Raw genomic sequence first — 57,671 nt, 5'->3', positions numbered from 1 at the left:
GGCAGCGTATGGAGGTGGGAGAGCGGTGGGCATACCGGGTGGCACCGCATCACGGCCCGGTCGGGGAGGCCGAGGTCCTGAAGGTCGGAATCCAGCGCCCATTGATCTCTCATTGGCTCCCGTACGTCCGCCCAGAAACAAGGCGATGTCCGTGAGCTGAGTGGTGAGGACATACAGCGGCTGCTGAGGACGTCCCGCCGCTGGGGCGCACAAGAAGCCCGGGGAGCTTCGCCGGGCTACCGTGGGTGGTGGGGCCGTTCTTCCCGGAGGGCCGAGCCGTGGCCTTGCGCTCGCACCGCTTCCTGACGCCGGACGACCTCGGCCCGCTGCTGCGTATCGCCGCCCATGAGGACAACCGCAGCGTGCGCACCGAAGCCCTCGCGGCGTGCGCCGCGCTCCCGCTGGACGAGGCGGCGGCGGAGGAGGTCGCGGAGCTGGTCCTGAGCCGTTTCCAGGCGGAGCCCCTGGTGCCGGACTCGCTGGTCGAGGCGGCCGGGAACCTCCCGGTGGTTGAGGTGCGGACGGTCCTGGAAGGGTGGTCCGCTGACGATGGCTCGGCCCATCAGGAGGCGGCGCGGCGGGCGCTGGCCACCCGGGACCGATCTGCCGTCACACCTTCGGTACGGGGCGGGGCGGGCGAGTGGAATTCCGCGCTGGCCGTGGAATCGGCGGTGACCGAACGTCTCCTGGACGGTCGTGGCTTCCCGTCCGATCTGTCCCCGCTCGCCTCCCTCTTCGAAAGTGGGAGGCAGCGTCTGCTGTCGGTGCTGATCACCACCCTCGTAGATGCCGTGGATATGGACGACGAGACCCTCCGTGCTGCCACCGAGCGCCTCGGACAGGTCATCGAGGTGCTGCCGGACACGCTCGCGGCGGATCTGCCCGAGCTCCCTCGGGCGGTGCCCGACGGCCGGGCCGACTGGCTCGGAGCGCTGCTGAGCCTCGCGCCGCCGGCCGAGGTGATCGGCAGCGCCGTCGCACGGCTGAGGGACGGAGATCTGGACGAACGCCTGGCCACGCTGCGAGAACTGTCCAGGGCCGCGCCCCACTTGGGCCGTCCTCCCGTGCGCTGGCCGGAGCCGACCTCCCGCCCCGGCGAACTCGCCCACCTGACACGGCTGCTGGAGCCGACGACCCGATACGAGGCAGCCGACGAGCCGCCCGCTGCAGCCCCCTGGTATGTGTACGCACCTCCCCCCTGGTACGACGACGCACCTTTTCCTCTCGAAACGCCCTCACCCCTGCAGCGCAAGGAGGCCCCGCAGCCGCCGGGGCCGCCGACCGGGCCCCTTGCGCCGTCCCCGGAACCGGAGGAATTCGTGGGCGGGGGACCGCCAATGCCTCGTCGCGTCCTGGACTGGTGGAAGCGCAGGGGCGCCCAGCGCAGGGGGGTTCTCGTCTCAGCTGAGGAGCCTGCGCTAGCGGTGACCGCCCCCACCCGCGAGGCCTACGCTCGTCTCGACGCTCCCCAGCACGTCGTGCCTGACGAAGCCTTCGAGCTGCGCGTAGGGCTGGCCCCGCTCCCCACACCCGAGGTCGTCCAGCCCGCCCCCTTCACCATCCCCGCCGAGACATTCACGCTCGACGTTTCCGTCCTCGCGCACGGCTTCGCCGTGGTCGGCGAGGACCCGCTCACTCTGCGCATGCGGGCCGGTCCGGACGATCCGTACCCCTACCGGATGCTCAGGCTCAGGGCGGTGGACGATCAGTCTCTGGCCGCGGAGCGGGTGATCACCGCGGTGTACGCGGTCGCCGGCAGCGTCATCGGGGTTGCCCACCGGACCGTACGCGTGGGTGCGGTGCCTGGGGAGCCGGCCGGTGACGAGCCGCGGATGCAGGCGGCCGGAGGCGTATGGGTGCTGCCGGAAGAGGCGGACGCCGGCACCCAGCCGGATCTGGAGATCGTCGTGGCTCCGGGGAACGACGCCGAGGGGCGGCAGCACTGCTGGCTGTACCGCTCGCCGCACCCGGGCGTCGGCGCTTGTGACAAGCCGCTCGTGACCATGCTCGGTGGTGAGGCCGACTGGGCCCGCTCCGTCATGCGCGGCGTGCAGGAGCGCAAGGACGCCTACGACCTGGCCCACTACCTCAAGGGAGTTGGCCGTGAGGCGAGCGGCGCCGTGCCGGAGGAGGTGTGGGCCGCCCTGCGCGGCGCAGGGGAACGTGTCGGTCCGCCGAGCGTGCTCCTGGCCACCTGGGACCCGTACATCCCCTGGGAACTGGCCCTGATGTCCGAGCCGTTGGACCCGGCGGCCCCGGCCCACCTCGGCGCCCAGGCGGTCGTCGGCCGCTGGATCTACGGAGACCGGCAGCGCACCCCGGCCCCGCCCGCGCATCTGCAACCCCACACGATGTCCGTGGTGACCGGGGACTACGCCGTCGCCGAACTTAAGGAGGCGAAGGCCGAGGCCAAGCACCTCATCCGGCACTACCGCGCAAACCCCGTCGACGCCACCACCGACCAAGTGCTCATGGCTCTGGAGGGCGAGCGGGGGCCGGACATCCTCCACCTCGCCGTGCACGGGAAGTTCAGCACGGAAGAGCTGGAGGACGGTCTGCAGATGGTGGACGGCACGTACTTGAGCCGACGGTCCGTCAGCGGAGTGGAGGTCAGCGGGGTGCGGCTCGTTTTCCTCAACGCCTGCCAGGTCGGGCAGGGCCGCAGCGAGCTGGGCGCGTACGCGGGCATGGTGCCCGCCTTCCTCGGCATCGGCGCGCAGGCAGCCGTCGCCCCGCTGTGGAACGTCGACGACAAGGTCGCCAAGAACTTCGCCCAGGACTTCTACAAGGCCGTACTCAAGGGCGGCACATCCCCCGCCGAGTACCTGCGCAGGCGGCGTGCCAGAACGTTCGGCGCGGCCGGGGCCGAGCTGTCGACCCCGCTCGCCTACCTCTTCTTCGGCCACCCACGGCTGACCGTCCAGTGGACCGCGGAAGGCGCTCCAGCGCAACGGGAAGGAACCGACGATGCCTGACCTCGAACGGGACGGACGCAGCGAACTCCCCTACGGTCTGGTCCTGCGGTCCACAGAGGTAGGTGGCCGTGTCGGCGAGGTCCGCCGATGGGCCGCGGCCGGAACGCCGGTGCGCGACGCGGCCCCTGGCGCGCTGCCCGAGCGACTCCTCGCCGACCACGTCCCCGAGTCCGCCGCGCGCCTGCTGGGCACCGCGGCGCAGGAGGCCGGGATGCGGCCGGTACTCACCGTGCCGCTGAGTGACTTGGCCGTGCCACGCCTCCCCGGCGGGACCGATCGGAGCGGCGCTCGTGGCCCGCACCTCCTGATGGAGGCGCCCGAGCCCCCACCGGACGAGGGACAGGTCCTGCTGGAGGCAGATGCGACCGGCGTCCTGCGCTGGGTTTTCCCCGAGACGGCGATGCGGGGCAGCCGCACGGACCGGGCCGCCGGGACGCAGACGTTCCGAGTTCCGCTGCAGCAGTTCGCGCTCCCCCCGACAGGGCCGGCGGCGGACCGGGGCATCGTCGGGTTCGGTGTCGGCAAGGTCCTGCACCTGCTGCGGTTCCCGATCGAGCGGGCGGCCGGACTCGCGGCCGACTTCGCGGTCAGCCGGTGGGAGAAGAGGAACCGCCCGTACGGGCTCCGGCTGACCACCCCGCAGACATTCCTCGCGACTGGCGAAATGGCGGGTTACGGGGCCGGTGAGGGGTCCGGCATGCAGGTGAGCGCGGGCCGGCTCGCCGAGCTCGCCGACCGGCCCTTCCTGCTCTTCGTCCACGGCACGTTCAGCAGGTGCCGCACCGGCTTTCGCGGCATCGCCGACGACGAGCTGCTGCTGCATGACCTTCACCGGCGTTACGACGGCCGCGTCCTGGTCTTCGACCATCCGACCGTCCACCTGGACCCGGTCGACAACGCACGCTGGCTCCTGGAGCACCTGCCCGCTGACCGGCGACTCACCCTCGACATCGTCACCCACTCCCGGGGCGGTCTCGTCGCCCGCCATCTGAGCCGGGACGGCCTGGCGGGCGCGGGACGGCCCGCCCCTTCCGTCCGCATCCTGGTCCATGTCGCCACCCCCAACGCGGGCACGGCCCTCGCCGAGAAGCAGCGACTGAGCGATCTGCTAGGGGTCTTCACCAACCTGCTCGGGCTGTTCCCGGAGGAGCTGGTGAGCACCACCCTGGAGGTCGTCCTCGAAGTTGTGAAGCACGGTGCGACTGGTGTCCTCGGCGGGCTGGACGGTCTGGCGGCGATGGACCCCGCGTCGGAGGGGCTCGGTGAACTCAACGCCTCCGCCGTCCCGACCGAGGGTTCGGTGCGCGCGGTGACGTCCGACTTCGAGCCCCCACGGGACGCGGCGTTGACGATGCGCGCGCTCGACGGGCTGGTGGACCGGCTGTTCGGTGTCGGCAACGACCTCGTCGTACCGACCGATGGCGTCCACCACGCCGGTTCGTACGTCGTGCCCGATCCGCTCGTCGTCCCGTCGGCGAGCGCCGTCGTCCACAGCGGCTTCTTCCGGAACGCACAAGTCCGCGCTGGCCTCTCCGAGTGGCTGCCAGGGAGCTGACCGCGCCCCGGACGTGCCGTATGCCGTATGCACCGCTCCGGCCAGCTTTCCTCCGAGCAAGAAGCTCTGGTCGCAGCACTGTTCGACGGCGACTGGACCGACGAGGGCGCGCCTCCAGCGGGCATGCCGTAGAGGTCTGCGGCTATACGCGGCAGCTGTCGGTGTGGGTGACCTCTCGGAAGCTGGCGATGAGGGGGCTGGCCATCGACTCGCGGTAGACGACGGCGGCACGACCGTAGGGCCAGGTGATGTCGTCGTGGAAGTCCTGCTGGGCTTCTGCGCAGCTGCCGAACATCAGACCGCGGACGATGTCGGTCCAGTCGGCATCGTCCTGGTAGCTCTGCCCTTCGGGTAGATGCCCGGGCCGAAGGTGACGAACATCGTCTGCGCCGAGGGGTTGAACGTGACGGTCACCTCGTCGCCCATGTACTGCTGCCCTTGAAGGACGGGAGCAGCGCCCTCGCGCAGGCGCTGTGCGGCGGCTTTCTCCGCCTGTGTGGCCGGTACCCGGGCGGCGGCCCACTCCTCAACGGTGGGCTGAGCGCTGTCGCTGCGGGTGTAAGCGGGAGAGGGGGCGGGCGAAGAACGAGGAATCGGCGAGGAGGATGACGGTACGTCGGAGGTGGTCAGCGCGGGGTCGGTTTCAGGGCTGGCTGAGTGCTGCGCTGCAGGCGTGAGGCCGGCGGCCGGCGTTCTCTGACCGCCGGGTGCGGAGGCCGGTCCCCGCGCGGCGGTGGATGACTGCGTGGCGACGAGGACGCCACCGAGGCTCCCCACGACGGCAGCGGCTGCGACGACCGCCAGGTACAGGCGAGTACGGCCGGTGCGTTTCGAGGGGGCAGGCCAGATCGGCTCGTCGGACGGCAGATCCCAATTGAGACCGACCAGGTCGGCTATCAGCGTCGGCTGAGGCAGATCGGCGGGCCCGGTGACGGCTGTGGTCTGGCTGGCAAGCAACTCACCACACACTTGCGCGAGTTCGGATGCTGCCGGCCGGCTGGAGGGTTCCTTCGACAGGGCCCTGTCCACCAGCTGGCGCAGATCATCGCCCATGCCGTCAAGGTCGGGCTCGGCGGACAGGACACGAAAAGCCACGGCGTCCGCAGCACCGCTGCCGAAGGGAAGACGCCCTGTTGCCGCGTAGGCGACCAGGGCACCCCAGGCGAACACATCGCCCTCTGGGCCGACCGTCCCGGTGCGGTAATGCTCAGGGCTGATCCACCCCGGCGTGCCCGTCACCACGCCAGTGCGGGTGACGGAAGTCCCGTCCAAGGCATGAGCGATGCCGAAGTCCAGCACCATCGGTCCCGAAGGCGCCAGAATGACATTCTGGGGCTTCACATCCCGGTGGACAACACCGGCTTCGTGGACTGCGGACAATGCTGCTGCGGTACCCACGGCCAAGGCATACAGACGGGCCCCGGCCAGGTGCCCGCTGGCGGCCACGTACCGGTCGAGGGTGGGACCGGGTACGAAAGCGGTAGCGAGCCACGGACTGGGCGCATCGGGGTCAGCATCAAGCACCGAGACCAGGCAGGGCCCCGCAACACGCTGGGACAGGTGGACCTCCCGCCGGAACCGAGCACGGAACTCGTCGGCGGCGGCCTGCGCCGGATGCACGACCTTGACAGCCATCCGCTCCCCAGCACCGCTGAGCGCGGCATACACGGTGCCCATGCCGCCGGACCCAAGGCGCCCTACAACGCGGTAGGGGCCGACACGCTGCGGATCACCTTGCTGCAATGACTGAACACGGCTGGACACGATTGCTTCCCCCTGGTGATCAACAGCACGCATACGCCAAAAGTGGTGATCAATCGTATCGACTACCTGCGCAACCGGAGGCGATGGCAGATGCCGCTGCCAGTCCTCACCCTGCCAGCTCACCCTCCGCCTCGATCCGCCACACACCCGCCCTGCGCAACACCGACCACATCGCCGAACGCGCAGCCCACCACCCAGGCAAGCCCGAAGCCGCGCACCTTACTGCCCTGCCCGTCGCCTCAGTACCGACCCGTGGCGGGACGCGACCGTCCGCCAGCACGCCCGCAGCCTCCAGGCCGCGATTGGCCAACTCCCGCCCGCCCCACACAGGAACTACGCGACGCACGGATCACCGCAGGCGACATCGACGCCCACCAGATGCAACTACGTGCCGCAGATTTCTGTACAGCCGCCCGCAGCCGGAGGCCGCTCGTGATTCTCGCCGGGCCCCTCGCCGCCTGCCGGTCTCCTGATCGGACCCCACGCGCCAGCGGGCCGCCGCCCGGTGCCGGGTCATGCTTCGCTGGGGCAACTCACGTGCGGGCCGGTCGACTTTGTGGCTACTGGGCGGGCAGGCTGGAGGGATACCCGCACCGATCAGTGAAAGGGGAGCGTGCCGATGCCACTGACCGCGCGCCTGCACGGGCACGGGACGCTGGATGTGACCCTCGACGGTCTCGGTGTCGGCATGGCCTGGGAGGCGGTGTACCGGGTGCGGCCGAGGCCGGTGCTGGCCTGCACGGAATGCGGGCTGGCGATGCACGCGAAGGTGTCCGGACGCGGTGGGCGGTTCTTCGCACACGACCGCCGCAGCACCACCTGCGCGGCCGCCGGCGAGACGGAGGAACACCGCGCTCTCAAGAGGGCCTTGGCCGCCGCCGCGCGGGAGACCGGCCACCGGGCGGAGCTGGAGGTGCGCGCCGCGCACGGCGGCTGGCGGGCCGACGTCCTCGTCACCGCGCTGTCAGGAGCGCGGACCGCTCTGGAGGCGCAGGTCTCCTCCGCGTCGGTCGACGAGGTCCTCGCGCGCACCCGCCGCTACCAGGACGACGGCCTCGGCGTGGTCTGGTTCACGCACCGCGCCGCGCGCTGGCTCGACCGGGTGCCCGCCGCCCGCCTGTACCGTCCCACAGGGCCGGACGGGCCGTGGATCCGTCTGCACCCGCTCGTGCGCCGGTTCAGCGTCGTGGCCTGCGCGGAGGTCTGCGACCCCAGCCCGTTCTGGCACGGCCCTGTTCACGCCAGCTGGGACCACGGCGAGGAACGGGATCTCCCACAGTTCGTCGACGCTCTTCTGTACAGCCGCCTCGTCCCCCGAACGGCCACCACAGCCCTGGGCACCCGCTACGACGGGTGGGCAGCCCCCGAGGACGTCACGGCGGCCGACGAGTACGCCGCGTCGATGCAGGCCACACGGCCCGCACCCGCATGACCTGCGACGCCCCCCACCACGGTGCGGGAGCCGAGGACTCCCCGTAGGCGTCGCCACCCGACTGTTGGCGAGCGTGCGCCTTGTGGTGGGTGCCGGGCGGCGGCCCTCGGCCATCACGGGCCGTATTTCGAGCGCCCTGTGCGATCCCCGCCCCTACGATCGCCTGGTACGACTGCTGGAGGGGCGGAAATGCTCGAGGACATCGAGGACAGGGCAGCGGCAGCGATGCGGCTCGCGGGAGGTGCGCCGCTGCAGAGCACGCTCGATGTCGCCGACCCCGCTGACTGGCTCGCGCTGGACGCAGCAGTACGCGAGGTGGCCTGGTACCGCCCGCAGTTCCTGCCGGGGTGGGAACAATCCGCCCCACTGCCCGCCGACCTCACTCAGCTCGGCGAGTCCCGGCTCGCACTCGCCCTCTGCCACCGCGACGGGCGGATCCGTCAGGAGGCCCTGCGCCAGTCGGTCCGGTACCCCGGCCTGCTGCCGTTGGTCGTGATCCGCTGCACCGACTGGGTCGAGCCGGTGCGCGAGCGCGCCCGACAACTGCTGTGCGAGGCCCTGAATATCGACTCTGCCCTCGACCTCGCGCCGCTCATCCTCCGCGTCGGCCGCCGCGACAGAGGCGCCTTCGGTGTCGATGCGCTCGGCCACATTCTGCGTCAGGCATCTCACGGGCAGCTCGCTGTACTCTTTGCTGACCCCGACCGCATCGTCCGTCGGTTCGCCTACCGGCTGGCCGTCGAAGGCCGGCTGCTCCGTCCCGCCGAGCTGGCCCGCGCGGCCGCCCGGGACCAGGACACCGTGGTCCAGGACCTGTGTGCCACAGCGGCGCTCACGGTTCTTGGGGATGAGGAGGCCTACGAGGATGTGCTGTCTCCACTGCTGTCCGCGCGCAACCCGCGTACCCGTTCGGCCGGCGTCACCGCGCTGCGGCGGGCGGGGAGGTCAGAGCAGGCGGAGCCGTTTCTCAGCGACCGTTCCGCGCTCGTGCGTGCTTGCGCACGGTATGTCGTACGACAGCAGGGAGGTGATCCGGCGGCCTGGTACCGGGAGCGGTGCACGGCTGCGGACGACCCCGAGTTGCCGCCCGGTGCGGTCATCGGGCTGGCCGAGTGCGGGAACCGCGCGGACGCAGGGCTGTTGTGGCCGCTGCTCGTGCACCCGGCGGCAGGGGTGCGGGCGCGAGCGGTGGCAGGGCTGCGGGCACTGGACTGCGCGGACGCGGACCAGTTGCGGCCGCTCCTGGACGACCCTGCCGCCGGTGTCGTCCGCGAGACGGCCGTCGCCCTGCTGCCCTCGGTCAAGGAACTGCCTGCCGACTGGCTGTTGGAGCGCACCAGCTCCGAGCGGCCGCGGCACGTCCGCGTCGGTGCGTTCCGGCTGCTCGACGCGCGCGGCGGCATCGTGGCGCTACGGGCGGCGGTCGGCCTGTTGGAGGACCCGGATGTGAAGCTGCGCACCTGGGCCGGCCAGTCCGCGCAGCGCTGGCATCCGTCGGCGGACGCGCGGCGCGGTGATGCGGAGGTGGGGGAACTGCTCGACCGGAGCCGACACCTCTTCAGCGACTACGTGCTGCGCCGACGCAAGTGGGAGGCCGGGGTGGACACCTGAGACTGCACCGCGGTCCGGAACCCTGCTCGGCACTCGCTGCCCGGCGGGCCTGGTGACAGCACGCCTGCCTTGGTGACAACCATCGTGCTTCGGCTCAGTTCCTGTTCTCCTGCTCCCGGTGCCCCGCCCGCGCTACAGCTCGAACTGCAGGTCGACGAGGTCTTTGAGTTCCACTTCGAGGCCGTGGGCGCGGCGGCCGTTGTCGCGGAAGTACACCTCACCCAGGGCCTCGGCCGCGACCTGACGCAGCTCGTCCTCGTCGACCCCTGCCTCCTGGGCTGCAAGGAGGCGGGCGGCGTGACGGGGCGGCAGGGCGAGGGTGAGGTGACGCACACGGGCCTGGTCGGTGCTGCCGGCGGCGGCGGTGTAGCCGAACCTCGCCTGCACATCGATCATGATGCCGCTCGTGGTGGCTGCGGCCTCTTTCGCTCTGGCCCGGATCTGCGGCTGCCAGCGCATGCGGACTTCGTGTGCGAGGCGGCCGGCGAGCTCGGGCCGGGGGGTTTTGATCTGGTTCTTCACATACCGCTCGACGGTGCGCTGGCTGATGCCGAGCAGTTCGGCGACGCGCTGGGTGCTGCGCTGGTGCTGCTTGACCAGGTAGCGCATCTGCGCCCCCGCGGACTTGGGGACGGGACGCGTGAAGGCGCCCTGCACCGCCTTGTCGAGTTCTTCCCCGACCGTGACCACGCCGTAACGCTCCTTATTCTCCGGTGTCCTTGGCGGTGACCTCGCCGGTCTTGATGTAGCGGGCGAGGTTGGCGACGTGGCCGTCGGCGCCGAGCTGTTCGAGCACGTTGGCACCCCACAGCACGCTCTGGGTGCCCTCATGTTTGACCATCCCGGGCGACACCCCCAGCCGGAAGCTGCCCGGCACGGTCTTGCCGTCGGCGTCGTAGGGCAGGACGTCCAGGGGGCTGGGGCCGTCGGCGGCGTACACCGCGCAGTCGGAGAGGACCGCCACCGGGTAACGGCCGGTGGCCGCCGCGAGGTTGAGCATCTTGCGGTGCATGTTGATCCGGGCCCGGGAGATGACGGTCGCACGGATGTCCGGGCGCCACGTCGGCCGGGCGAGGGCGGGCCAGGCCTGACCCGGCTTCCAGCCGCCGCCGCGCGCCTTCTCCTGCAGCTTGCCGATGCCGCCCTTCACGGTCATCTTGACCGCGTCCACCACGATCGCCATCTCGGGGTCACGCTGCTTGTAGCCGTCCATCGCCTTCAGGAAGTCGGCCGGGGGCAGCTTCTCGGCGACGCCGAGGTCCGTCATGGTGGCGACGTAGGCGTCGCGCAGCCGCTTGTACCAGCCGTCCAGGAACCGGCCGCTCTCACGGCGCACCCACGCCTGAAGCGGCGTGACGTCGTAGCCGAGTTCGACGGCGTAGGCGACCGTCGGGGTGGCGTACCAGGCCGGACCGGTCGGGCGTTCGCCGGTCGGAGTGAACGGGCTGGGCAGCAGCGCGGCGTCGATCTCGCGCCACTGCTTGCCGACCTTCACCCGGGACAGGTCGACGTGGGAGAGGTCGACCAGCCAGGAGCCAGCCGCCGCCGCATCGAAGGCGGGGCGGGTGACATGGACGGGAGGCGTGGCCAGGCCGACGACGGCGCCGTTGGCGGCCGCGCCGAAGGCGAGGTTCACATCCAGGCCGACCAGGTGCCGCTGCATGCACTCGTCATCGGTCAGGTCCCGCGCCCAGTCGTAGGCCTCCTCGAACAGCCTCTCGTCGGGCCCGCGCACGTGGAAGCGGGGCAGATGGGCCAGGACGGGGTGCCCGTCGGTCGCCTCGCACGGTGCGGGGTCCACCGGCTCGGTGCCCAGCGAGCCGGGCCGGTGCTCGCGGTGCCGCCTGCCGTCGGCGTCCGGCTCGCTCGCGCGGGTCGGCGGGCTGAGCGCGGTCATCAGCTGCAGCCCGGTCACGGCGGTGGAGCCGACCGGCGTCATCACCCGGGCCGCGTACACCCCCAATACCCGGGCGAGTTCCGCAGGCTCCAGCTGGGCGGCATGGCCCCAGGCACGGTCGTCCAGGGCCCGCCAGGAGGGGATGCACAGCTGCACGCACTGACGTCGGCTGCCCTGGGCGGGGCGGTAGATCCGCGCCCACGGCCCCAGCCCGCGCTTGGTCAGCTGCCAGTCGGCGCGCTCGAGCTGCCTGATGACCTTGTGTCCCTCCGGCAGCCGTCCGGCGAGCCGCTCGGAATCGGACAGGGCGGCGGGCAGCCCGTAGCGTTCGCACGCGGCCTCGGTGAGCACCAGCAGCGGATCGGCGTCCTTGCCCGAGCCGTGCAGCTTCTCCGCCCCGAGCTGCGCCTCGGTGAGCGTCCACTCCACCAGCGCGGGCAGCGACTTGGCGGGCACGTCCAGGATCAGACCGCCGACGCCGTAGCCGGTCACATTCCGCTCGGAGTCGGCGTCGAGGACGAGCAGCGGGCCGTGCGCGTACGCACCCCCGGATACCGCAGTGCCCGCGGGGGCGGCTTTCTTCGTGCCCGGGCGGCGCGAGGTCTGCGGCGCCCGGGCGGCGCGCGGAGGTGTCACGGTGGCCGGTGCGGCAGCAGCCTGCGGGGGAGTGGGCGGGGCCTTTTCGGTCTCAGCTGTGGCCGGGGCCTCCGGGGCTCCGGCCGGGGGCTGAGCCTGTGCTGCGGACGCCTGCGTGGTGAGCGTCTGCGGCCTGGCGGCCTCATCCTGCGGGGCGCCGGTGTCCTGGGGGGCGGGGTAGAGCTGGGCGAGCTGCTTCAGCAGGCGCGCGTATGCCTCCCGCTCCGGGGGGCGCGGCTCGGCCTTGCCCGACTCCCAGCCGCCGACGGTCGCCCGCCGCACGGCCAGGGCGGCGGCCACCTCGTCCAGGGTGAGCGCGTGAGCCTGGCGCAGCCGCCTGCGCTCGGCCGGCGGCGGCAGCGGGGACCGGGACGCGATCAGCGCGTCGACCGCGTCGAACAACTCGGACATGGGACACCTCCGTCCCTCACCCTACCCTGAAGCGTCCCTATGGCGTACCAATGGCGTACAGCTAACGCACATTTAGCGTACGTGATGTGTTCGGGGTGATAAAGTCGTGTGCCAGCGGCCTTGAGGGATGTCATCGGGCGGGGCTGACGAAAGCATGCGATGGGTCGGAGGGGGATCGGTGGCAGCGGGCGACGGGTGGGCCGGCATGGGTTGGGACTGGACGGATGCCGAGGAGATTCGCCGTCGTCTTGATAGAGGCGCCGATCCGGAGAGCTGGAACGGGAGCCGTCCTCTGCATCGGGCGGCGGTGTTCGGCTCCTCGGAGGCTGTGGCGGAACTGGCCCGCCGGGTTGCGGATGTGGACGCGTTGGAGGACGGGGTGACGGCACTGTGGGAGGCCGTCGTGTCCCGGAAGCCGGCCAACGCACGAGTGCTCGCCGCTGCCGGGGCCGATCCGTGGCGGCTGTCGCTGGGCGGCTGGTCACCGGGGCGGCTGAGCCTGGCCGGACCGACGCCCGGGCTGTTCCCGGTGCCGGAAGGGGTGTCCCTGAGCGACTCCGAGCGTGCGGCAGCGCAGGAGGCACACCGCCTCACCGCGGCGCTGGGTGAGTTCGACTACGACGGCACGGGCCTGGCCTGCGTGGCGGGCATCGACGCGGCCGAGGCGGTACGCCGCCTTGAGGCCACGCCGGTGGTGGACGGCGAACTCCTCGGCGTGCTGAACGAGCTGCTGGAGGAGCCCTACGCGTACGACATGGACGAGAGCCTGCAGATCATCGGCGTGACGTCGGTGCCGGGCGGCTGTGTGATCACCCAGCCCTGGGGATACGCGCCGCAGATGCCGGGCGTGCTGACCCGGCTGTCCGCCGGCACCCTCTGCTACGGCCTGTACGCCAATCCCAAGAGCGGCAACCAGGGCAGTATCGCCCGCAACGGAAGCATCGAGGGCTCGGACCTGCACCCCGGCGGAGACCCGGACGAGGACGACACCTCCGCGCAGGTGCTGGCCTCCTACCTCTACCAGCACAACGCCGTCGCCTACGCCTGCGCCTTCGCAGGACTGCGCCTGACCGACAGGCGCGCCGTCGTCGGACCGCCCGATGTGTGGGTCGAACTGCCCCGCCGCGACTACTGGAGTCACTGACTCGGCAAGGAGCTGTCATGACGGTGGTGGACCTGCCGCGCCCCGGCCGCCCTGGGCGTGCGCGGCTCTTCCCTGACCAGGCGGAGGCAGTGGAGCGGTTGGTGCGGCATCTGCGGCGGGCGGGGACGCGGGGTCTGTTCGTGTCGGCGACGGGCACCGGCAAGACGCTGGTGTCGATCCGCACGGCGGATGAACTCGGAGCGCGGCTGGTGCTGTTCGTGGTCCCCACCCTGGACCTGGCCGCGCAGACCGCGTTGGCGTGGCGCCGGGACGGTCACCTGGAGCATCTGGTGATCGTCTCCTCCATGGACACCAGCGGTCGCGACGATCTGGTCGCGGCCCGCGTCATGTCGACCACCGACCCCCACGCGCTGGGCGGGCTGATGTCGGTGGTAGGGGAGGGGGAGGACCAGATTCCCGCGTTGACGGTGATCTGCACCTACGACTCCCTGGACAAGATCAAGGAAACGCAGAACACCGGATACGCGGTGCCGCCGTTCGACCTCGCGGTCATGGACGAGGCACACCGGATCGCCGGACGGGCTGACAAGAAGTGGGCCATCGTCAACGACACGCAGCGGATCCGCGCGGATCGCCGCCTCTACATGACCGCCACCCCCCGCATCTTCGCCGCCCCCGAGCTGGCCGAGTCCGCCGACGTCACCCGCCCCCGCCGCCGTACCACCGGGCCGAACCCGGACGTGGACGCGTTCGCCAACTCCATGGACAACGAGCAGATGTACGGGAAGAAGGTCTTCGAATACCCCCTCGCCCAGGCCGTCGAGGACGGCCGGGCGGCGGACTACCGCATCGTGGTGCCCACCCTCACCGACACCGACCTGCGCCGCCGCCTAAACCTCCCCACCCCCGCCACCACCCCCGGCGGCGACGGCGACGGGCCGGACAGCGCGCTGCGCACCACCGCCCTGCACCTGTCCGTCCTGCGCGCGATGACCGAACACGGGCTGAAGAAAGTCCTGGTCTACTTCACCCTCGTCTCCGACGCCCGCCGCTTCGCCCGCGAACTCCCCCACACGCTGCGCATGCTGGCCCGCACCGACCCCGGCCTCGTCCCGGACATCACCCCCGACCTGTTCTTCGCCCACGGCGAGCACACCCCCGCCCAGCGCGCCGACACCTTCACCGCGTTCGCCGCCGCCGACTGCGCGATCCTCGCCAACTCCCGCCTGATCGCCGAAGGCGTCGACATCCCCAGCGTGGACGCCATCGTCTTCGCCGACCCCACCCGCAGCGTCATCCGCTGCGTCCAGGCCCTGGGCCGCGCCCTGCGCCTCGACGTGAGCGGCAAGACCGCCTCACTGATCGTCCCCGTCTACGTCCCGCCCGGCGCCGACGGCGAGAACATCCTCGGCACTCCTTACGAACCCGTCTGGGCGATCGCCTGCGCGCTGGCCGGCCACGACCACCGCATCCTGGAGCGCCTGCCCGACAAGGCCAACCGCCTCCCGCGCGAGACCAGCGACGTCATCCAGCGCCGCTGGCACTTCGACTTCACCGTCCACCCCGAACGCATCGCCCAGGCGATGGACCTGGTCTCCTTCGACCCCCGCGACCAGACCGTCTCCCGCTCCCGACGCCTCGGCCTGGCAGCCGCCCAGTCCTACCGCGACCAGTACGGCCACCTCGACGTCCCCGCCGACCACACCGACCCCACCGGCTACCGGCTGGGCACCTTCATCACCACCATGCGCGACGCCCGCACCGCCGGCCGCCTCGAAGCCGACTGGATCGCCGAACTCGACACCCTCGACATGATCTGGGACAAGCACGACGCCGCCTGGCGCTCCCGCCTCGCCGCCGCAGCCGACTACCACCACGCGCACGGCCACCTCGCCGCCCCTGCCACCACCCCCGTCGGCTCCTGGCTCGCCGAGCAACGCCACCTCGCCGCCAAGAACACCCTCGATGCCGCCCGCGCCGACGCCCTCACCGCACTCGCTGCCGACTGGCGCCTGCCCCACGGCGCGGACTGGCACCGCAAATACCACCTGCTCCGCGCCCACCTCGCCTCCGGCGCCGACCCGGCTGCCCTCACCCGCGACACCCTCCTGGCAGGGGTGAAGATCGGCTCCTGGCTCCACCGCCAACTGACCACCTGGGCCGCCCTCCACCCCGGCCAGCAGCACCTGCTCACCACCCTCGGCCTCACCCCCGACACCAACCCCCTCACCCCGGCCCGCCGTACCCGCCGCACCTTCGAACAGACCGTCCAGCTCCTTGGACTCTTCCTCCACCGCGAAAGCCGCGCCCCCACAGCCCGCGAGACCATCCGCGTCGACGGCGACACCGTCAAGATCGGAGCCTGGCTCGCCAAAGCCCGCACCAAGCACCGCACCGGCCAGCTCCCCGAGACCCATGCCTGCCTGGTTGCCGCCCTCTTCGACGGCGACTGGACAACCGAGGACGCCGTCCCCGCCGTCCTGGCCTGAACGCCCCCTGCCGACAGGCGGGTCCGGGGGCCCGTATGCTGCGCCGGTCCGGCGTACCGCCCGCTGAAGGGAAACCGCCCCACCGTGTTTCAGCAGACCCCCGTCTACGACCGCCTCGTCGCCGAACGCGGCGATGTCCCCGTCCAGGTTCGCGGGGAAGCCGACCGGATACACCGCGACCTGGCCCAGGTCCTGCGCCAGGCTCCCGCCCCCCAGCCGAGCACCCCGCCAAGCGTCTTCGAGCCGAAGCAGACTCCCAGAACCCTGTAGGCATGCGGCCGTGTATCGGCCGCGACCGTCAGCCGTCGGGCTCGCCCGCCGCCGAGGGCGTCCGCGGCGGCACGCAAGCTGCTCCACGCCCCAAGAACCCCAGCGACAAGCCCTGACGGCCTTGATCTATCGCGGGCAGGAGCGCCGATGCGGCTGGCCAGCAGCTCGCTGGCGCTCCTGCCTCGTTGTCCTTGCCGCGTGAGAGGCTGCCCGGCGGCACCAGGACATGGTTGGGGAGCTGGCGGGATGGGTTTCGAGGGCGAAGTCTGGCGACTGATGCGGCAGGAGGATCTGCTCGGCGAGATCGTGATCGACCAGGCCGACTTCCCATGGCTGAACGGTCGCTTCGTTCCAACGCCGACGTTCGGAGAGGTGAAGCCGTGGTTCGACGAGTCGCTGGCTCTGATGGAGGCGGAGGAGTACGAGCGGTTCGACGACTCCTACGACCGGATCGCGGACACCTTGTCTCTGGCGGCCCCGTCAGGTCCGGTCGCAGAGTTTCTTCTGCACATCAGTGACGGTCGTGCTTGGTTCAGGTGGAGTGACGAACCATTCGATGATGTCTGAGCCCGCCAGGCCTTGGGGAATTGCGTGACCACAGCCCCTGGGGAATTATGCCGTCGTCGACAGCTCGTCCCGCGGACGCTCCATAGCGGGCAGTGGGGACCGCCTCCTGTACGCAGCCGGTACGCGGTATGCACGCTCGGGGGTTTCCGAGCCCGCACCCCCGCTGCCGACTGGTGCTCACCACGCCTGAACCCTGATGCGTTTCACGTCAGCGTCGCGGTCCGGGGGCCGATGCGTTCGTAGGCGCAGTGCTTGGTGACCGGGTTCAGGACGGCGACTTTCAGCGGGCTCTGGGCGGCTTCCTCGATACGCAACAGCCAGGCCCGGTGGGGGACCAGGATGGTCAGGTCCGCAGGCCACCGGGCGAGCGCCGAGGGGTCCGGGCACACCACGCCGGCCGGCTGATACGCGGCCCCTTTGCGCGGCCTGCTGTAGAGGAGCAGCCCATTGCCATGGGCAGGGCTCTGGTTGCCGCACACGACGTCCTTGCCAGCAGCGGAGCGGACCAACTGCATGAACACCGGCCACAGCCCGGCCTTGATGCCCGCGTGCTCGAAGAAGTCCGTCAGCCGCTCCTGCTCCGCCTGCTGCTCCTCGTGCGCCTCTTCCAACATCGCCAGCCGACGGTCCTCGGCAGCCAGTCTGCGCTGCTCGGCGGCCAGTCGGGCCCGCGCGGTGGCAGCGGCCTGCTCCTGTGCGGTCCGTCGGCGTTGCTCGACGGCAGCCGCCTGTAGGACGGCTTCGGCATCGGCCTCCAGCCGGGCCCCGGCGATGGCCAGGCGGACGTACGAGCGGGCGGTCCACCACACCGTGCCGTCCGGGCCGGTATGGGTGTGGACCCGTCCCTGGAGAATCCGCCGGACCGCCTCGTCCAGGGAACAGCTGATGTGAGTCCACGCCGCCTTCGTCTTCACCGTGCGTGGCGCGGCCCAGGTGTAGCGCGCCATGCCATGGCGCACCGTCCATGCGTCCCCGTGGTTCCTGGGGGGCGCTACCCGCAGGGAGGGGACGCCGCGTTCCCACGGCCGCTTCTCCATCGAGATCCAGCACACCGCCACACCGTCCGCCGCGTAGCGGTCCGTCCGCATCCGCGCGTCCTGCGGCGTCATCGGCGACAGCTGTGCCTCCAGCGCCATGAACGGCCGGTCCTCCCGGTCGAAGACCAGCACGTCGGCACGCCAGGTCCGGGCCTCGTTGCCGACCTCCAGCTCAGCTCTGAAGCCCGCTGCCCGGGCGGCGGTGGCCAGTTCCAGCTTCAGCAGGTGATGCTCCGGCGACTCGTTCGCCAGCGCGCAGTCGTCGGGCCGCACCTGGTGGTAGAAGTGCCTGGCACGGTGCGGGGAGAGGCGCGCGAACACCCTTCCCCGGCACTCCGGACACGCCAGCTCCAGCCCCTTCACACGGTGGACGTCCGCCCAGGACCGGCCACAACCCAGATCGTCCAGCGACGCATCCAGCCGGCCCCAGCCCGCGTGCAGGGCGGTGTACCCCATCGGCCCCCCAACGTGCTCCCCGAGAAGGCCAGCATCCCCGTGCCGTAACGGCGATACACCCGGTCTCCAGAGCACGGCAGCTTGGACAGCCCCTTGCCGTTCCGCGTAGCCATCCGCAGGTGCCGCGCCAGCTGCGTATGAGGGACCCATGGCATCTGCCCTCCTGCGGCGGGCCAGGCAGAGGCCGGGGCACCGGGACTGGGTCGGGGTGCCGAAGCCGGACACGGGCGGATAACCCTCTCTCGTTCTGTCGCTGGCATGTCATACGCTGCTTCTGGCAGTCGCGCCCCGCAGGTCACCGTGAACACTGTCGCGGTCACGTCCGGGTGCAGCGCGGCGCCCTCGATTCCCCGGTGCAGCACCGGGTTTCCTTGTGGGGGTTTCAGCACTGTGCGTAGGCGCAGCATCTCGACCGCGACGGCGCTCGCGGTTGTCTTCAGCTCGGTGGCCTTGAGCGCCGTTACGGCAGGGCCCGCCGCGGCCGCCACCATCGGCTCGCCCGCCGGCATCGTCGTGCACAGCGCGCTGAAGCGGGTCTTCATCGGCGACGATGCCACCGATTCCATCATCGCCGCCGACTACAACGGCAACCGCGTCGACTCGGTGCGCGGTATCGACGGAGTCTTCGACCTGGCGCTGTCCGACGACGGTGCCACGCTGTACGCGGCAGCGCGCGGCAGCCACGAGATCGTGGCCCTGGACGCGGCCACCCTGGACGTCAAGGCCCGCTACCCCGTGGCCGCCAGCATCGGCCCGCTGTACCTGGAGTTCACCAGCCAGAAGGTCTGGTTCACCTACGAGGACCCGTCCGACGGCTACGGCAACCTGGGCGCGGTCGACCCGGCGGCGACCCCGGCCGACGGAAGCGAGGTGGTGGCACTCAGACAGCTCCCGCACGCCAGTCCCGCGATCAACGGCGGCGCACGGATCGACAGTGACCCGTCCGCGCCCGGCCTCCTGGCCCTCGGTGCGACCGACTTCGACGACACGGCCAGGGACATGATGGCTATCGTCGATGTCTCCGGCACTACACCGCAGCTGACGGCCTGGCACGACGGCGGCTACCCACTGAACTACGTCAACGACATCGACCTCGTGCCCGGCGCGGCGGAGGTGCTGGTCGACGGCACCGAGCGGCACACCTACGCGGACGGAAAGTTCACCGCCGCCGGCAGCTACGGCCCGGCGGGGCAGCGCGCGGACATCGCCCCCAACGGCCTGGTCGCCCAGGTGAACGGCACGGATGTGGCGGTCTACCGCCCGGGTGCGAAAACACCGGTCCGCACCTACGTCGCCGACACGGACGCCCTCGCCTGGGCCCCGGACTCCTCCCGGATCTTCGCTCTCGTCTCCTCCTCCGGCGGCTACGTCCTCAAAACGCTCACCGACCCGGCCAAGAGCGTTCCAACGCTGACGATCAACGCACCCGCGACCGCCACCCGCGCCAAGAAGCTCACCGTCACCGGCAAGGTGTCCGCCACGCTTCCCCTCCCCGCCGGCACCGAACTGACCGTCACCCGTACCGATATGGAGAACCCCGGCGGCAAGGCACTGCCGGCCGCCGCGGTGAAACCGGACGGCACCTACTCCTTCACCGACACCCCGCCGGCCGGAGGCACAGTCACCTACAAGGTCGCCTACGCCGGCGACACCGACCGTACCCCGGCCGCCGCCACCGACCAGGTCACGGTCTCCCGCGCGGCCACCTCACTGACCCTGAACAAGCACGGCAACCGCTACAACTACGGCACCGACGTCTCCTTCACCGCGCACCTCGGCACCACCTACAAGAACCGCACCGTCGAGATCTGGGCCAACCCCTACGGCGCCGACAAGCCCAACAAGCTCCTCAAGAGCGCGAAGGCCAACTCCAGCGGCAACATCTCCGCAACCGTCGACATGACCCGGAACACCGTCGTCTCCGCGGTCTTCAAGGGCGACGCCCGCTACAAGCCCAAAACGGTCACCTCCACCGCCTATGCCCGGGTAAAGGTCGCCACCGCCGTCTCCAAGCACTACAAGACGGCCAAAATCGGCTCGACGTCGTACTCCTGGTTCCACAAGAACACCGACCCGCTGCTCACGACGACCATGACCTACTCCCCGGGCCGCAAGCAGCGCTTCGACCTGCAGGTCTACTACAACGGCGCCTGGCGCTCCAGCGGCTCGGAGTACTTCGCGCTCGGCACGAACGGAAAATCGGCCGTCGCCCTGGAAGCGCCCGGCCAGTCCGGAATTCGGGCGCGGATGAGGTCCGTCTACATCAAGGGTTCGTCCGGCGACAACGTCAACTCGACCACCTACGGGGCCTGGAAGTACCTGTACTTCTCCAAGTAGCCCGGCGGGTCCGGGCCGGGGAGCGCGCCGACCGGGCCAGCGGGCCGCCAAAACGCATCAAGTTCGATGGCCGCCGCGGGCAGAACCGCCGGCACGTCCGACTGCTCGTTGCCGATCACTCCTTCAGCCGAACACGGCGCTGGTCAGCCGGGCGACGGTCTCCCCGCGGTCGTTGTCGAGGGTGCGGCCCCATTTCAGGTTGGAGTACCACACCGGCCGTCCGGTGGCCGGGTCCCGGAAGTCGATGGTGCATCCGACCGAGGCGTGGCTGTGATCGCCCAGGCAGGTGCACACCTTGTACTCGACCTTCCAGCCCAGTCCGCAGGGCCCGTCGGTCAGCAGCCGGATGAGGTCGGGGCAGGGCGGTCCGTCCGTCGTCTCCAGGCGGACGCCGTTGCCGCTGCTCCAGGTGTCGGTGCTGTTGACCGTGCCGGGTCCGGCGGTCGCACGGATACGGCGCAGCAGCGGCGACAGGAACGCGGAAGCGTCTCGCGGGCAGGCCGCCTGGGCGTCGTAGGCCGCCCGCTCGACGTCCGTCCAGTCGGTGTGCCGCAGCAGGGGACCGTAGGCATCCTCGCGCCGGTGGGCGATCCGCTCCCACCAGTACGGGTTGAACCCGGACAGGGCGATCACCGCCGCCATGCCCGGCCGGTACAGGCAGATACCTTTCGCCGTGCGGGCACTGCGCAGCCCCGGCACACCGGACACCCGGTCACGCGGGGCGCCGCCCACCTCCCCATCAACTCTGGGGTACAGGAAGTCGATCCAGTGACTGATGACGGACGGCTCGTCGACGAGCTGGAGGCTGAGCCGGTCCTCGCGCGGACGGACCCGGACGATTCCCAGCGGATGCTCGCTCAAGCCCCCCATCGCGCACACCCGCTGAAAGACCGCGGCCTCCAGCCGGACCTGCTCGACATGGCGCGCGGCCGGAATAGACAACGGCCGGCCGGACCCAGGCATCAGAGCGCACAGAGCCTGGTGGGATTCACCGGTGCTGCGCCGCCGGTCGGCGGTCAGATGCAGGGCGGCTGGAGGATGCATGAGGCGTCTCTTCCGCGCGTAACCGGCCCCCGGCGGTGCGCGCCGTGTGAAGAAGCAGACGGTCATGCGGATGGATCGGTGAGGCTTCTGGCCGGTCCTCGGCGACGGAAGGCTTGGGGGCTTGGTCCGCCGCGCGGCCGGGCGCTCACGAGCCCGGCCCCATGGAAGCGCCGGGTGCGGCCACGGTCAAGCAGGCGCGCGGGGGAGCTGCTGCCGGCGCCGCGGCTGTCGGTCCACCTCACCGCTCTGCGCAGCTACGACACCCCGGCGTTTCGGGCGTGCTCCAGCCCGCACGGCGAACGGCCCTTGGTGAGTTCCTAACGGACGTCAAGCCTGTCGTGGTGGTCTCGGCTGGTTTGTAGGGTGGTGGCAGACGGGCCGGTTGCCGGAGCGCTTCGCGACTCCTTCTTGCGCCGGCTCGTCGTTGGGTTCTTCAGCTGCTGGGCTCGCCGTCGGATGTGGACCTTCGCGCGGGCGGTCTTGTCGACCTGGTAGCGGGTGGTGCAGATTTGCCGGCCCTCGGTCTCGGTGATCTCGTGTCCGTCGGTGTCGCGGAGTTCGTAGAGGGTGCCGTTGCGCCAGCAGGCGGCCAGGCGGGTGACCAGGACCGCGGCGAGTGTGCAGAGGGCGGAGTTGTGGTGTTTGCCCTTGCCTACGACGAGGTTGTGGTAGCGGGCGGCGAGGGTGGGGTCGACGTGCCGGGCGATGTCCGCGGCCTTGAACAAGGTCTCGCGCAGTCCGGGATCTCCCTGGCGGGTGGGCGGCCCGTTGCGTCCGGTCAGCCCGGACTGGCTGACACGGGGAACCAGGCCGGTGAAGGCGCGGATACCGGCCAGACCGGCGAAGCGGTTCGGGTCGCCGAGTCGTCCCAGGATGCCCGCGGCCGTGATCACGCCGAAGCCGGGCCCGGAGGCGATGACCTGGCCGGGGTCGGCTTCTTCGTAGAGGACGGTGATCCGGTCCTCCAGGGTGGTGATCTGTGCGTTCAGATGGGCGGCCATGCGGGCCTCACCGGCGATGTCCTCGGCGAGTTCGGCGAAGTCCAGGGCGCCGTCGGGCCAGAGGTCAAGGGTTTGCCGGGCGGCGTTGACGATCCGTTCCGCGTGCTCCTCGCGCCACTGGCCCCGGCTGTGCCGGATCAGCAGGGCGGCCAGGCGTTTGCGGCCCAGCCGCCGGATGGCGTGCGGGTCGGCACCGGTCCTCTCCAGCACGGCCAGGGCCGCTTTGGGGTAACTGCCTGTGCCCAGGGCGTCTGCCCAGGCGGGTCCGAGCAGTTCCAGCAGGGCGTCGAGCCGGTAGAAGGTGGCCGTGCGGCGTTCCACCAGCGAGCTGCGGCGGCGGACGGCTCGTCGCAGGGGGTCGGCCGGACCTGCGTCCGACAGCTCCCGCAGTCCTTCGGGGTGCAGCAGGGGCAGCCGGGCAAGGATCCGGGAGTCGAGCCGGTCGTTCTTGGTGTGCTTGGAGTAGTAGTCGCGCAGGTCGGCGGACTGTTCCGGCGGCACCAGGACCACCTTGGCACCGCGGTGGGCGAACCAGGCGGCGAGCGGGACCCAGGCGTTGCGGGTGGGTTCCGTGATGACGACGACGTCGTCGGTGGCGGGCAGGGTGTCCCATAACCGTTCGAGGTCGTCAGCGGTGGTGGTGAACCGCCGTCCGGAGAACTGGATCTCTCCGGTGGCGTCGGCGCAGGTGGCGCGGTGCGGGGCCCGGCAGGCCACATCGATTCCCAGGTGCAGCTTCAACAGATGCCTCCGTCCCGCAGCAGGTGCTGTCCGTGTCCGGAGGGCTTCCGCCACAACCAGGCACGTGGTCCGCAGGGGTGTGCTGACCGGACATTCGGTAGCAGTGGTCCACGCCTGCCGTGGCCACGGGTTCCCAACAGGGACGCACGTGCGTCGGGAGGTTCGACCAGCCGTCGATCAACGTGGAGAAGTCGCCTGCAGGCAGACGCTTCGGTCAGTGATCCAGCCGTGCCGGAAGAACCGGACCCGACGCACCCTACGCAGCCCCCGAAGTTCCCGGGAAGCCACCGTCAACGCTAAATGTCAGTGCCTGCTGGCATGGTTCGGATCATGTTCGAGGGACTTGATGGCATCGACTGGGCGTCGATGGAGCACGCGTACGGCACCGCCGAGGAGATACCGGCCCTGCTGTGGGCACTGCGCTCCCCGCACATCGAGGAGCGCCGCATGGCTCTCGACCGCTTCTACGGCGCGGTCCACCATCAGGGCTACGTGTACCCGTGCACGGCGGCCAGTCTGCCTTTCCTGTTCGAGCTGGCCGCCGACGGCGCCACGCCCGACCGGGCCGCCGTCGTCGCGCTGCTGGTCAGCATCGGCCAAGAATCCCTCGAGAGGGGTTTCGAGGACGACGGCACCGAGATCGAGTACTACCCCCGGTCGGGCTACGTGCGGGCCATCACCTTCCTGCGCGAGCGGGGCGGGGAGCCCGCCGAACTCGCCCGCGACAGCGACCCGGACGTGCGCCTGGCCGCGATCGGCGGGCTCGGGCTCTTCCTCGACGACGCCGACCGGGCCGCCACAGTGCTGCGCGAGCTGCTGGCCGCCGAGCAAGGTATCGCCGCGCGGCTACAGGTCGTTCAGGCGGCGGCCGCCCTGGCCCTGCGCCTTCCGGCGGCCTCGCACCAGGTGATGGACTGGCTTGGCGGGCTCGCCGCCGACCCGGCGCAGGGCCCGGTGACCCGGCTCGCGGCCCTTGTCCAGCGGGCCCGCTGCGCCCCGGATGAGATAGGCGAGGACGTCGTCCCGGCCGCCGTGGTCCTGCTGCGCGAGACCGCCCGCACCCTACCCGTGCGGCCCATCGCACCGGACCCGAGCCACCTGGCAGCCACGGACACGGTCGCACCCCAGGTCGTCGCCGCCTTCGCCGATCTCGACCGGCACACGCGCGTGTACGCACCGACCACGGCCCTGCTGCGTACGCTCCACGAAGCCCTGGGCGCCCGGCTACCCGAGCGCACCGCAGTGCTGGCCGAGCAACTGAGCAGCCCCGACCCCGGCGCGCGCCTCGACGCGGTCCGGATGAGCGGGGAACTGATGCGGACCTGGCGCGGGGACCACACCCGCCTCCTCCTGCTGGTCGCCCACCAGCTCACCACGGCCGACGAGGAGGTCGCCGCCGAGGCCGCGGCAGTCCTGGAAGCCTGCCACCCGATCGCCGCCCCGGCCCAGGAGGCACTTGCCGCGCACATCGACGCCCAACGCGCGGCCCACGGCCCCAACGTATGGGCCGCACCCCAGGCACCGCTGCGCAGAAGCCACCAGGAGGCCGTCCGGGCCCTGGCGCGCCTCGGCGACACGCGCGCGCTGCCGAGTCTTCTGGCCGCGCTGGACAGTGACGTTGACGCCTGGCGCGCGATCCAGGTCGCAGGACATCTGCCGCAGGCCGCGGACCAGCTGGTGCCCCGTCTCTGCAAGCATCTGCGCGGGATTGACCTCTCCCAGCAGTGGACCGAGATGAGTGTCAACGCGATCCTGGCCGCCCTGACGGCGCTGGGCGATCCGGCCGCGGTTCCCCTGGTGGTGGACACCCTTGGCGCCGCGGTGCGCCATGAGCAGCACGGCGTCACGCGATCAGCGCTGAAGGCACTGGGGGCGTTCGGCCCGGCCGCAGCCGGCGCACGGGATGTGATCCGCTCGCTGACCACCGCCACCGACGCGCTCGTACAACCTGCCGCCGTCACCGCACTGTGGGCCGTCGGCGCTGACCTGACCGAGGTCATGCCACTCCTGCTCGGCCTCCTCGACGACCCGATCACCTTCCGCATCAGTGACGCGGCTGATGTGCTCGGCGAGATAGGCCCGCCCGCCTCTGTCGCACTGCCGCGCCTGCGCAACCTCCTGACGCACGACTACGAATGGGTGCGGGTGCATTGCGCGGCCGCACTGTGGGAGATCGGCGGCGAGACCGAGTCAACGGCCGTCCTGGACGCCCTGCTGCAGGCCATGACCAAGAACCCCGCGACGGCCAACCACGTCGTTGCCTGCCTGGACCGCATGGGCCCCCTCGCGGCACCGGCCCTGCCCCTGCTGCGTGAGCAACTGGCCCCACCCCGCCGCGGCGGCAGATTCCAGAGCGTCGAACACGACGAGGAACTGCAGCGGGTCAGCCGCACACTCATCGCCCGGCTCGATCCTTGCGCCTCAGTAGCTCCCACCCGCGCGGAGGGTGAGTCCGAGCCCGGCAGCCTGTCCTGCTGACCTCGAGGTACGCCTCACCGGCCGTCAGGGGGCGGTGCTGGTGCGGACTGCCTGGCGTATGCGGGGGTCGGCGGTGCGGTCGTCGGCGATGTGGCTGAAGTGCTGGGCGGATTCCGGGTGGTCGCGCAGGACAGCGGCGATGACAGCTGCGGCCTCATCGGTCAGGGTTCGCAGCCAGGGGGTGACCTTGTCCTGGGCGTTCCACTGGTCCCAGGTGCCGTCCCAGGTGTACATGGTGTGGGCGGCCTCTTCCAGCAGATCCCAGTCGCGGTGGCCAGCGGCGTAGGCGCAGATGCCCTGCAGCCAGACTACGACCGTGGCGGCCTCGCCGAACTGCACGATGTGCGTATCGTCTCCGCCGACGTGCTCGGCCAGGGCATGCAGGAGACGGTGAGCTTGCGCGGCTTCTCGTCCCAGGGCAGCTCCCGCCTGCTGGGTGTCCAGACGGGTGAGCACGCCGACGTGGAGTTCGTAGTCCTCGGGATGGTCGCCGACCAGCGCCAGCAGGGTGTCCGCGGCGGCCGTGTCGCCGGTGCCGGTGGTCTCGAGCAGGATCTGGGCCCTGGGGAAGGGGTCTTCCGGGACGTCCGCGTGTTCGCGGTCGATCAGTGCGAGCAGGTCGTGGACGCTCTGGGGGCGGCGTTGCGGGTCTTGGTGGGTGGCGGCGCGGACGACGGGGCGCCACGGTCCGGGAGGGGGCAGCAGCGGCAGGTTCGTTTCCGGCATCTTGCCGGTGAGGGCCCAGGCGATGACCCTGCCGATGCTGTAGATGTCGCTGGACTCCGTGGCCTCATGAGGGGCCACGGACAGTTCGGGGGCGGCGAAGCCCTCGGTGCCGATGTGGAGGCCGGTGCGGCCAACCTTGGTGGTCTGGCCGCGCGGACGGCGGACGATGCCCCAGTCGGCGAGCGTCCAGCAGTCGTCGAAGTGGAGGATGTTCGACGGTTTGATGTCGCGGTGCAGCCAGCCGTGCCCATGCGCGGCGGCCAGCACCGATGCCAGAGCGTCGACCAGGGCGCGCAGCTCGGCCGGTTCCCGCAGCAGTTCTCGGCGCTTCACGGCGGTCGCCTGGGCCCAGGGCATCACGAACCAGGTGTGGTCGGCACCGAAGTCGAGAATCGGCATGGCGTGGGGATGACCGTCCAGCAGCTGGCCGATCTCGATCTCCCGACGCATGCGGGCCACTTGGCGTTCGGCCGGGTACTTGCTGTGCAGCTTCTTCAGCGCGACGGTCGTGCCGGTGGCCTTGTGAATCGCCTCGAACACGTCCGCCTGGCCCCCGTCCGGTTCGGGTTCGCGCGGGCAGGCGTAGTCCTTGCGCTCACCACGGGCGGCGCTGCGGACCGCGGCGTAGGCGCCCTGGCCGGGCGGTGCGGACGTCACGGCGGCCGGGGGAGCGGGGCGTGCGGTGGGGCGGCGCGGCGGGATCCGGCGGGCCTCGTACACCGGGTAGCCACTGACGGCGCGCGCCTGGGCGAGCTTGTAGCCGTCGGGGGCCAGATGGTCGTTGACCAGTTCCAGCAGCCGCTGGACCTCGTCGGCGTCGGTCCGCACGGCGGGGTGGATCATCTCCCTCAGGAAGCGGAGCAGGACCTCGTCGGCGCCGTCGGCGAGCTGGAAGCGGTCGTCACCGAAGACCCAGTCGTCTTCCCAGTCCTCGGGGTTGCTGTAGCGGTGCTGGACGATGTCGTCCTCGGCCGTTGCGAACCGCGGGTCATGACTCTTCAGACGGTCCAGGTCGTACAGCCGGCGCAGGAAGGTGACCTCGTCCAGGCTGCCCGACCAGCTCACCCCGGTGCTGCGCAGTGCGTCGAACAGGTGCCGCCGGGTGACGTCGGTGATGGCCGCCGACGGCCCTCCGGGTATGCCGCTGTCCCTGAAGCGGCCCATGACGGCGTCGGCCGACACGGACCGGAGCAGGGACGTGCCCATCACGCTCTCGGCGCGGGCACGGGAGAAGAGTTCGCGATCGAAGGAGACGTCGTTGAGAGCCCGCAGCACGGCGCGCTGCAGGTCAGGACCCAGAGCGTGGAGCCGTTCGTAGTAGGTGTCCTGCAACCCGAGCGAGAAGAAGGCTCCGTCCAGGCTTTCAAAGCTGTCCGGCAGCTGTGTCCTGGCCGGCGCTGTCATGCCGAACCGGCCGATCTTGACCGCGCCGATCTCCCTGACATCACCGCCTGGACCGACACACAGCAGCTGGAACGTCGTCTTGAAGCTGTAGTCGTCCCAGTTGTCCCGGACCAGGAAAGCCTGCCCCGGCACGGGGGAGACGGGCCGCCCGCCTACGGGCAGGACAGTGAACTGCACGGTTCCTCCGGAGAACACCTCGGCCCGCGGCCGGGCACATCAGAACAGACAACGCAACCGCCCTGCTCGAGCGGTGCTCCTCCCGCTGAAGGGTGCCGGGCCTTGCGTGATCAAAGGGCCAGGTCCGCGACGGCGCGGGCGGGCTGGAGAGAGCATCCAAGCGCCGGGCTACTGGCCGGGGTGAACAGCCTGGACGCCGGTGCCCGCGTACGCCTTCGGCGTCACAGTGAGCAGAAACCGGCCGCTCGGATAGGCGGCCGACGGCCGGGCGGCGTGGATGGCGTGGACGGCGGCCCAGGAGTGCCCGAAACGCAACAGCTCGGTGGCAGTGACCGCGGCGTCGGTATCGAACGCCTCGATCCGGATGAACCGCAGCCCCTTGATGTAGCTGAGCAGCCCCGGCCGCTCGGCGTCGCCGGCCGTCAGCGACAGCACCGGCGCATAGAGATCACCGAGCCCGCCGGACGCCTGGACGTAGAACGCGGCGACCGCTTCGTTGAACGGATCCTTCGGGTCATAAAGGGCCGCTGCGGTGGTGTGATCCAGGACAACCGCGATCGACGCCACTACGCGGCCGCCCGCGGACCGTGCGAAGCGGCGCCCAGACGCTCCAGCAGAGCCCGGGCCTTCGCCTCCGCCTCCGGACTCGGCGCGCTGCCGAGGGCGGAGGCCAGCTCGGCGCGAGCCAGCTCGGCACGCTCGGCGTACTCAGCCTGCGTCGGCGTACCCTGCGCCAACTCCTCGACCAGACTGCGGATGGTCGTGCCGTGCTCGGCCGCCAACCTCGCCAACCGGTCTCGCGCGGCCGCGCTCACCTTGATGCTCGTCTCGTCTGCTGCCATGTCCCGACTCTACCGCGTTCCTCTACCGCTGGTAGAGGAACGCGGTAGGCCGCTGGCACCGTCACCGCCGGGATGGGTGTTAAGGCGTGTTGGTGACATCTGGCAGTGCGTTCTGGGTTCCCTGACCCGCTAGCGGCAGCGACGGGCGAGCCGCTGCTGCGGTTGCCTCACTCCTCGGCTTCCGGCTGTTCTCCCTCGGTCACGCCGGGGACGGCGGCGGGGAGTGTGAGCTGGAGCGGTTGATACGGCGGGTATGCCGACAGGTCCAGCTCGTTGTTCTGCAGCAGCAGCAGCAGCGAGAGAGTCCGCACCATGGTCATGATTGTCTCGACCTCTGTCAGCCTGCGGCCCTCCGCCTCGGCGGCCTGGAAGACATGCCGCGCGTAGTCCCAGCCCCTCATCATCGGCGGCCAGTCGACGGCCGAGGCGTTCTCGACGGGCAGCACCATGCCCGTCTTGATGAACTCGGGTGTGTGCTCGTCCTCCAACTGGGTCGGGAACAGGATCCGGATCTCTCGCGTGCACGCGCCCTGGAACAGCGTCTTGCCGATGGCCAGGCCGACGAACTCCCAGCGGGCCGTGGCTACGACCCAGCTGGTGGCGCCGAGCCGGTAGGCCTCGATGTCCCGGATGTCGACGAGTCGCACGCGGACCTGCTCGGGGAACACCCAGCTCTGGGCCGTTTCGACCTCGCCTTCCCGGGTGCGGATGTCGAAGGGCGTGGGGATGCCGATCTTCCATGCTCCGTGGAAGCGGTAAGCGATGTACTCCGTGTGCTGTTCCAGGAGGCCGTGTACTTCCGCTGCGTCGATCTCGACCTTCGGGGCGAGGGTCTTCAGCAGCTCGGCGAGGTTCGTCAGGTGAACGAAGCGGTTGCCGAGGTCCGCGACGTCGTTGTCCATCGGCGCGGGGTAGCGGCCCTCGCCCTTGGTGAAGTCCGTGTGGTTGCTGCTGACGAAGTAGACCGTCTCGTCGGGGTGTTCCCGGGCGTACTCCACGGCCGTGAGCCAGATCGCGACGTCCCGGGCGCCGACCTTCACCTTCTTGTTGCCGTCGCCTTTCGTCGTGGCGGGCGGCAGGACATTGGCCTCCCGGTAGAGGCCTTCGCTGGCCGCGGCGCCGCTCGTCGGGAGCACCTGCAGGAAGTCGTACTTCCGCCGCCACATCTCCCGCACGCCCTCCGCGTCCGGTTCCTCGAGCTTCGGCTCCGTGCGGTGGCTCTTGAGCGCGAGCTGCCGCAGCGCCCGGACCGCGACCCGGTGCGCCTCGAGGTACTCCAGGGCCTTCTGCGCCGCGAGCTCCTCCACCGCCATCGAGGGCGCACCGACCTGCTCGGTCCCCGTTGCCACGATGGCGCGGAGGACGTCCACGTTGCTGCCATCGAGGCGCATGCCCCGTATCACGCACGCGTCCAGAATGATCATGCAGTTGCCCTAGCCCTCGCGATATGTCCAGCAATGACTAGCACTCGAACTCCGCTGCTCGCAGCCGAGTTGGCAGATCGCGACTACTTGCGTGCCGTCGGCACTCCGCACCTTGAGGTGCGACCGGACAGGTGACCTCGGCCGAGCCCGGGCGTGCCGTCCCGGACTCCTGAAGCGCGGTGCTGAGGGCGGATGCAGCGCACTACGGCGTGGCGTTCTCCGGCTCTGCGAACGGCTTGGGGTGCCGGTGATGATGCAGTCCTGATAATGGCGGGGTGTCTGGCCATACGGAGATCACGGAGACCAATGTCCGGCTCCCGCCCTGTGCGTTCGAGGCGCTGGCCACGGTGGCAGCGAGCAAGAGGACCTCACGGGACGAGACGGTCCGCCGACTTCTGGCCGAACACGTCGAGCGGCAGGAGCAGGAGTATCCCGAGGACCGGCTGACGCATGTCTCCACCGTTCTGCGGTATCCGCCGCCGCCGCGCTGGCGGGGCGATCCACGGACTGACAGGCCCCTGCGGCTGCGTGTACCGGCCGGACTGCTGGAGCGGGCCAGGACGGTCTCGCTGCGGCTGCCAGGGCAGTACCAGCGCGCTTTCCGTGACTACCAGGGGCGGATGCTGACCGATGCGGTGATGACCGCCATCGCGGTTGCCGAGCCGTTCACCGACGAGTCCCGGCCTACCACCCCTCCTGCACCACCGCACTGCCCGCAACCTGTGGAAGCTGGCGGCCGCCGCCCTCTGCACACGCCCGGAGATCAAGCTCCTGGACGCCGCCGAAGAGCTGCGCTCTCAGATGGCCTGGGCGTCCCACGCCGCCCTGGACGAGAAGGACCGGCACCTGCTGGATGTCGTGACGGCCCTGGAAGAGGACGTGGCCTGGCACTCCCCGGCCCGCTTCCAGGTTGCGGCCAACATCGCCCGCGACCTGCTGACCGGCCCGCAAGCCGAGGACAACGAGCGGCTGCTCCACGAGGAGGGCGAGGCCTGGAACGACCTGTACCAGGACACTCTCCACGCCGACGAGAGGCATCGTGCACGGATGCTGCGGGGGACCACGAGCTACGACTGGGCCGGGCGCGGTGGGACTGCGGTGTGGCGGGCCGAGCGCCGGATCTGCGTGCAGTACTTCGAAGACTGGCTGGTCGGCGGCGCCAGGGGCGACATGGCCGAGTACGTGATGCAGAGGCCCGGCTGGATGCTGGTACGCCCCTCCGGCTGGAACGCTGTCGCGCCTGTCCCCACGAGCGCGAGCCAGCTGCCACAGCCGTACGCGGCGTGGGCGGCCCAGGGCCGCGTGCTGGTCTTCCCTTACGGCAGCCGGCAGGCCGTCTGGCCGCTCAGGCACCAGCCGCGTGAGCCGGGCTGGGAACCCGTACCCGGCGTCGCGCCCCTGCTCGCCGCCGCCCAGAGACTGAGCCCCGAGCAGGTCACCGGCTTCATCGAGGCCGTGCTCATCGACTGGAACCACAAGTGGGACGAGGAGCCTGATCTCCGTCTTGCGTTGGATCTTCCCGTAGGCAGGGCGTACGACGCCGGCCTCATCACCGCCGAGGAACGCACGCGGGCCATGGCCGAGGCACGCGCGGCGACCCTGAGGGACATGGAGGAGATCATCGCCGCCTTCAAAGACGATGACCGCGATGAGAACCAGCTGCAGGAACTGCAGGAAGCCCGCGGCAGCGTCCGCGAGTTCACGCGCGTGGCCAAGCGGCTCGACAAGAAGGTCGGATCCGCCTTCCGGGTGCGCAAGGCGGTGTGGCAGTGGCCGGGGCTGTCGGTGACCGGGGAGCTCCTCGCCGGTTCCCCTGCAGACCTCGTGCAGTGGCTGGCCGCTGCCGCGCACGAGAGGAGCTTGCTGATCCTGGAGCAGTCCATGCAGCAGGCGTGGGGCTACGCGTTCGACCGGTACGGGCGCAGGGACAACCGCGGCAAGGGCCGGGTGTGACACCCACCGATACCACACGAGGGATCTCGTTCCTTAGAACTGGATGCAGGCCGGGCAAAAGACGCCCGGATTCCTGACATCCCGCGTACCGAACGGGTACGCCCGCCCGAGGGGGAACCATGCCCAACCCGAACCGACCACTGATCTCGTCCGTCGCCGCCGGCGTCGTCGGTGCCGCCCTGGCGCTGATCGGCGGGCCGTGGTGGCTGACCGCCCTGGCCTTCACCTGCTTCGCCCTCGGCCTGGTTGTCCCCGGCATCCAGTCGGTCTTCCCCCAGGAATCCGAGCACAGGCTGGCCTGGTGGCGCGCCCGCTGGAATCACCAGCAGCGCCGCCAGACCACACTCCCCACCGACCGCCCGACCGTCCGCCCCGCTACAGGAGCCACCGGCCCCCGCCCTGAGCCGCGCAGCAACCAGGAATGACGATCCACCGGCCGGGACACGACCGACAGGGGTGGCGCCGTCCTGCCCCCCCGTCGGTCCCTCACCGTAGCGAGAGCTGGAATCTCACGGGACCGGCCAAGGCAGCTCCTGTAAGGCCTGCTGACGTCACGTCCCAGTACCGGGGTCGGCGAACGGAGGCGGATACGCCGAGGCATCGCTGAGCTGCTCCAGGATGGCGCGCAGATCGTCGTGGCGGATCTCAGGGTGAGCCGGGGTTGGGCCGGGTGGGCGCTGCGCGGGAACGGCGGACAGGCTCGGTGTCCGGACTTTCAACGGAGCATCGGCGAGCCGCAGTCGGGCGGGCCGGGGCATGGACGGCAAACGGTAGACGGCATCGTGGCACCAGGCGGCCGCACCGGCGTTGGCCTTGGCCGCGATCTTGCGGGTCAGGCCGTCCCGCGCGCGATAGTGCGCGCGAGTCGTAGAAATCAGCAGACACCTCGGCGACAGCGGGGCGAAGACCTCGATCGTGTCGGACAGAAGCGGGGGAGTGAGGCAGAACGTGCCGTCCCTGCGACGCAAGGCCACTCCGCTGTCAGCGAGAACCAGCAACGGCTCCTCCGATCGCAGCAGCACCAGGCGCCGCCCCGGGCTCGCAAGGAGGTCCCGCGTGCGCTGGAAAGCGCGGATCGAGGCGCGCAGCGCCGCACGCGGATCACTGATGGCACAAGGGTCGGGAGCCGTCCGTACGGCGGTCCAGAACACCTCCATCCGCTCCTCCTCAGACAACGGCCGCCCCAGTCGCTCCTCGCAGTAGCCGACTGCCTCAACCGCCCATGCCGCCGGGAAAACATGCCGGCCGACCTGCGCATCGAAGGACCGGAACACCTGGGTGCGCACCACCTGCCAGGCCAGCGCGTCCAGCATCACCGCCTGCCGCGCCTCCTCCAGCGGCCACCGCCCCTCGCGGGCGGCACGCAGAACCGGCGCGGACGGACCGTCGACGTGGCGGTCCAAGTAGGTCTCCAGCGCCACCCGCCGCGCACCCTCGGCTAGCGGATCGGTGTTGAAGTGCCGAGCCACGGCAGCGCGCCGCACGGGGGTGCGATGCTCCGCGCCGCCGCGCCACCGTCCGAGGACGTGTCCGTCCTCGGCGAAGGCCCGCAGCCAGTACTGCGGCACCAGGTGGTGCTCCTTGGCCGTGTTCCCACCCACCCGCGGCCCCTACACCCCCGCCGTACCGGCGGGCTCGGACGGCACCTGCCCGGCTGCGGCATGGCGCCAGGGGTAGCTGTCCCATCCGGCGTCCAGCACCGTGTTGCGGGCGTGGGTGTGCCCCAACAGGGCCTCGCGCAGGGCATAGGTGGAGCGCTCGGAGTCGTCGGCCCGCTCCCGCAGGAGCCTGCCGACGGGAGCGTCGTCGATGGTGACCATGTTCTCCAGCTCGCTGATGCTGCACACAGTGACCGGCACGGTGGTGGCCGGCAACTGCGGCCGCTGCAGCGGCGCGTTGACGATGTGGAACGGTTCCATCGTGACGATCAGCCCGTGCACGGGCCGGTCTGTGGGCACGCCGGCGAACTCCTTTTGCCCACTCGCGATCAGCGCGGCGGTGTTGTCGATCTGCCCGTAAGCGCGGCCGAGCATCCGGTTCACCTCTTTGACCCGCTGGTTGGTGGCCAGCCGCAGGTGCCGGGTGGGCCGCACCGACTTCACCTCCACCAGCAGCACCAGCTCGTCGGTGACGACGATCCAGTCGACACTGCGCGCCCGGTTGCGTCCGTAGACGATCTCGGGCCGGACCACCGCGTCGGGCAGCAACTGCAGCTGGCGGCCGACGTAGGCCTCGAACAGGACCCCGAGGTCCTGGGCGAAGGCGTCACCGTAGCGGGCGACGCCGGTGTAGTAGATGCCCAGCGGGCTGGCCTTGGCCGGGATCAAGTGGCTGACGGGGGCGAGGAGACCTGGACCGTAGCCCCTCACGAAGGGCGTGCCGCGCAGCGGATTGTACTCGAAGCGGCGCAGGAGCGGATCAGTGGTCATGCAGGCCCGTGTGTTGGCCTTCCGGAACGCGGCCGCGTCGGTCACGAAGTGCTGCTCGGTCACCGAGGTGATCGTGGCGGCCGGGATCTCCGCACAGATCCGGTGCGCACCTGCTTCCCGCAGCGAGTCCGGGTCGAACCGGCCGGCACGGCTGATCGCCGACGCCCACAGCAGCTGCGCGATCCCCACGTACTGAGACAGGCTCGCACCCAGCAACTCCTCCTCCCACCCCGGACGCAGGCACCGTGCCTCACGCGTTGCCGCCGTCTGCGTGAGCATGGCCGCGGCCCGCGCCAGCTCCTGGAAGACCGGCTCCTGGAACGTCATCTGCTCCCCGGAGGTGCGCAGCAAGAACCGGCCCAGAGCGTCGTCATCGCTGTCATGGTCGTAGAGGTAGTGGTCCTCCAGCTGCGAGTACATGTCCAAGATCTTCAGCAGATCCGCATCGTCGGCGTCCTTGCGGTACTCGTTTCCGCACGCCAGCGAGACCCGGGCGGCATCAGCCAGCGCCCACGGCGTGTACTTGCGGTACGGGCTCTCAAGCCACGACGACTCCAGCGAATACGCCGCCGAGGCGCGCGCGATCAGCGGCAGCAGGGCACTTGGCCGGTGCCTGCGTACCCGCGCCACATAGTCCCGGTCCCTGGTCGCCCCACTGCCTCGTGCCCGCATCATGGGCTCAAGGATCGCGCCCCCGACCGTACGCTGTCCTGCCCATTACCTGGTCGGCGGCAGGGGCGGCGAGTACAGGAACGGCACCTCGATGTGCCGGTCCGCCCTCCGAGCGCATGGTGCGGCCCCACAGCACCTCCAGCTCCAAGGTGGCTACGGCCCAGGAGCCCGGGACGTAGCCGTGCGCCCTCAGTAGCGAGTGGGGCCGCGGCCCTCACCATGGCAGATCCGCAGTGTCTCAGACAGGTTCCGAGCAGCCTTGCCGACCGCTGTTCCTCGACGGTCTTCGGGGTCAGACCCCGGTGACGGTCCGCTCGGAATCCTCCGCGACGGAAGCGGCCGGGGCCGGGTGGGACAGCCAGGTGACGACCGCGTCTGTCAGCTGCTGGATCTGCGCGGCAGTCCGTGGCATCCGCGGACGATGCCACGGGGCAGGTCCCCACTGCTGTTCCAGGGCCCACGGCGGTCCGCTGCGCTGTGCTTCGGCCAGGAAACAGACACGGTCGCTGTCGAAGAGGGCGTCTAGGACGATACGTCTTCCGTCGTGGAGGTGGGTGGACACCCAGATGAAGCCTCCGTCGGGGATGAAACCTTCCTCGCAGTTGTCGATCCAGTGGTACTCGCCGAGGGTGCGGTCCCCGTTGCCGTGGTCGATGCCCTCGGTCCAGGCGCTCGGGTCACCCGTGAGGGCTTCGGCGATGCGGCGGATACAGGGCAGCACCATGGCCCGGGTCGCCTCCACATCGCGGCGGTGGCGGTCGCGCAGATCAGGTCCCCAGCCGCCCGGGGAGCGGCTGCCGAAGGGTGTGAAGCCGGCTGTTCTGGCGGTGTGGCGGTCGAGCCAGGCCATCAGTTCGGCATGAAAGTCGGCCATGGTCAGCCGGTCGTGCACCCGGTGCTGGGTCGCGGCCTCCAGGACATGCCCCAGGGAGAGCATGGCGTTCCCGCCGCCGAGGGAGGACAGACTGAACTCCTCCGCGTCCACCCGGTGTGTCCCGTCGGGCGGGTACTCGCCGCGACGGGGGTGGGCCAGGACGAAAAGGGTCTTGGCGAGGGAGTAGACATCGGCCCGCTCGCCGCGGTCCTTGCCGTCGGTGCTGCGCATCTCGGGGGCCATGAAGTTGGCGGGACCGACCTTGTCCCCGACGCGGGTCAGGCCTGCGGGCTGGTGGGCGAAGGCCGCGATCCCGAAGTCGGCCAGAACCGGTGCCCCGTCGTACCAGAAGAGGTTGGCGGGCTTGATGTCCCGGTGATAGATACCCTGCTCAGCGAGCACGGCGAGAGTGCGGGCCAGAGCCGCGGTGTGCGTGACCACATCGAGGACGGTCGAGGAGTCATCGAAGACGTTGGCCAGCAGCCGCGCCCGGGGCATCGCGTACCAGCGGGGCGCGGAGCCGTGGGCGTCGTCGATGTCCCAGACCGGCAGGATGCCCGGGCTCCCGTTCACCTGCCGCATAAAGAGCGCTTCGTCGTAGAAGCGCTGACGCCGGACCTGCCGCCCCTTGTCCACGTAGCGCTCACCCGGCACGGGCGGGTCCGACATGTGCTTGAGGACACCCTTACGCCCGCTGCTCACCTCGGTGGCTCTGCGCACGAACTTCTTCCGTGGGTCGGAGCCGAGTTGGCCGTCGTCGCGCCACCGCACAGTGCCGTAGTCGCGGCTGTCATCGTTCTGCTGGGGCTTGCGCGGGCGCTGCGGAGGGCGCGGGACCGGTCTACCAGGCATGCCCGAACGGTAGCGTTCCTGCGCCCTGCTCCGGGACCAAACGGCATGGCCCGCCTGAGGGTTGGAATCCGCCCTACGGCCCACGGGTGGCCATGTGCCTGGAGTGTTCGGCGGGGACGCGGTGGTCGAAGGAGTTGCCCAGCATCCGGGCACCGTAAGCGGCTGCCACAGGGCTTTCCAGGCTGGCGACGGTGGCTCCGTACCTGCGCTGTCCGTCTCCCGGCGGGCGGGTGGCCTGGACCGAAACCGCCCACCGCGGCGGATGCAGCCATTCGTTGTCGGGGTGGAGCCGGCCAAGGCCGGGCAGGTGCTTGCCGCTCGGGCCAAGCGGTGGTGGCGCCAGCCTTCGCGGTCTCTTCCAGCAGCGGCCGCCGCAGGCCGGTCGCGAGCTCATACAGCCGAGCGGTTGCCCGCGAGCTGGCTGCGCCTGGCGAGGAGGGGTTCGAGCCGCCGCCGCTGCGGGCCGCGCCGTGGGCGGCACGGGTGGGGCGACCGTTTTCTGCTGCTGTGAGGGCTGCATGGGCTTCAAGGCACCTCGGCCAACTCCCACGCACGGGCGACACCACCGTCCGGAGCCCACCCGAACCGGCGCAGTCGCCCCGCTACGTGCACCTGCCCCGCCTCTTCGAGTGCCGAGGCCGCCTCCTCTATGGACAGGCGGCCCTTTCTGACGGCGTTCTCGCAGTCCTCCAGCACAGTGGTCGGATCCGAAGCCACCTGGCGCACGTACTCCTCGGCCTCCGGTTTGCCGTCCGTCGCCATGTCGGCCTCCTCCTCCAGGCCCGCCACCACCGCCCGTTGCCGCCACACCTGTGCCTCGTCGGTGCGGCCGGCGTCAGTGAGGGCCCAAGAGGCGAAGACCAAGGCCAAGTCGTAGCCGGCGACGGCTGCACGTTCGTACCAGATCAATGCCTCGTCGACCCGGCCGGCGCGTGCGAGATGGTCGGCGGCGTCGGTAAGTGCCTCTTGATCTCCCTTTCGTGCTGCGTCGTCGAGGCATCTGAGTGCTTCATCAAGCTGCCCGCCCGCGACGAGGAGACGCGCCGCTTGCCGCAGTGCGTGCATACTGCCCGCCGCGCCAGCCTCCCGATAGCAGCGCAGAGCCGCGTCAGGCCGCTGGGCCCGTTCGTTCAGGAGCGCCTCGTGAAGAAGCACCTCGGCATCTCGCTCACCGGGGACGCGCGAGAGCCACTCCAGAGCCACGTCTACCCCGCCCCTTCTAGCGACCAGGTCTGCCACGTACTGCACCGTGATGCGGTGCTCGACCTCCTGGGCTCGCAGCCAGGCCGCACGAGCCATGTCCCAGCGCCCGGCCAGAGCCAGTGGTACGGCCTGAAGGGCGCGTACGGACCCGGCCCCGACCTGGGCTACTCGCTCGTACCAGGCCAGCGCGTCATCGAACCGACCGGTGTGCACCATCCACTCGGCCGCGACCCCTGCTGCCGCGAGATAACCCGCGCCGACCGCGCGTTCCCAGTAATTGATGGCTTCCGCTATCCGCCCGGCCCTCGCGAGCCAGCCAGCTGCGTAGTGCAAAACAGCGGCATCCCCGGCCGCGGCCGCGCGCTCGTACCAGGTGAGTGCCGTGTCCAGGTGCCCCGCTTCTGCAAGCCGGGCCGCCGCATGTCCGAGTGCGCGTGAGTCGCCAGCGGCGCTAGCCCGCTCGTACCAGATGAGTGCAGTTTCCATCTCGCCGGCGTCGGCGGCCCGAGCGGCGGCGGCCCCCAGGGCTCGCGGGTGGCCGGCCTCGGCGGCGCGACCGTACCAGTCCATGGCCCGCTCCAGGTCACCGTTCTCGGCGAGCCGGGTGGCGGCCACGAAGAGCGCCTCTGCACGCCCGGCTGCGGACACTCCATCCAACCAGTCGAGCGCCTCGTGAGGCGGGTTCGAAGTCGCGAGGAGATCCCACACCTCGTTGCACGCCGTCGAGTCTCCGTGGGCTGCCGCACGCGCGTAATAGGTCAACGCCTGCTCACGCCGCCCCGCCACAGCAAGTCGCCGCGCCGCCCGGCCCAGCGCTGTTGGTGAAAAGACGGCGGCCCGCTCGAACCACTCCAACGCCTCCTCCCACCTTTCTGCCCTCGCTAGGTGGTGCGCCATGGTCTCCAGCTCGCCGGCGCGCTGCTCGATCGCTAGCTCCAGAATGCGGCGCTCGACCACACTGTGGCTGGCTGCCGGCAGTCCGGCCGACTGCGTGGTCCAGGTCTCGGCGGCAGCGTCGGCGGCCTCGTGCCACACGAGCTGGGACTCCAGATCGTTCCTGTTGCGGAAGCCCCGGACGATCAAGCTCCAAGCGGCGGTGGTTATGGATTCTTTGGCGGCCATCTCGCGCTTGCACCAGATCAGCGCCTCCTCGAACCGGCCGTCCCGGGCCAGGTCTACCGCAATGCGGCTCGCTGCCCGCGGGTGCCCCTGATGTGCGGCCTGTTCGAACCAGGGCCGAGCCTCTTCTGTCCGGCCGGTGGAGGACAGCACCGATCCCACGCGGAAGGGGTCGTTGGCCCGGAGCCACAGTCGGCAGGCTTGCTCGAGCAGGCCCATACGTTCGGCCTGCTCGGCAAGGGCGCGCGCGGCGTCCCCGGTGCAGTGACGGATCGCTGCCGCCCAGAAGGAACCGGGAACGCGGGTGTCGCGCCGCGTCTCCCGGCCATGCTGTTCGAGGATGTCCGCCAGCTCGTAGACGCGGTCGGCAGCAGCTGAGCCGGTTGAGGGCTCCTGCTTGGAGCCCCTAGGAGGCCTTTGGAGGTGCAGCGGCCCGCGGGTTCCCTTGACCGGCCGGGTCAGCAAGGACAGCGCCTGCTCGCACCAGTTGTCCGGCAGCAGGTCCCACTCGGAGTCGGAGAAGTAGGCCTCGGCCGCGGCCGCGAGGAAGGGCAGGGGCAGGCCCTTCGGGTGGCCGAGCCAGCGGGCGTCCATGGCAGCGGACAGCAACGCCCTCGGACCGGGCTGCACCAGCTCACACAGCTGGAGCAGTTCGGGGGCCGCAGCAAGGTACTGAGTGATCATCCCGTCCCGCGCCCGGTTGGCCGCCTGGGCGAGACGTGGGTCAGGAGAGGTCCGTAAGGCGTCGACAAGGTCCGGGTCGAACTGGCTGGGCACGCTCAGGGCCCGCCCTGCGAACAGGACTCGTACCTGATGGTGCGGGTCCGGCGGGTAGGCCACGTCGTCGAAGTAGCCGGGCCCGGGCCATATCGTGCCGAGGATCAAGACGGGCGCGAGCCTGTCGTCGGCGAGCAGAACCCGCAGACCCGCGACGACCGATTCACCGTGCTCCGGATGCAGCAGGTACTCGTGTGCCTCATTCAGCCACACCACGGTCCGCGGCCGGACCTGGGCGAGTTCCGCGAGAGCCCCGCGGGGGCGGTCGGGGTGGAGGGGATGCCACAACCGCCACTTCTTCGACTTCAGGCGCTGGATTGCCTCCCAGCAGGCGCGTGTCTTGCCCGTGGACGACGTTCCGACCAGGAGCGCCAGACCACTGTGACCCTCGATAGCTGCGTCGACGAGCTCTTCTAGCCGGTCATCGTGGCCGCGGCGCACGTACTTGGGCAGCCCGTTCGGCACCTGCGTGCCGCCGAGCTCGGCGGCACTGAGGTCAATGGCCCGGTGCACCTCTAGGTCGTAGGGGTCCACGTCTTCGATCGGCATCCCGAGCGGCTCTGCGAGCTGCGCCTGACTCCACAGCCGGGCAGCCTCCTTGCTCGCATGATCGGCGTCACCTGCCGCCGACTTTGTCAGAACACGGACCAAGGCGAGTATGTCCGCCTGCTTCTTCGGGACCTCACGGCTGCTGAGGATCCGGATGATGGTGTCTCTGGACGGGCATGCCGGTAGGTCGCCGTCTATGAGCATCCGCTCCATCTCGCTCGCGGTGGGTGCACCGGCGGCAAGGTACGCCTGGTGCAGGAGACCCTTCAGCTCGTTCAGGGGACCAGGCGGCAGCCTGGGACGCGTAATGGGGCGGGACGAGCCTGCCGACAGCCCGCCGGACTTCTGCCGCGCCCTCGCATCATCGCCTTTCATCGCACCATCATCGCCACTCGACGCTCTGCCCACGGCCGGAACTGCGAGTTCTCGGTGCTGACTTCCTCCCTCATCGCATCTCAGAGTGACTGCTCTCCCAGGCCCCACGGTGGACAACAAGCCGGCCGGCCGTCCTGTTGTCCCCGAGGTGAGGAACCACCTTCGTGCCTAGCAAGAAGCGCAAGAACAAGAAGCCGGACCCGAAGTCCCGCCGACGTCGGGACCGCTCCCGTGAGGGTGTGCGCGACGCCGCCGTCGGCGGCGCGATCGGCGGCGCCGTCCGCGCCGGAATCGACTGGCTGCGCGAGCTGATCTCGTAACAGTCGGCGCCTCGACGGGCTATCACGCCGCTCGCGCGCGGGGGTGACACGTCGGGCTCCGGCCCTTCGTGTCACCCCCGCTGCGCCGAACACCTCGTAGGCGGACGGGTTACGTTCCGAGTTCGACGAGACGTTCCCGGCGCCGGCCACGAGCCGCTTGCGGTGCATCTCGCGCACCCCCAAGGTCCAGGCCTCCAAAGCATCCACGCATGATGCCCGACTACCCTTCAGGACCTTGAAACGGCCCATCCACCGGGCCCGCGGTCCGCATCACCGCCTGCCGGCCGTTCTTCAGCTCGGCCATGGCGCGCATCCACTTCTCCCCGAAGCCGACGGCCCCCGTCTCGTCACCGGGGATACGGAAGACGTCCGGGTCCACGGCGAGCTGCTCCATCAGCGCCTCGTACAGATTGCCGAAGATCGGCTCCATACAGACCACCAGAGACTCGGCGAACTGCCCGGGGGAGGGGCTGACGGCAATGACGTGGTCCAGGAGGGGGAACATCCCCCACTCGTCGATCAGCTGCCGCAGCGCGGCCTGCGCGGGTGTGTCCGGCATGAGCAGCCCGTGCATCACGTACAGCCCGTAGAACCAGCGCAGGCCGAGCAGTACGGTCCGGGCCCGCACGAGCTCCTCATCACCGGCCTGCCTCACCGCATCCACCGCGTCCACGTGCCGCTCCAACAGCCCCCAGTCCACCGGCGGTCCCTCGCCCCGCTCGGCCGCCCCCAGCATCTGCGCCCAGTCTTCGACCGTCAGCCCGTACATGCCGAACGCGGCGAATGCCTCGGCCAGCGCATCTGCCCCGACCTCCTGCACCCCCAGGCCGATCGCGGCGACCAGATGCACCATGCCCCCGGAGTCCGGTCCCTCGGCCTCCAGAGGCACGTCCTCGGCGGCTTCGAGTGCCGCGCGCACCAGGGCGGGGTTCGCCGCCCCGCGGCGCGGCCGCGCCGCGAGTTGCCCGGCGGCCGCATACAGCGCGTCCTGCCCTTCCTCACCCGTCCCGGCCGCGCTGCGAGCGAGCTCCACGAGCCGGTGGGACACCGACTTCTCCAGCGCCCAGACGAGAGCCTGCCGCACGGCGCCGATGGGGGGCTCCGGCACCGCCATCACGCCCGGCTGCGCGGGCATGCCGGCCTCGGCGAACCAGTCCAGCACGGCCAGCCGGCGATCCCGCCCCTGGCGCAGATGCCGGGCCAGTGCCGCGGCGCTCTCCACCACCACCGGATCGACTCCGTCCACCACCGTCCCCCGACCCCGTCCGAGCCCGCGCCGCCGGTGGCGCGGCAGCAACCCCGCCCGCCGCCAGCTCTCCAGCTGGCCGGCCGTCACCACCACCTCCCGCGCGCTCAGTTCACTGATCACCTGCTGATCGGCCGGACTTGCGGTTCCTCGCGCCATGTCCACCATTACAACCCCGAGAAGTGGCTTTTACCGCGGAATTCTGTCTCTGGCTCACTGGTCTCCAGCACCGCTGCAACCAGCCAACTCCCAGGAAGAACAGCCCCGCCATGACTCCCAGCCACCGGACCCGCATCCGCACGAGGGCAGCCGCCGCCTTCACCACCGTGCTCCTGGCCGTCCTCATCACAGCCGCGCTCCACCACCCCGGCCACGTGAAGGTTCTCCTGGCCGTCCTCGCGGCCGCGCTCGCCGCGATCACCGCCACCCTCGCCCTCGCCGCATCCTTCGCCCCCACTGCGGCCACCCGCACCGCGGCCCGCCACACCCTCGACCTCCTGCTGCGCCTGGTGCCCTGGTACACCCCACGGAACTGACCCGCCTGGCTGTGTCGGTTCCCGGACCAGTGCGCGGGCGACGATGCCGGTGACGGCAGGGGAGTGGCGGCTGAAAGGGAGCCGGGGGCCTCGGTAGGGTTGCAGGCGCGGGCCAACCCGGTCATGGGCGGCCTCGGCACCGGAGTATCGACACGGCGATGCACTTTGCCGGTGAAGGACGGTGGCCGGCAAACGGTGACGACGGATGAGGAAGCGGGGACACACGTGGACAGCAGCGCACCTGAGGCGGTGCCCGGCCGGCCTTCGGCGAGCTGCCAGACCTCTCGACAGTGCGCGGCGTCTCCTCCACGTACGGCGTGTGCCCATGTTCCTGAAGCAGGTGCGGATCGAGAACTTCCGGTCCATCGCCGCGTGTGACGTGCGGCTCGGCCCGCTGACGGTCCTCGCCGGGCCGAACGCAGCTGGCAAATCGAACTTCCTGGACGCGCTGCGCTTCGTCCGGGATGCCCTGAGCTCGACACCAGCACACGCACTGGAGCAGCGAGGCGGTCTGGAAGAGGTCCTCCACAGGTCTCCGGCGGGCAGCCAGGCAGCCTTCTTCCGCATCCGTCTGGACCTGAGCGTCCCCGCACCGGGGCCCCGCGGCGAGCCGCGCACGTTCGACTCCTCCTACCTCGTGGAAGTGGGAGCCGATCCCGAAGGAGACGGCAGGCCCGCGATCAGGCGCGAAGAACTGTCCGTCCCGGAAGGCACCTACCTGTTCTCCGGACCGCCCGTGCCGGGCCAGGAACCGCACGAAAGCTGGCGGGAGCATCTGGTGCTGTCCCGGCTCCCCAAGGACAAGGACGAGTTCACCCGCGTCTTCCGGCGCTTGTATTCCATGCGCTTCTACGAACTGCACACCCCCGTCCTGCGGGACATCGACCAGACGCGGCGCCGGCGGGGTGACGTCGTGCTCGGCGAACGCGGCGAGAGACTGGCACGTGTGCTCGCCTCCCTGGCCCGCAGCGCGCCCTGGGCCAAGGAAGCCATCGACGGCTACATCTCGACAATGATCGAGAACGCGGCAGGTCTGGACGGCAAGGAGGTCGATGAAGCCGACCTGGCCTACGTCGTCGGCCGCTTCCACGAAGACGGCAGCCACAAAGAGGTCGACCGCCGGTCACTGTCCGACGGAACACTCCGCCTGGCCGGTGTCCTCGCCGCGCTCTTCCAGCCCCGGGCCCCGACCGGATCGATCCCCTTCATCGGCATTGAAGAGCCCGAGATCTCCCTGCACCCGCCGATGCTGGGCGCCCTCTACGACGCCCTCCTGGCCGCCTCGCACAACACCCAGGTGATGGTGACCACCCAGAGCGCCGATCTCCTGGACAACCCCACCGCCGACCCCGATCACCTCCTCGTGCTCCGAGACGACGGCCACGGCAGCACCATCGGCCCGGTCGACGAGACCGGACGCCGCCTGCTGACCGACGGCGTACTCACCCTGCCTGAACTTCTACGCAGCGGAGAGATGCGCCCGGAACCCGGCCTGCCCGGCGGCAGGCAGGAAGGCGACCCGAGATGACCAGCACCTACTCGGCGATCGCCCCCGTAGTGGAGGGCCACGGGGAGGAGAAGGCACTCCGTGGCCTCCTGCAGCGGCTCGTCCCTCACCTCCGCGAAGGCGCCTACGCCCACATCCAGCCCGCCTACCGTCTCCCGCGCGACCAGATGCTCAAACCCGAGCCGCTCGCCAAGTCACTCACCATCGTCACCGCCCGCCAGCCGCGGCCCACCGCCGTTCTCGTCCTGCTGGACGCGGACGACGACTGCGCCGTCGACCTGGCCGCACAGGTACACAGCCTGGCGCAGAACAGCCACGCCAACACCCCGGTGACCGCGGTCGTGGCCGTGAGAGAGTTCGAAGCATGGTTCCTCGCCGGAGTCAGAGGACTGGCCGGGCACATGGGACTGCCCCACGACCTCACCCCACCGCCCAACCCGGAGTCGATCCGCGGCGCCAAAGAGTGGCTGTCCGACCGCATGCCAGCAGGCAGCACCTACCAGCCCCCCGCCCACCAGCCCTCCTTCGTCCAGCACTTCGACCTCGACGCAGCCCGCCAGGGCTCACCCTCATTCGACAAACTCTGCCGTGAAGTGGTGCGTTTCCTCGGCTGAACAGTCCCCCACGGGCACACCGCCGGAGCAAGAGAAACTCGCCTGTGGCCGAAGCCGTCTGATATCACATCACCCCAACAGACTCAACGGCAAAGCGCGTCACCGCAGTTGTGAGGTCTCACTGATGCTGCGGTGACGGTACGTCGGTGACCTGCAGTACCGCAGGTGCAATGAGACCCTTTCTCAGACCTGTACATGCCGTTTGACCTGCGGTGCTGTATGTTGGATGAGATTGCCGCAGATGTAATGAGAACGCCTATAGGGCGCGATTGAGGGAGTCGGTCGCAGCCTGTTCACCGGGTGCTGGCCGGTCGTGACTGCTCGCACCCCCGCAGCACGCCTCCTCGCCCAGCCATCTGGTGATGGCCGCTCAGCTCTCGACGTTGATGCGGTGATCCGTGGCCAGCCTCGCGAGGCCGGTGTTGTAGCCCTGCCTGACGGCACGCTTGCTCAGGCAGGGTGTTCATCGGCCCCGGACTGTCCAGGCAGGTGCCCGGCCGGTTGCGTGGCGGAGTTCTCGAAGACGCACTTGGCTAAAGCCGTCTGGCCGTCTGGCCGAGAGGGTGTCGCGGGCTACGGCAGGTCGTACGTGCTGGCCTCTGGGTGACGGGCCGGTCGGCTTCTGCATCGGTGCTGTCAGTGCTGCCCTCTACGCTCGGTGCCTGTGACGACAGCAGCATTGCCGGGGGTGGTCTATCCCTGGGCGAGGAAGACGGCACCGCTAGCGGATTCCACACTCCGAGGCGGCTGGACCGGTTTGCCTGCTGCGGGGGAGGGCGGCCATGGCCGGCGGTTGGAGGAGTTGCGGGATGTGCCGGTGCTGGCGCTGTTCGGGGAGCGGGGCGCGGGCAAGTCAGTGGCGCTCCTGCAGGAGCGCCAGTCTCTGGAGGCGGCGCAGGCTGCGGCGCGATGGGTGAACCTGGGGCGGTGCCAGACCGAGCGCCAGGTCGGTTCGGCACTGGCTGATGCCGCCGCGGCCCGGGAGGCGGGGGAGTGGTGGGTATTCCTGGACAGTGTCGATGAGGGCTTGAATGTCCTGCCTGCTCTGGGCGGGCTGATCGCCGACGACTGCGACCGCTGGGCGGCCACCAAGCGGCGATCGTGCCCCGCAACCAATCACACACTCAAGTCCGTTGACCGCCACCAGCAACAACAGGCCCAGATGCAACGAGACCTCAAAGGGGTCCCAGTCGCAGCCTTCACCCTCGACTGCACCCTGCCCTGACCGATGCCGTCGAAGTCGGGCCCGGGGAAGCCGACGGGCGGGAGGAACCGTTGTACGGCATGCCGCCTCGAGAGGACTTCACGTTCGAATCGGCTGTGGCCTGACGTCACGGGGAGCGAACGCACCCCTCACGTCGAGCGAGAGCCAGGTTCCAGCAGCACAACCACCGTGCTGATGCGGCGGGTTGGGCCGTCAGATTTCCAACAGGAAGTTTTCGTCGGTCAGCCGCCATGTCACGCCGGACGCGTCGGTGAAGACGGTGGTGACGGCGATCTCCCCGACGCGGTCCATCAGGGAGTCCTTGGAGGCGAACTGGTAGGCCTGCCGCGGGCCGATGCCGCACGGTGCATCGACGATGCGGTGATCCGTTACACGGGTCGCCTGGACCTGATCCGCAGTGAGATCACCGAACTCGACGTCGACATCGGTGATGGGGCGGTCGCTGCTGTTGCTCACGACGGCCTGGAGATAGCAGCCGTCGGCTGCGTCGGCCCGTCGGGACCGATCACCAGCCGGGTGCGCAGCATGACCTGGCGGGCCTGAGCGGAGCGCCGGTCCTGCGCCGCAGCCGCGAGCGCATCGCGCTCCGCCTGCAGATTCACCGGCTGCTCGCCGATGAAAACACGCTGCTCGCCCAGCTGTTGGCGCTGGCTGCGCAACGTGATGAAGGTGAAGGCCGCCGCGGCCGCAGCGAATATGGCGCCGGCCCAGGTGGGCGCGTCACCCCAGTTGATCGATTCCAAGCTCATGGAAGGGCACTGTAGAGGCGGTGATCACGCGGTGTCTGCGCGTCCGGGTGCTTCCTTGGCCAGCCGGGTGGGGGTGGAGCCGTCGGTGAGCTGGTTCAGTATGTCGGTCAGGATCGGCAGGACTTCGTCGTAGAGGGTTTCGTGCTCGCAGCCGTCGCCGTCGTTGCGGGCGATCTCGGCGGCCAGGGCGCGCAAGGAGGGCGGACCGCTGACGGCGAGCCGGTGGGCGAGCTTGAGGTTCTCCTCCTGCTTTCCAGGTTTCTGGCGGTACTTCGTACCGTCCTTGTACAGGCTGACGTCCATACCGACGGGGGTGATGGTGCGGCCGATGCGTTCGGTGAGGTTGGCGATGATCTGGATGCCGTGGGCGTCCAAGTCCTGCCAGGCGGCCACCGGCAGCGGTGCCATGGCCTTGAGGAACGCGGCCAGCCCGTGCGTGGCGTAGCCGGCACCCCACATGCACAGCCACCGGTCGGCGATCTTCGGATGCTTGCACACCTCAGTGAAGGTGTCCTCGTTCTCGATGAGGAGCACACCCACAGCTGAGCAGTCGATCAGGCCGAGACTGAGCAAGCCGCGGGCGGGCAGGCCCAGCCAGGGATGGCATGCCGCGGCGTCGGCGATGACGGTGTCGACCCGCCAGCGCAGTGGGCCGCGCATCCGCAGCTCGGTCTCGCTCTCTTCCACGGCTTGGTCGAAGGGCATACCGACGAGGTTGGCGAACGCCTGCCGACGTGGCGGGGTCCAGGGGACCTTGGTGTCACGCATGCTCTTGCCGACCAGGGCTTTGGCAGTCAGTTGCCGAGATCTGGGCTGGGCGGACCACCACACCGCGGCGGATCTGACTGCCACCTCGTACACCCGCCAGTCCTCGGTGCCGGTGGCGCTGCCTGCCGGGACCTTGACGGTACGGCCCGGGGGAGTGGCGGCCAACAGGGCATGTTCATTGGCCAGTTGGGGGACCCCCGTCATGGCGTGCAGCAGCTCGGCATGCAACTGCAGCGGGTCCGGGTGTCCCCGTAGTTGTGTGAGCTTGTCCTCGCGCAGGTGGGCCCAGGACTGTGTCAGTCGCCAGGAGTCGGGGACGAATCCGGTGGTCTGCACGACCTTGCAGCGCAGGACGACAGCCCCGCTCCGGATCAGGGACACTGCGGTGCGCCATGCCTCCTGCGGACCGAACTCGGCCTCGATGGTCGACCACCGCTTGTAGGTCCGGGTCGACAGGACCTTGATCAATTCGCCGCTCGACATGCCGGGCGGTGGGTCGTAGGCCTCGACAGGGCCGGAGGCGATGAGGTCAACAATGGTGGGCTTGACGCGTCGTTTGCGGTCGAGGGGCACGCGCAGGAGCACCTCGTCGCCGTCCTTGCTGGTGCGGGGCACGGTGACCGCGACAACCCCGGCCGGAAGGCCGGTGAGCGGCACCTCCCGTCGGCCGTAGGCCTCGCCGATCAGCAACGGAGGAGGGGGGAGGGGCGCGGGGGTGTCAGGCATGGGAGCGTCCCGCGGTGATCCAGTCGGCGGTCAGTTCCACGCGCTGGGCGTTCGGGTCGTATCCCCAGGCGCGGGTGGGCTGGTTGTAGGCGTCGGAGGAGGCGGCGTGGGTGAACCACAGCAGCTCGTCGCAGACGTCCGCGGCATCCACCAGGACGCTGTCCTGGCAGGTGCCCAGGATGGTCAGTTGCTGCCGGCGGGCCACGTCGCGCAGGGCGGCGAGCATGTCCTTGCGGTTGACCTCGCCCAGGCTGTTGCCGAGCTCGTCCAGGATCAGGACGCGGCCACGGGTCTCGGCGTCGGCGAGGAGGGCAGCCAGGACCAGCTGGATAGCATACACCTTCACCTGGGCGCCGTTGGCGTTCTCCCGGTAATGCACGTAGCCGCCGCGAGCTGAGCGTTTCCAGTGGGGGGTGACCTCCCAGCGCCAGGGCATGGCGCCCTCGGGCCGCACGCTCGCCTTCTCCAAGCGGGCCCCATCGCCGCCGCGCTGGCGGTCCAGGGCGTCGAAGGCATCGTTGATCTGGGTGAGCAGCCCGTCGATATGCCGCTCGATCATGTCCTGCAGCGTCTCAAGGGTGCGTGCACTGTTCTCCGCCCCCTCGGTGAGCTCGGCCAGGGCCTGCTCGCCCAGGGCACGGTCGGCGGCGATCTGGGCGGCCACGACGGTATCCCGTTCGGCGTATCCGTCAAGCCGGATCTGCAAGGGCAAGGCCATGTTGTCAAAGCTGGTTCCTGGCAGCGCTGACGTGTCCTCTTCGGCGAAACGGGCCCGCGCCTGCCCTGCGAGACGCAAGTCGCCCTCGGCAGCAGCCAGCGCACCGTCCGACAGGCCGTAGTGCCCGTAGGCGATGCGCAGTTGGTCCTCGACCTCGCGCCGCAGCCGGCCGGGCCGGGGTACCGGCGCGCCGACGTCACCCACCCCCAGCAGCTCAGCAGCCTCCTCGACTGAGGCCCCCCACAACTGCAGCCACGCCGGACAGGCGATCTCGGCCCGGATCTTCTCCAGGGTGCCGTTCTCCCTGAGCCGCTCCTTGTGAGCCTTGACGGCCGTATCCAGAGTCAGCTGCGCGGCCAATACTCTCTCCTGGTGGGCTGACAGGGCGGCCTGGGCCCGTTCCCACGCCCCTTGCAGTTTCTCCTCAGTGCCACGGGCGGCGGTGACATCCACGTCCGCAGCCGCCACCGCGGCGGTCAGTTCAGCGTCCTGCACCTGCAGAGCGGCCAGGCGCTGTGCTGCCACAGCAGCGTCGTACTCGATCTGAGCGATCTCCAGCTGCGCCTCGGCGGTCTCCACGCCCGCGTCCGCCGTACCTGCCTTGCTCCTGCACTGCTCCAGGTGCGCCCTGGCCTGGACGAGCCGGGCAGCCCGACCTGCGACCGGGGCGTCGAATCCTCCCAGGACCGTCAGGGACAGGCCGGGATCGCACACGGCCAGCGGCTCGTCGACCGTGCTCATGCGCTCCTGGAGCGTATTCAGGAACCCGGTGAGCGGCATCCGGCTGCGCACTCCCTGGGGCCACACCCCCACAGCGTCATCAGCATCCGCGGCGATGACCTGTGCACCGGGCAGGCTGCGCAGCGTCTCCCGCGCGCGTTCGGCCCGCTCGTGTGGCACCACCACGGCATCACGCCAGGCCCACAGACGCGGCTCCCACGCCGCACGGGCCGACTCTTCCAGCTGCAGCTGGTCCATCAACCCGAGAGCGGTGATGCGTTCTGCGGCGAGAACCTCAAGCGCCTGGCCAGCTGCCCCGCTGCGCCCTTGCTCCACCGCCGTCATCAGCTGATGGGCCTCTCCGACGGCACGGTGTGCATCCTCCGCCTGCCGCTGTGCGCCGTACAGCCCGCCACGGGCCTCCTCAAGGCCGGTACGCGCGTCGGCGGCGCTCGCCCCCCGCCACACGGAGGTCTGCGGCCTCAGACCGGCCATCTCCTGGCGCACCAGGCCTTGCGTGGTAGCCGCCGAGGTCCGTACCGCACTGGCCTCCTCGGTGATCTGTTTGGCGTCCGACCACGCCTGGCGGGCTGTGCCGGCGAGGCCGGCCAGATCGGTGGCCGCCCGCAGCTCGTCGAAGCGGCTGCGGGCCTGCTCGACCAGATCCTGCGCCTGGCGCACCTGTTCGTTCTTGTCGCCCAGCTCCGCCCCCAGTCTCTGGTCGGCCTGGACGGACTGGAGACAGGAGGATGCCACGAAGCGCTGCCATGCGCGGCGCCCCTCTTCGAGAGCGGCACGTGCCAGGGCCCGGGCCCTCACACCCTCCAGCACGGCCTCGCCTTCCGCCATGGTCTGTGCGTGATCGGCTTGAACCTTCTCCAGCTCCCGGGCATGCTCCAGAGCCTTGCCGCGGCGGGCCGCCTCCTGCTCCAGCAAATGGGTCATGCCGGACAGGGCGATCAGGGCCTCCCCGATCTCGTGCGGTTCCATCGCGGTCAGCTGCTGGCTCAGCAGCGAGGGCACTGCCGGCCGCAGCGGGGTGTCGAGGTAGGTCAGGCATCGCGGCGCGTTGCCGTAGAGCTCTTCGGCCATCCGGCGCACCGACAGGATGCGGGCGGTCCCCAGCTCCTGCCACCGATCGTCCGCCTGCACCGCACGCTCGGCATCGGTTGAGGCGTCGGCCACATGGATGCCCTCAGCCCAGTTCGCCTGGACGTAGGGGGCGGACGAGGCGAGGCGCACCCACACCGTCAGCGCATCCGCGGCAGGATCGCTTTCAGCGCCGGTGAAAACACCTACCACGTAGCCGTGGGTGGCCGCCGGCATCTGCTGGGCCCGGTCCACCCCTGCCGCATCCGGCTTGAACAGGATGCCGCTGGCGTACAACCCGTGGTTGGACTCGAACCGCCACTGGGGATCGGCCAGCAGCAGGGAGACCGCGATGAGGAACGAGGTCTTGCCGGAACCGTTGGAGTCTTCCTTGGGGCCCATCCCGGATACGGCGACGAACGTCTCGGGGACCACCGGGACCGCGTGGGTGGTCAGCCGGGCGATGTCGAACGTCTGGACCGCCACGAGGTGCCGGTCGCCGACGATGCCGCGATGTTCGGCGAGCCGGGGCAGCTCTTCCTCAAACAGATACTCGTTCACCACGCCTCTTCGCTCCCGTCAGCCTGGGATGTGTTGCGTGCTCTCAGCCGCAGGATCGACCCGGCGAGCGCCCCTGCCGGCTCAGCCAGCAGCACCAACTGCTCGAACAGGGCTGTCTGGGCCGCCGGGGTCAGCCGCAGCAGCTGGCTGCCCAGCACGATCCCCGCAGCCGTGAAGCGCACCAAATCGGCCGCGGCCAGACGGCGCAGCGCGGCGTCCACCACACCGTCGGACACCGCAGACTCCTTCAGCCGCTCCCGGCTCACCGGCACGCCCTGGGTCCACAAGGTTTGCGGCAGAACGCTGCCGCGAGCCCGGGGGACGGCGACACTGAACAGCATCACCAGCGCCAGCACGGCGCGGTCCTCACACGGCAGGATTCCGATCCCCTCGGCGGCCAGCCGCTCTCGGACCGCGTCGTCGTAGCCGGACAAGAACCCCTCGCCCACAGCGAGCAGCTCCCGCCCCGAGGCTGCCAGCACTTCCTCCACCACCCGGCGCAGCGGCACCTCCGCCAGCGCTCGGAAGTGGGCCGCAGGCACAGGAAGACGTGCGGTCTCCACCGCGCATACCGCAGCCCGCACCTCTGCACGGCGCTGTTCCGGCAGTGCCTGAAGCAACGTCAGCTCCATGCCCTACTCCATTTCCGCACAAGGCAGACAGCTGTAGCCGCGCCGCAGCTCGTCGATGTCCCGCTCACTCCATGCGGCCACCATCGGTCCCAGGCGCACTAGACCGTCCCCCACATCGGCAGCCAGGTAGCCGCAGGCACGCAGGGTCCGCAGCGCACGGCGATAAGGAGAGGTCTGCCCGATGGATGCGATGCCCTCGAGCAGGGGGCCGTCGCCCGGCGGGGCGCAGGCCGCGAGCACGTCCTCCTCGGCCACCGCGCGCCCCGGGTAGGGGCCAGCGCGGTCGGGATCAGGCCAGCACAGGCGCAGCGCAGCCCCCAGTGTCAGCAACTGCGACGGCGTAGCCTCCCGGTGGGTCTTTGGATCCGCCACCACACCGCTGACCGGCTCCACATCAGGCAACCAGCGCACCATGACGCCCCGGCCACCGCCCGGCATCGCCACCTCCACCAGACGCCGCTCCACATCAGCCGCCGCCTGCTGCAACTCCCGCAGCTCACCGGCCGCTGCGGCAAACGACACGACCCGCACAGCGCGCGCCCGTGCCAGCCGATAGGCGTCATCGTTCACGACCGCTCCTCCTGCTCCGCGGACGCATCCGGATCCGCAGCACCCGAGACGTCCTCAGGCAGGCGGTACAGCGACAGCGGGGAGGCGTACGTGACCGTGCCAGCCGGCTCCACCAGGATGCCGTCGCTGACCTGAACGAAATACGGAGTGGTGGGATCTGCGGACGCCTGCAGCAGGTCCACCACCGCGGCGATCGCAGCAGGCCACGGCAGCGCCCGCAACGGCGCAGTCAAAGCCGCCTCCTGACCACCGCTCAGCCACAACTGCATGGACGCCGCCCGCCGTTGGCGCAGCTGCCGTGCCTTCTGACGGGCCACCTCCAGCGGATCAGGGCCCGGCGGCAGCGCCGCGGGCCGTGCCGGACGCCGACGAGGCACCGGAGGCCGCCGCTCCTCAGCCGCCACCAGCACCTGCGCCGCGGTAATCTCCACACTGGCCGGGTCGAAGACAGCGCCGGCGAACACCTCCGCAAGCGCATCTACCGGTGCGCTCAGCGCGGCGGACACATACTGCTCGGGCTGCAGCATGGTGAAGTCCCGCCGGGCCCTGGCCTGCTCCAGCAACCGGTCAGAGAACTCATCCACCGCAGCCGAATACCGCAGCGCCTCATCGATCAGACGCGTTCCCGATGCCCTCAGCCGCGGAAAATGGCTGCTCACCGCCTCGACCAGCCGATGCGCGTGGGTCAGCAAGACTGCCTTCGAGCGATGGTGATGACGCTCGCCCACCAGCTCTTCGATGGGCTTGGACCGCACCAGCCGCAGCAGATGCCCGGTGTTGATGGACAGATCGCGCCGCGCCCGCAACAGCTTGGCCGCCAACTGGCCCTCATCCAGCAGCCCCTGTTGCAGGCTGTCATGCGTGCGGTCCAGCAGCGTCGTGATCTCCTCGACGCCGCCGGCCTGCGCCAGCCGCTCGAAGACCAGCAGAGCCGCTCCGCTGGTCGGATTGAAGACGTAGCGCCCTTCATAGGCCTTGCCGCGGGGCCGCTCCAGCAGCCGCAGACCCACGAAGACCTTGAACCGGGCATCGAACGCTTCTCCCGACGCCACCGAAGCGCACGCCGTCGCAAGCTCCGAGCGGGTCAGTCCCAGTTCGGGGGCAAGGTCACCGAACACGTCATGGATGGCCTCGGCGAGCCGCAGCGACAGCGGATCCTCCGTCACCGCGTTGGCGGACGCTGCTACCGGAGCCATAAACGGCTGCACGTAGTCCAGGGGCCCAGGGCGCGTCTCATCGGCTAAGTCAGCGAACAGATCACCCTGCTCGACGCTGCTCTCCTCTAAAGGCAAGGTCCCCCCTGGCCAGAACGGACGCCCCCGCACCCTCCTTCAAGGGGCCGAACCTATCCGCCACAGGCGCCGCGCGCTGGCACATCGTCAACATCCCTCGCTTTAGTGACGGATAGCACAAACAGGCCGTCTGGATACCGGAGGGCACGCACCCGCAGGCAGTCCGTTCCTCGGCCCGGACCCGGGTACAAGCCCGGGTGCAGGCGCTACGGGAGACCCGTGCGCAGAGTTCGCGGCCCACTAGCGGTGAGGTGGAGCGATGGATGTCTTCATGGAGCCAGGAGTAGGCGTAGTTGATGGCGGGCGCGTCACCGAAGACGGTCACCGTCCGTCTCATCCTGTCAGAGGACGACCTCTACGCTCCGGTGCCTCCTGTTCCACCCGGGAACGAGCCGGCGAGGGCCGCTTCCGACGCCGCTCCCGAGACCCCGGCGACGCCCACGCCAACACACGCTCGCTGTCGAGCACAGCGGCATGCTTGGGCGCGCAACACTAGAAGCAGTTGAGCGCGCGGGCGGTCGTCAGTGTTCTGCCCCGCTTGACGGCCGCGGAATGCCGTCGGTCAAAGAGCTGGAACGGTCGGTAGCGCCCCGCACGGGGCCGCGGCATGACGAGGGCCGGGGTCTGACGCCCGGCCCTCATCAGGGGCACCCATGTGCTGCCACACATATGGGCGCCGAAGGCTCTTGTGTCCTGTGACCAAAGCGAAGGAGTCCGCAACCGTCGAGGAGAACCTGCCCAGAGCGTGGCACCGAGACAGGGACGAGGCAACAGGAGGTGGAGCACCGTTGAAACAATTCGCCCTCCCGCAGGAACACGACACCGAGTGATCCAGCATTTGAGCAGGTCAGCGAACTGCACCGCTGGACTCGCAGGGGCCTCACGGCGGGCTCGCCCTAGGAAGGGCACACGGATGAATCAACTCGCCCGCAGGCCCGCGCAGTAGGGCACGATTTGTTTCACGCGCCCGGTCGGCTGCCACCACCGGACGCCCACGCGAAGGAGTCCGCAGCCGCCTGCAGACGACCCCAGGTCGTCCGCCGGCCGATCCCCAATGAAGGGGGAGAACCACATGAGCCGTCACCGACACGCCACCGGCGTCACGACGCCCGCACCGCACCACCCCTCCGGTCCGGAGACCGTCCTCATCATCGTCATCGTGCTCACAGCCGCCTGGCTGGCCCCGCGCGGGCTGGAGCCCACCACCATCCTGCAGCTCCTAGGCGGCGCAGGCCTCACCGGTGCCGGTACGGTCACCGCACTGCGCTGGGCCCGGCGCACGTCCTGGGCCATGACGGCGGCGTGAGGAGGAGTCATGGGACGCCCAGAGAAGCCCCTGAACCATTCCGGACAACACAACATCGCTCTGCTCGCGTTGGCTTCGTGGCTGCGCGAACGCCGCCAGGAAGCCGGCCTGTGCTACGCGGAACTCGCAGCCCGCACCCAGGCCAGCGAACACCCCTGCTCCGTCAGCACCCTCCAAAGAGCCGCCAGCGGTAACACCATCCCGCGCCTGCCGGTCGTAGAGGCATACGCCCGGGCCTGCGGAGCCTCCGTAACAGTGGCCCGCACCTACTGGAGCGAGGCCCGCTCCCGTGCACGCCGCGGACCAGCGGTCGTGCCCCGGCCGCGGCTGATCAACACATCAGCCGAGCTCCGCCTCGCTCTGCAGGCCGCCTACGCACGGGCCGGCTACATGCCCCTGCGTGAAATGGAACGGCGAGCCCGGCACGGCCGTCTGCCGACGACCACCGTCAGCCGCATGCTCAAGGGCGACACGATGCTCAGCCACCGCCAACTCCAGGCATTTCTAGAAGTGTGCGGCGTCCCCGGGAAGGAGCACGGCGACTGGCTCGACGCCTGGCAGCGGGCCTGGAACGCCCAATTCCATGCCCCGACCACTCGCCTTGCGGAGGTGGCGCACCCAGGACACCGCGTCGTGGAGTACGACCGGCACGCCTATGCCCACGATCACCCCGGTCGCCTCCGCAGACACTATGTTCACCAGGGCCGCTTCTCCCGCAGGAGGGCCTGGGAAGAGGCCACTGACGACACACGACTACGCCTCACGTCGTCTTCGGCAGCGACAATAAGCGGGTGAGAGCAGAACGGTCCTAGCACGCTGGGCGAATCGTGGCCAGCGGTAGCGTTGCAGTGGGGCCCGGCCCGGCAGATCTCGCCGCGTCGGGCCGCACCCAGGTGCAGCGCAGCTCTCAACCGCTGTTTTTGCCCCACGTCATAGCGGTTGGCGCCTGCGCCAGCTGGCCCGCCGACCGAAGGACGCTCTTCGTGACTGGCACAGGACCAGGTGTCGAGGAGCGCGGTGAAGATCTCCACTGCGGCGGTGAGGAGTTGCCCGGCGCGTAGCTGGGATCCGGGGAGGCCCCTCCGTCCGTTAAGCATCTTGAGCAGGACGCGGTGGTCTCGGAGCTGCTCGATCGTCAGAGGCCGGTTGAGAGCTCGCCGGTGATCTGCCGGCCGCGCGGGTCGCCCAGATCGGTCAGGGCCTGGGCGGCGTCTACGCACCAGTCGAGCCAGTCCGGGTCGCCCCGGTAGTCCTCGATCAGCTTGTGCAGCGCGCGAATGGCCGCCTCGCGGTCCAGGGGTGCGAGCCGGTTTGCCGCGTCGAGGCGGTCGTCGAAAAGGATGTCCGCTCCGGCGAGGTATTCCAAGGCCGGGCGGGCGCGTTCGTCCCCGACAGACAGGAGTACGTCAGCGGCCCGTACCCGGACGGACTCGTACACGTGAGAGTCGCGGACGAGCCGATAGCAGGCATCTCTCCCACGCACCGGGTCCAGCTCCAGCAAAGACCTGGCAGCCAGGAGACGGTCGCTGAAATCCGGGCTGTGCGGGTCGTCATTGAACTCCTCGTCCAGGAGGCGATCGTCCGCCAGCGTCTCGAGCGCGGTGATGCCCTCCTGCAGGTCCAGTTCCGCCAGCACGGTCGCCGCCCAGACACGTGGGGTGGCCTCGCCATCGGGATCTGCGCTCGCTGTCGCCATGGCCTGCGCCGCCGCCCGGACCAGTGGCTTCCACTCATCGGCGAGTAGGGTGCCCAGGGTCAGCTGTGTGGCGATCAACAGGCACCCGCGGATGTTGCCGGGCACGGCCAGGGCCTGGAGAGCGGTGGCGGGGTCGATTGGCGAGGCGGTCCCGGGGTCGATGAGGAACCCGATGTAGGAGGCGGTGTTCAACGGTGCACCCCACGGGTTCGTT

At 70.1% G+C, this 57,671-nt stretch carries 43 protein-coding genes (1 of these 43 only partly in view); 19 read left to right on the top strand and 24 right to left on the bottom strand.

The window, feature by feature from the left end; translation table 11 throughout:
* The first annotated feature begins 278 nt into the window (after positions 1-278).
* Complete coding sequence (locus PYR72_RS00695) at positions 279-2,975, top strand: CHAT domain-containing protein (protein ID WP_275453309.1); 2,697 nt, start codon at positions 279-281, stop codon at positions 2,973-2,975.
* Positions 2,968-4,530 (top strand): hypothetical protein, encoded by a 1,563-nt coding sequence (locus PYR72_RS00690; protein WP_275453308.1) that lies wholly within the window; start codon positions 2,968-2,970, stop codon positions 4,528-4,530. The genes PYR72_RS00695 and PYR72_RS00690 overlap by 8 nt, the downstream gene beginning before the upstream one ends.
* A 142-nt stretch (positions 4,531-4,672) precedes the next feature.
* Here the strand turns inward: PYR72_RS00690 and PYR72_RS00685 are convergent, their stop codons facing one another.
* Positions 4,673-4,825 carry a hypothetical protein gene (locus PYR72_RS00685; RefSeq protein WP_275453307.1) on the bottom strand — a complete coding sequence of 51 codons (153 nt, stop codon included), beginning with the start codon at positions 4,823-4,825 and terminating at the stop codon, positions 4,673-4,675.
* Positions 4,825-6,417, bottom strand: a complete 1,593-nt coding sequence (locus tag PYR72_RS00680; RefSeq protein WP_275453306.1) for a serine/threonine-protein kinase — start codon at positions 6,415-6,417, stop codon at positions 4,825-4,827. The genes PYR72_RS00685 and PYR72_RS00680 overlap by 1 nt, the downstream gene beginning before the upstream one ends.
* 496 nt (positions 6,418-6,913) lie before the next feature.
* Between PYR72_RS00680 and PYR72_RS00675 the strand changes: the two genes are divergently transcribed.
* Both PYR72_RS00675 and PYR72_RS00670 read left to right on the top strand, forming a co-directional pair.
* Positions 6,914-7,726: a competence protein CoiA family protein gene (locus PYR72_RS00675; protein WP_275453305.1), complete on the top strand. Its 813-nt coding sequence runs from the start codon at positions 6,914-6,916 to the stop codon at positions 7,724-7,726.
* A gap of 189 nt (positions 7,727-7,915) precedes the next feature.
* Entirely contained in the window at positions 7,916-9,337 is a 1,422-nt protein-coding gene (locus PYR72_RS00670) for a hypothetical protein (protein WP_275453304.1), read from the top strand.
* Between the two features lie 132 nt (positions 9,338-9,469).
* Here PYR72_RS00670 and PYR72_RS00665 read toward each other — a convergent pair whose 3' ends face one another.
* Both PYR72_RS00665 and PYR72_RS00660 read right to left on the bottom strand, forming a co-directional pair.
* Entirely contained in the window at positions 9,470-10,027 is a 558-nt protein-coding gene (locus tag PYR72_RS00665; protein WP_275453303.1) for a helix-turn-helix domain-containing protein, read from the bottom strand.
* A gap of 13 nt (positions 10,028-10,040) precedes the next feature.
* Entirely contained in the window at positions 10,041-12,281 is a 2,241-nt protein-coding gene (locus PYR72_RS00660) for a helix-turn-helix domain-containing protein (protein WP_275453302.1), read from the bottom strand.
* A 379-nt stretch (positions 12,282-12,660) separates the two neighbouring features.
* On the opposite strand from PYR72_RS00660, the gene PYR72_RS00655 reads away from it, so the two are divergent.
* The 4 genes from PYR72_RS00655 (at position 12,661) to PYR72_RS00640 (ending at position 16,712) form a co-directional block, all read left to right on the top strand.
* On the top strand, positions 12,661-13,425 hold the full coding sequence (locus tag PYR72_RS00655) for an ankyrin repeat domain-containing protein (protein WP_343245505.1): 765 nt from the start codon (positions 12,661-12,663) through the stop codon (positions 13,423-13,425).
* 17 nt (positions 13,426-13,442) lie between these two features.
* Complete coding sequence (locus PYR72_RS00650) at positions 13,443-15,875, top strand: DEAD/DEAH box helicase (RefSeq protein ID WP_275453300.1); 2,433 nt, start codon at positions 13,443-13,445, stop codon at positions 15,873-15,875.
* Positions 15,876-15,959: 84 nt separating this feature from the next.
* Positions 15,960-16,145, top strand: coding sequence for a hypothetical protein (locus PYR72_RS00645; protein WP_060905170.1), 186 nt, complete (start codon positions 15,960-15,962; stop codon positions 16,143-16,145).
* Positions 16,146-16,391: 246 nt separating this feature from the next.
* The gene (locus PYR72_RS00640; RefSeq protein WP_210524133.1) at positions 16,392-16,712 is read left to right on the top strand and encodes a hypothetical protein; all 321 of its coding nucleotides are present in this window, start codon (positions 16,392-16,394) and stop codon (positions 16,710-16,712) included.
* Between the two features lie 203 nt (positions 16,713-16,915).
* On the opposite strand, the gene PYR72_RS00635 is transcribed toward PYR72_RS00640, so the two are convergent.
* Complete coding sequence (locus PYR72_RS00635) at positions 16,916-18,205, bottom strand: competence protein CoiA family protein (protein ID WP_275453299.1); 1,290 nt, start codon at positions 18,203-18,205, stop codon at positions 16,916-16,918.
* 444 nt (positions 18,206-18,649) lie between these two features.
* Here PYR72_RS00635 and PYR72_RS00630 point away from each other — a divergent pair, with 444 nt between their 5' ends.
* Positions 18,650-20,542, top strand: coding sequence for an Ig-like domain repeat protein (locus PYR72_RS00630; protein WP_275460308.1), 1,893 nt, complete (start codon positions 18,650-18,652; stop codon positions 20,540-20,542).
* A 123-nt stretch (positions 20,543-20,665) separates the two neighbouring features.
* On the opposite strand, the gene PYR72_RS00625 is transcribed toward PYR72_RS00630, so the two are convergent.
* Together PYR72_RS00625 and PYR72_RS00620 are read right to left on the bottom strand one after the other, a co-directional pair.
* Positions 20,666-21,586, bottom strand: coding sequence for a hypothetical protein (locus PYR72_RS00625; RefSeq protein WP_210534192.1), 921 nt, complete (start codon positions 21,584-21,586; stop codon positions 20,666-20,668).
* A 317-nt stretch (positions 21,587-21,903) separates the two neighbouring features.
* Entirely contained in the window at positions 21,904-23,328 is a 1,425-nt protein-coding gene (locus tag PYR72_RS00620; protein WP_275453298.1) for an IS110 family transposase, read from the bottom strand.
* A 330-nt stretch (positions 23,329-23,658) separates the two neighbouring features.
* On the opposite strand from PYR72_RS00620, the gene PYR72_RS00615 reads away from it, so the two are divergent.
* Complete coding sequence (locus PYR72_RS00615) at positions 23,659-25,806, top strand: HEAT repeat domain-containing protein (protein ID WP_275453297.1); 2,148 nt, start codon at positions 23,659-23,661, stop codon at positions 25,804-25,806.
* Between the two features lie 24 nt (positions 25,807-25,830).
* Here PYR72_RS00615 and PYR72_RS00610 read toward each other — a convergent pair whose 3' ends face one another.
* The 4 genes from PYR72_RS00610 to PYR72_RS00595 all read right to left on the bottom strand — a co-directional run bounded on the left by PYR72_RS00610 (position 25,831) and on the right by PYR72_RS00595 (position 30,379).
* Complete coding sequence (locus PYR72_RS00610) at positions 25,831-28,113, bottom strand: serine/threonine protein kinase (RefSeq protein WP_275453296.1); 2,283 nt, start codon at positions 28,111-28,113, stop codon at positions 25,831-25,833.
* A gap of 168 nt (positions 28,114-28,281) precedes the next feature.
* The gene (locus PYR72_RS00605; RefSeq protein ID WP_210524126.1) at positions 28,282-28,680 is read right to left on the bottom strand and encodes a hypothetical protein; all 399 of its coding nucleotides are present in this window, start codon (positions 28,678-28,680) and stop codon (positions 28,282-28,284) included.
* Positions 28,680-28,955: a hypothetical protein gene (locus PYR72_RS00600; protein WP_210524125.1), complete on the bottom strand. Its 276-nt coding sequence runs from the start codon at positions 28,953-28,955 to the stop codon at positions 28,680-28,682. The genes PYR72_RS00605 and PYR72_RS00600 overlap by 1 nt, the downstream gene beginning before the upstream one ends.
* A gap of 167 nt (positions 28,956-29,122) precedes the next feature.
* Entirely contained in the window at positions 29,123-30,379 is a 1,257-nt protein-coding gene (locus PYR72_RS00595) for a PIN domain-containing protein (RefSeq protein ID WP_275453295.1), read from the bottom strand.
* Positions 30,380-31,033: 654 nt separating this feature from the next.
* On the opposite strand from PYR72_RS00595, the gene PYR72_RS00590 reads away from it, so the two are divergent.
* Together PYR72_RS00590 and PYR72_RS00585 are read left to right on the top strand one after the other, a co-directional pair.
* Positions 31,034-32,332 (top strand): hypothetical protein, encoded by a 1,299-nt coding sequence (locus PYR72_RS00590; protein WP_275453294.1) that lies wholly within the window; start codon positions 31,034-31,036, stop codon positions 32,330-32,332.
* Between the two features lie 119 nt (positions 32,333-32,451).
* Entirely contained in the window at positions 32,452-32,757 is a 306-nt protein-coding gene (locus PYR72_RS00585; protein WP_275453293.1) for a hypothetical protein, read from the top strand.
* A 126-nt stretch (positions 32,758-32,883) separates the two neighbouring features.
* On the opposite strand, the gene PYR72_RS00580 is transcribed toward PYR72_RS00585, so the two are convergent.
* From PYR72_RS00580 to PYR72_RS00565, 4 genes are all read right to left on the bottom strand, one after another.
* Positions 32,884-33,900: a DUF4238 domain-containing protein gene (locus tag PYR72_RS00580; protein ID WP_210524121.1), complete on the bottom strand. Its 1,017-nt coding sequence runs from the start codon at positions 33,898-33,900 to the stop codon at positions 32,884-32,886.
* Positions 33,901-33,942: 42 nt separating this feature from the next.
* A complete protein-coding gene (locus PYR72_RS00575) occupies positions 33,943-35,436 on the bottom strand; it encodes a hypothetical protein (RefSeq protein WP_275453292.1) in 1,494 nt (497 codons plus the stop codon).
* Between the two features lie 289 nt (positions 35,437-35,725).
* Positions 35,726-37,159 (bottom strand): protein kinase, encoded by a 1,434-nt coding sequence (locus PYR72_RS00570; RefSeq protein ID WP_275453291.1) that lies wholly within the window; start codon positions 37,157-37,159, stop codon positions 35,726-35,728.
* Positions 37,160-37,684: 525 nt separating this feature from the next.
* A complete protein-coding gene (locus tag PYR72_RS00565; protein WP_275453290.1) occupies positions 37,685-41,182 on the bottom strand; it encodes a hypothetical protein in 3,498 nt (1,165 codons plus the stop codon).
* 164 nt (positions 41,183-41,346) lie between these two features.
* Between PYR72_RS00565 and PYR72_RS00560 the strand changes: the two genes are divergently transcribed.
* Positions 41,347-41,502: a hypothetical protein gene (locus PYR72_RS00560; protein ID WP_275453289.1), complete on the top strand. Its 156-nt coding sequence runs from the start codon at positions 41,347-41,349 to the stop codon at positions 41,500-41,502.
* A gap of 220 nt (positions 41,503-41,722) precedes the next feature.
* On the opposite strand, the gene PYR72_RS00555 is transcribed toward PYR72_RS00560, so the two are convergent.
* Positions 41,723-42,907, bottom strand: coding sequence for a hypothetical protein (locus PYR72_RS00555; RefSeq protein WP_275453288.1), 1,185 nt, complete (start codon positions 42,905-42,907; stop codon positions 41,723-41,725).
* Positions 42,908-43,017: 110 nt separating this feature from the next.
* On the opposite strand from PYR72_RS00555, the gene PYR72_RS00550 reads away from it, so the two are divergent.
* The 4 genes from PYR72_RS00550 (at position 43,018) to PYR72_RS00535 (ending at position 46,630) form a co-directional block, all read left to right on the top strand.
* The gene (locus PYR72_RS00550; protein ID WP_275453287.1) at positions 43,018-43,284 is read left to right on the top strand and encodes a hypothetical protein; all 267 of its coding nucleotides are present in this window, start codon (positions 43,018-43,020) and stop codon (positions 43,282-43,284) included.
* A gap of 325 nt (positions 43,285-43,609) precedes the next feature.
* Positions 43,610-44,812, top strand: a complete 1,203-nt coding sequence (locus PYR72_RS00545) for an AAA family ATPase (RefSeq protein ID WP_275453286.1) — start codon at positions 43,610-43,612, stop codon at positions 44,810-44,812.
* A complete protein-coding gene (locus tag PYR72_RS00540) occupies positions 44,809-45,405 on the top strand; it encodes a DUF4276 family protein (RefSeq protein WP_275453285.1) in 597 nt (198 codons plus the stop codon). The genes PYR72_RS00545 and PYR72_RS00540 overlap by 4 nt, the downstream gene beginning before the upstream one ends.
* 664 nt (positions 45,406-46,069) lie before the next feature.
* Positions 46,070-46,630 (top strand): hypothetical protein, encoded by a 561-nt coding sequence (locus PYR72_RS00535; protein WP_275453284.1) that lies wholly within the window; start codon positions 46,070-46,072, stop codon positions 46,628-46,630.
* 192 nt (positions 46,631-46,822) lie between these two features.
* Here PYR72_RS00535 and PYR72_RS00530 read toward each other — a convergent pair whose 3' ends face one another.
* Genes PYR72_RS00530 through PYR72_RS00500 form a run of 7 tightly spaced genes read right to left on the bottom strand, consistent with a single transcriptional unit; the run spans position 46,823 to position 54,329 of the window.
* A complete protein-coding gene (locus PYR72_RS00530) occupies positions 46,823-47,086 on the bottom strand; it encodes a hypothetical protein (RefSeq protein WP_275453283.1) in 264 nt (87 codons plus the stop codon).
* Entirely contained in the window at positions 47,083-47,379 is a 297-nt protein-coding gene (locus PYR72_RS00525; protein WP_275453282.1) for a hypothetical protein, read from the bottom strand. Before PYR72_RS00525 ends, PYR72_RS00530 begins: the two co-directional genes overlap by 4 nt.
* A 24-nt stretch (positions 47,380-47,403) precedes the next feature.
* On the bottom strand, positions 47,404-48,873 hold the full coding sequence (locus PYR72_RS00520; protein WP_275453281.1) for a Wadjet anti-phage system protein JetD domain-containing protein: 1,470 nt from the start codon (positions 48,871-48,873) through the stop codon (positions 47,404-47,406).
* Entirely contained in the window at positions 48,866-51,961 is a 3,096-nt protein-coding gene (locus PYR72_RS00515; RefSeq protein ID WP_275453280.1) for a hypothetical protein, read from the bottom strand. Before PYR72_RS00515 ends, PYR72_RS00520 begins: the two co-directional genes overlap by 8 nt.
* Complete coding sequence (locus PYR72_RS00510; RefSeq protein ID WP_275453279.1) at positions 51,958-52,593, bottom strand: hypothetical protein; 636 nt, start codon at positions 52,591-52,593, stop codon at positions 51,958-51,960. Before PYR72_RS00510 ends, PYR72_RS00515 begins: the two co-directional genes overlap by 4 nt.
* Before the next feature lie 3 nt (positions 52,594-52,596).
* Positions 52,597-53,163 (bottom strand): hypothetical protein, encoded by a 567-nt coding sequence (locus tag PYR72_RS00505; RefSeq protein ID WP_275453278.1) that lies wholly within the window; start codon positions 53,161-53,163, stop codon positions 52,597-52,599.
* A complete protein-coding gene (locus PYR72_RS00500; RefSeq protein ID WP_275453277.1) occupies positions 53,160-54,329 on the bottom strand; it encodes a hypothetical protein in 1,170 nt (389 codons plus the stop codon). The genes PYR72_RS00505 and PYR72_RS00500 overlap by 4 nt, the downstream gene beginning before the upstream one ends.
* A 1,198-nt stretch (positions 54,330-55,527) precedes the next feature.
* Between PYR72_RS00500 and PYR72_RS00495 the strand changes: the two genes are divergently transcribed.
* Positions 55,528-55,761 (top strand): hypothetical protein, encoded by a 234-nt coding sequence (locus PYR72_RS00495; RefSeq protein WP_275453276.1) that lies wholly within the window; start codon positions 55,528-55,530, stop codon positions 55,759-55,761.
* A 9-nt stretch (positions 55,762-55,770) separates the two neighbouring features.
* Positions 55,771-56,556, top strand: a complete 786-nt coding sequence (locus tag PYR72_RS00490; protein WP_275453275.1) for a helix-turn-helix transcriptional regulator — start codon at positions 55,771-55,773, stop codon at positions 56,554-56,556.
* A gap of 340 nt (positions 56,557-56,896) precedes the next feature.
* Here the strand turns inward: PYR72_RS00490 and PYR72_RS00485 are convergent, their stop codons facing one another.
* A protein-coding gene (locus tag PYR72_RS00485; RefSeq protein ID WP_275453274.1) for a hypothetical protein crosses the window boundary here: on the bottom strand, positions 56,897-57,671 show its 3' portion. 404 nt of this gene lie beyond the right edge of the window; only the last 775 of its 1,179 coding nucleotides appear in the window; its start codon lies off the right edge, out of view; the stop codon is at positions 56,897-56,899.

This window comes from Streptomyces sp. VNUA24 (assembly GCF_029167005.1).
In the GTDB taxonomy this organism is placed as follows: domain Bacteria; phylum Actinomycetota; class Actinomycetes; order Streptomycetales; family Streptomycetaceae; genus Streptomyces; species Streptomyces scabiei.
Note: the sequence above shows the minus strand (reverse complement) of the source record. Positions and strands in the feature narration are given on the sequence as shown.

Excerpts from the sequence above, each read along its gene's own strand:
- PYR72_RS00690 (WP_275453308.1), top strand. The coding sequence starts at position 2,968 with ATGCCTGACCTCGAACGGGACGGACGCAGCGAACTCCCCTACGGTCTG.
- PYR72_RS00685 (WP_275453307.1), bottom strand. The coding sequence starts at position 4,825 with ATGTTCGGCAGCTGCGCAGAAGCCCAGCAGGACTTCCACGACGACATC.
- PYR72_RS00675 (WP_275453305.1), top strand. The coding sequence starts at position 6,914 with ATGCCACTGACCGCGCGCCTGCACGGGCACGGGACGCTGGATGTGACC.
- PYR72_RS00670 (WP_275453304.1), top strand. The coding sequence starts at position 7,916 with ATGCTCGAGGACATCGAGGACAGGGCAGCGGCAGCGATGCGGCTCGCG.
- PYR72_RS00660 (WP_275453302.1), bottom strand. The coding sequence starts at position 12,281 with ATGTCCGAGTTGTTCGACGCGGTCGACGCGCTGATCGCGTCCCGGTCC.
- PYR72_RS00650 (WP_275453300.1), top strand. The coding sequence starts at position 13,443 with ATGACGGTGGTGGACCTGCCGCGCCCCGGCCGCCCTGGGCGTGCGCGG.
- PYR72_RS00640 (WP_210524133.1), top strand. The coding sequence starts at position 16,392 with ATGGGTTTCGAGGGCGAAGTCTGGCGACTGATGCGGCAGGAGGATCTG.
- PYR72_RS00635 (WP_275453299.1), bottom strand. The coding sequence starts at position 18,205 with ATGGGGTACACCGCCCTGCACGCGGGCTGGGGCCGGCTGGATGCGTCG.
- PYR72_RS00625 (WP_210534192.1), bottom strand. The coding sequence starts at position 21,586 with ATGCATCCTCCAGCCGCCCTGCATCTGACCGCCGACCGGCGGCGCAGC.
- PYR72_RS00615 (WP_275453297.1), top strand. The coding sequence starts at position 23,659 with ATGTTCGAGGGACTTGATGGCATCGACTGGGCGTCGATGGAGCACGCG.
- PYR72_RS00600 (WP_210524125.1), bottom strand. The coding sequence starts at position 28,955 with ATGGCAGCAGACGAGACGAGCATCAAGGTGAGCGCGGCCGCGCGAGAC.
- PYR72_RS00595 (WP_275453295.1), bottom strand. The coding sequence starts at position 30,379 with ATGATCATTCTGGACGCGTGCGTGATACGGGGCATGCGCCTCGATGGC.
- PYR72_RS00585 (WP_275453293.1), top strand. The coding sequence starts at position 32,452 with ATGCCCAACCCGAACCGACCACTGATCTCGTCCGTCGCCGCCGGCGTC.
- PYR72_RS00575 (WP_275453292.1), bottom strand. The coding sequence starts at position 35,436 with ATGATGCGGGCACGAGGCAGTGGGGCGACCAGGGACCGGGACTATGTG.
- PYR72_RS00570 (WP_275453291.1), bottom strand. The coding sequence starts at position 37,159 with ATGCCTGGTAGACCGGTCCCGCGCCCTCCGCAGCGCCCGCGCAAGCCC.
- PYR72_RS00565 (WP_275453290.1), bottom strand. The coding sequence starts at position 41,182 with ATGAAAGGCGATGATGCGAGGGCGCGGCAGAAGTCCGGCGGGCTGTCG.
- PYR72_RS00555 (WP_275453288.1), bottom strand. The coding sequence starts at position 42,907 with ATGGCGCGAGGAACCGCAAGTCCGGCCGATCAGCAGGTGATCAGTGAA.
- PYR72_RS00550 (WP_275453287.1), top strand. The coding sequence starts at position 43,018 with ATGACTCCCAGCCACCGGACCCGCATCCGCACGAGGGCAGCCGCCGCC.
- PYR72_RS00545 (WP_275453286.1), top strand. The coding sequence starts at position 43,610 with ATGTTCCTGAAGCAGGTGCGGATCGAGAACTTCCGGTCCATCGCCGCG.
- PYR72_RS00540 (WP_275453285.1), top strand. The coding sequence starts at position 44,809 with ATGACCAGCACCTACTCGGCGATCGCCCCCGTAGTGGAGGGCCACGGG.
- PYR72_RS00525 (WP_275453282.1), bottom strand. The coding sequence starts at position 47,379 with ATGAGCTTGGAATCGATCAACTGGGGTGACGCGCCCACCTGGGCCGGC.
- PYR72_RS00520 (WP_275453281.1), bottom strand. The coding sequence starts at position 48,873 with ATGCCTGACACCCCCGCGCCCCTCCCCCCTCCTCCGTTGCTGATCGGC.
- PYR72_RS00510 (WP_275453279.1), bottom strand. The coding sequence starts at position 52,593 with ATGGAGCTGACGTTGCTTCAGGCACTGCCGGAACAGCGCCGTGCAGAG.
- PYR72_RS00495 (WP_275453276.1), top strand. The coding sequence starts at position 55,528 with ATGAGCCGTCACCGACACGCCACCGGCGTCACGACGCCCGCACCGCAC.
- PYR72_RS00490 (WP_275453275.1), top strand. The coding sequence starts at position 55,771 with ATGGGACGCCCAGAGAAGCCCCTGAACCATTCCGGACAACACAACATC.